57 protein-coding genes and 1 other RNA gene (2 of these 58 cut by a window edge) are annotated in these 57,671 nt (G+C 37.2%); 31 read left to right on the top strand and 27 right to left on the bottom strand.

Features of this window, described 5'->3' with window-relative positions; translation table 11 throughout:
* On the bottom strand, positions 1–794 hold the 5' portion of the coding sequence (locus B5488_RS06260) for a glutaminyl-peptide cyclotransferase (protein ID WP_079734480.1). Its footprint begins 274 nt before the window's first position; only the first 794 of its 1,068 coding nucleotides appear in the window; the start codon lies at positions 792–794; the stop codon falls past the left edge of the window.
* Positions 795–881: 87 nt separating this feature from the next.
* On the opposite strand from B5488_RS06260, the gene ffs reads away from it, so the two are divergent.
* The 3 genes from ffs to fsa all read left to right on the top strand — a co-directional run bounded on the left by ffs (position 882) and on the right by fsa (position 2,541).
* Positions 882–980: signal recognition particle sRNA small type (gene ffs, locus B5488_RS06255), an RNA gene on the top strand.
* A gap of 44 nt (positions 981–1,024) precedes the next feature.
* Complete coding sequence (locus B5488_RS06250) at positions 1,025–1,846, top strand: SDR family oxidoreductase (protein WP_079734479.1); 822 nt, start codon at positions 1,025–1,027, stop codon at positions 1,844–1,846.
* Between the two features lie 38 nt (positions 1,847–1,884).
* A complete protein-coding gene (gene fsa / locus B5488_RS06245) occupies positions 1,885–2,541 on the top strand; it encodes a fructose-6-phosphate aldolase (RefSeq protein ID WP_079734478.1) in 657 nt (218 codons plus the stop codon).
* Positions 2,542–2,705: 164 nt separating this feature from the next.
* Here fsa and B5488_RS06240 read toward each other — a convergent pair whose 3' ends face one another.
* Positions 2,706–4,124 (bottom strand): hypothetical protein, encoded by a 1,419-nt coding sequence (locus tag B5488_RS06240; protein ID WP_079734477.1) that lies wholly within the window; start codon positions 4,122–4,124, stop codon positions 2,706–2,708.
* Between the two features lie 177 nt (positions 4,125–4,301).
* On the opposite strand from B5488_RS06240, the gene B5488_RS06235 reads away from it, so the two are divergent.
* Positions 4,302–5,933 carry an ABC-F family ATP-binding cassette domain-containing protein gene (locus tag B5488_RS06235; RefSeq protein WP_079734476.1) on the top strand — a complete coding sequence of 544 codons (1,632 nt, stop codon included), beginning with the start codon at positions 4,302–4,304 and terminating at the stop codon, positions 5,931–5,933.
* Positions 5,934–6,082: 149 nt separating this feature from the next.
* Here the strand turns inward: B5488_RS06235 and B5488_RS06230 are convergent, their stop codons facing one another.
* Positions 6,083–8,440, bottom strand: coding sequence for a TonB-dependent receptor domain-containing protein (locus B5488_RS06230; protein WP_079734475.1), 2,358 nt, complete (start codon positions 8,438–8,440; stop codon positions 6,083–6,085).
* A gap of 403 nt (positions 8,441–8,843) precedes the next feature.
* On the opposite strand from B5488_RS06230, the gene B5488_RS06225 reads away from it, so the two are divergent.
* A complete protein-coding gene (locus B5488_RS06225) occupies positions 8,844–9,206 on the top strand; it encodes a CoA-binding protein (RefSeq protein ID WP_079734474.1) in 363 nt (120 codons plus the stop codon).
* Here B5488_RS06225 and B5488_RS06220 read toward each other — a convergent pair.
* Positions 9,177–10,622 carry a sodium:solute symporter gene (locus B5488_RS06220; RefSeq protein WP_079734473.1) on the bottom strand — a complete coding sequence of 482 codons (1,446 nt, stop codon included), beginning with the start codon at positions 10,620–10,622 and terminating at the stop codon, positions 9,177–9,179. The two genes, B5488_RS06225 and B5488_RS06220, sit on opposite strands and share 30 nt — an antisense overlap.
* A gap of 186 nt (positions 10,623–10,808) precedes the next feature.
* Here B5488_RS06220 and recR point away from each other — a divergent pair, with 186 nt between their 5' ends.
* From recR to B5488_RS06200, 4 genes are all read left to right on the top strand, one after another.
* The gene (gene recR, locus B5488_RS06215) at positions 10,809–11,426 is read left to right on the top strand and encodes a recombination mediator RecR (protein ID WP_079734472.1); all 618 of its coding nucleotides are present in this window, start codon (positions 10,809–10,811) and stop codon (positions 11,424–11,426) included.
* A 36-nt stretch (positions 11,427–11,462) separates the two neighbouring features.
* On the top strand, positions 11,463–11,732 hold the full coding sequence (locus B5488_RS06210) for a hypothetical protein (RefSeq protein ID WP_079734471.1): 270 nt from the start codon (positions 11,463–11,465) through the stop codon (positions 11,730–11,732).
* On the top strand, positions 11,722–12,066 hold the full coding sequence (locus B5488_RS06205; RefSeq protein WP_079734470.1) for a type II toxin-antitoxin system RelE/ParE family toxin: 345 nt from the start codon (positions 11,722–11,724) through the stop codon (positions 12,064–12,066). The genes B5488_RS06210 and B5488_RS06205 overlap by 11 nt, the downstream gene beginning before the upstream one ends.
* A gap of 148 nt (positions 12,067–12,214) precedes the next feature.
* Positions 12,215–13,555: a dihydrolipoamide acetyltransferase family protein gene (locus B5488_RS06200; RefSeq protein ID WP_079734469.1), complete on the top strand. Its 1,341-nt coding sequence runs from the start codon at positions 12,215–12,217 to the stop codon at positions 13,553–13,555.
* Between the two features lie 74 nt (positions 13,556–13,629).
* Here B5488_RS06200 and B5488_RS06195 read toward each other — a convergent pair whose 3' ends face one another.
* Positions 13,630–14,049, bottom strand: coding sequence for a BLUF domain-containing protein (locus tag B5488_RS06195; RefSeq protein WP_079734468.1), 420 nt, complete (start codon positions 14,047–14,049; stop codon positions 13,630–13,632).
* Between the two features lie 132 nt (positions 14,050–14,181).
* Here B5488_RS06195 and B5488_RS06190 point away from each other — a divergent pair, with 132 nt between their 5' ends.
* From B5488_RS06190 to B5488_RS06135, 12 genes are all read left to right on the top strand, one after another.
* Positions 14,182–14,958 carry a 3'-5' exonuclease gene (locus tag B5488_RS06190; RefSeq protein WP_079734467.1) on the top strand — a complete coding sequence of 259 codons (777 nt, stop codon included), beginning with the start codon at positions 14,182–14,184 and terminating at the stop codon, positions 14,956–14,958.
* Between the two features lie 6 nt (positions 14,959–14,964).
* Entirely contained in the window at positions 14,965–15,681 is a 717-nt protein-coding gene (locus B5488_RS06185; RefSeq protein WP_079734466.1) for a carboxypeptidase-like regulatory domain-containing protein, read from the top strand.
* A gap of 250 nt (positions 15,682–15,931) precedes the next feature.
* Positions 15,932–16,546: a fumarylacetoacetate hydrolase family protein gene (locus tag B5488_RS06180; RefSeq protein WP_079734465.1), complete on the top strand. Its 615-nt coding sequence runs from the start codon at positions 15,932–15,934 to the stop codon at positions 16,544–16,546.
* 4 nt (positions 16,547–16,550) lie between these two features.
* Positions 16,551–16,892 (top strand): Hpt domain-containing protein, encoded by a 342-nt coding sequence (locus B5488_RS06175; RefSeq protein WP_079734464.1) that lies wholly within the window; start codon positions 16,551–16,553, stop codon positions 16,890–16,892.
* Positions 16,889–18,151, top strand: a complete 1,263-nt coding sequence (locus tag B5488_RS06170) for a competence/damage-inducible protein A (RefSeq protein ID WP_079734463.1) — start codon at positions 16,889–16,891, stop codon at positions 18,149–18,151. The genes B5488_RS06175 and B5488_RS06170 overlap by 4 nt, the downstream gene beginning before the upstream one ends.
* 278 nt (positions 18,152–18,429) lie before the next feature.
* A complete protein-coding gene (gene rpmB / locus B5488_RS06165; protein ID WP_057480126.1) occupies positions 18,430–18,669 on the top strand; it encodes a 50S ribosomal protein L28 in 240 nt (79 codons plus the stop codon).
* A 25-nt stretch (positions 18,670–18,694) separates the two neighbouring features.
* On the top strand, positions 18,695–18,877 hold the full coding sequence (gene rpmG / locus B5488_RS06160) for a 50S ribosomal protein L33 (protein WP_079734462.1): 183 nt from the start codon (positions 18,695–18,697) through the stop codon (positions 18,875–18,877).
* A gap of 7 nt (positions 18,878–18,884) precedes the next feature.
* Positions 18,885–19,037 carry a DUF4295 domain-containing protein gene (locus B5488_RS06155; protein WP_079734461.1) on the top strand — a complete coding sequence of 51 codons (153 nt, stop codon included), beginning with the start codon at positions 18,885–18,887 and terminating at the stop codon, positions 19,035–19,037.
* A gap of 134 nt (positions 19,038–19,171) precedes the next feature.
* Complete coding sequence (ftsY, locus tag B5488_RS06150) at positions 19,172–20,125, top strand: signal recognition particle-docking protein FtsY (RefSeq protein ID WP_079734460.1); 954 nt, start codon at positions 19,172–19,174, stop codon at positions 20,123–20,125.
* An 81-nt stretch (positions 20,126–20,206) separates the two neighbouring features.
* Entirely contained in the window at positions 20,207–21,826 is a 1,620-nt protein-coding gene (locus B5488_RS06145) for an amidase family protein (RefSeq protein WP_079734459.1), read from the top strand.
* On the top strand, positions 21,827–22,108 hold the full coding sequence (locus tag B5488_RS06140; RefSeq protein ID WP_079734458.1) for a hypothetical protein: 282 nt from the start codon (positions 21,827–21,829) through the stop codon (positions 22,106–22,108). It abuts the gene before it with no gap.
* 294 nt (positions 22,109–22,402) lie between these two features.
* Complete coding sequence (locus tag B5488_RS06135; protein WP_079734457.1) at positions 22,403–23,272, top strand: aminotransferase class IV; 870 nt, start codon at positions 22,403–22,405, stop codon at positions 23,270–23,272.
* A 44-nt stretch (positions 23,273–23,316) separates the two neighbouring features.
* Here B5488_RS06135 and B5488_RS06130 read toward each other — a convergent pair whose 3' ends face one another.
* Together B5488_RS06130 and B5488_RS06125 are read right to left on the bottom strand one after the other, a co-directional pair.
* Positions 23,317–23,817, bottom strand: a complete 501-nt coding sequence (locus B5488_RS06130) for a YkgJ family cysteine cluster protein (protein WP_079734456.1) — start codon at positions 23,815–23,817, stop codon at positions 23,317–23,319.
* A gap of 334 nt (positions 23,818–24,151) precedes the next feature.
* Entirely contained in the window at positions 24,152–24,412 is a 261-nt protein-coding gene (locus B5488_RS06125) for a hypothetical protein (protein ID WP_079734455.1), read from the bottom strand.
* A gap of 357 nt (positions 24,413–24,769) precedes the next feature.
* Here B5488_RS06125 and B5488_RS06120 point away from each other — a divergent pair, with 357 nt between their 5' ends.
* A complete protein-coding gene (locus B5488_RS06120) occupies positions 24,770–25,735 on the top strand; it encodes an IS110 family RNA-guided transposase (RefSeq protein ID WP_079734454.1) in 966 nt (321 codons plus the stop codon).
* A gap of 62 nt (positions 25,736–25,797) precedes the next feature.
* Here the strand turns inward: B5488_RS06120 and B5488_RS06115 are convergent, their stop codons facing one another.
* Positions 25,798–26,550 carry a hypothetical protein gene (locus B5488_RS06115; RefSeq protein ID WP_079734453.1) on the bottom strand — a complete coding sequence of 251 codons (753 nt, stop codon included), beginning with the start codon at positions 26,548–26,550 and terminating at the stop codon, positions 25,798–25,800.
* Between the two features lie 361 nt (positions 26,551–26,911).
* Between B5488_RS06115 and B5488_RS06110 the strand changes: the two genes are divergently transcribed.
* Together B5488_RS06110 and B5488_RS06105 are read left to right on the top strand one after the other, a co-directional pair.
* Complete coding sequence (locus B5488_RS06110; protein WP_231919753.1) at positions 26,912–27,739, top strand: tyrosine-type recombinase/integrase; 828 nt, start codon at positions 26,912–26,914, stop codon at positions 27,737–27,739.
* Positions 27,739–28,878: an IS91 family transposase gene (locus tag B5488_RS06105; protein ID WP_079734452.1), complete on the top strand. Its 1,140-nt coding sequence runs from the start codon at positions 27,739–27,741 to the stop codon at positions 28,876–28,878. Before B5488_RS06110 ends, B5488_RS06105 begins: the two co-directional genes overlap by 1 nt.
* A 281-nt stretch (positions 28,879–29,159) precedes the next feature.
* Here B5488_RS06105 and B5488_RS06100 read toward each other — a convergent pair whose 3' ends face one another.
* The 12 genes from B5488_RS06100 to B5488_RS06045 all read right to left on the bottom strand — a co-directional run bounded on the left by B5488_RS06100 (position 29,160) and on the right by B5488_RS06045 (position 39,916).
* Positions 29,160–29,648: an SLATT domain-containing protein gene (locus B5488_RS06100; RefSeq protein WP_106197177.1), complete on the bottom strand. Its 489-nt coding sequence runs from the start codon at positions 29,646–29,648 to the stop codon at positions 29,160–29,162.
* A gap of 10 nt (positions 29,649–29,658) precedes the next feature.
* Positions 29,659–30,570 (bottom strand): hypothetical protein, encoded by a 912-nt coding sequence (locus tag B5488_RS06095; RefSeq protein WP_231919809.1) that lies wholly within the window; start codon positions 30,568–30,570, stop codon positions 29,659–29,661.
* Positions 30,571–30,794: 224 nt separating this feature from the next.
* Entirely contained in the window at positions 30,795–31,640 is an 846-nt protein-coding gene (locus B5488_RS06090; protein ID WP_079734450.1) for a hypothetical protein, read from the bottom strand.
* 40 nt (positions 31,641–31,680) lie between these two features.
* Positions 31,681–32,523 carry an aldo/keto reductase gene (locus B5488_RS06085; protein ID WP_079734449.1) on the bottom strand — a complete coding sequence of 281 codons (843 nt, stop codon included), beginning with the start codon at positions 32,521–32,523 and terminating at the stop codon, positions 31,681–31,683.
* Positions 32,524–32,548: 25 nt separating this feature from the next.
* Positions 32,549–32,767 (bottom strand): hypothetical protein, encoded by a 219-nt coding sequence (locus tag B5488_RS06080; RefSeq protein ID WP_079734448.1) that lies wholly within the window; start codon positions 32,765–32,767, stop codon positions 32,549–32,551.
* 31 nt (positions 32,768–32,798) lie between these two features.
* Positions 32,799–34,253 (bottom strand): MltF family protein, encoded by a 1,455-nt coding sequence (locus B5488_RS06075; RefSeq protein WP_079734447.1) that lies wholly within the window; start codon positions 34,251–34,253, stop codon positions 32,799–32,801.
* 85 nt (positions 34,254–34,338) lie between these two features.
* Complete coding sequence (locus tag B5488_RS06070; protein WP_079734446.1) at positions 34,339–35,136, bottom strand: tetratricopeptide repeat protein; 798 nt, start codon at positions 35,134–35,136, stop codon at positions 34,339–34,341.
* Between the two features lie 4 nt (positions 35,137–35,140).
* On the bottom strand, positions 35,141–35,635 hold the full coding sequence (locus B5488_RS06065) for a hypothetical protein (protein ID WP_079734445.1): 495 nt from the start codon (positions 35,633–35,635) through the stop codon (positions 35,141–35,143).
* A 151-nt stretch (positions 35,636–35,786) separates the two neighbouring features.
* Positions 35,787–36,275: a VOC family protein gene (locus B5488_RS06060; protein ID WP_079734444.1), complete on the bottom strand. Its 489-nt coding sequence runs from the start codon at positions 36,273–36,275 to the stop codon at positions 35,787–35,789.
* Between the two features lie 40 nt (positions 36,276–36,315).
* Complete coding sequence (locus B5488_RS06055; protein WP_079734443.1) at positions 36,316–37,470, bottom strand: porin; 1,155 nt, start codon at positions 37,468–37,470, stop codon at positions 36,316–36,318.
* Between the two features lie 250 nt (positions 37,471–37,720).
* Positions 37,721–38,716 (bottom strand): IS1595 family transposase, encoded by a 996-nt coding sequence (locus tag B5488_RS06050; protein ID WP_079733415.1) that lies wholly within the window; start codon positions 38,714–38,716, stop codon positions 37,721–37,723.
* A 66-nt stretch (positions 38,717–38,782) separates the two neighbouring features.
* Positions 38,783–39,916 (bottom strand): DmpA family aminopeptidase, encoded by a 1,134-nt coding sequence (locus tag B5488_RS06045; protein ID WP_079734442.1) that lies wholly within the window; start codon positions 39,914–39,916, stop codon positions 38,783–38,785.
* 280 nt (positions 39,917–40,196) lie between these two features.
* Here B5488_RS06045 and rimO point away from each other — a divergent pair, with 280 nt between their 5' ends.
* The gene (gene rimO / locus B5488_RS06040) at positions 40,197–41,546 is read left to right on the top strand and encodes a 30S ribosomal protein S12 methylthiotransferase RimO (protein ID WP_079734441.1); all 1,350 of its coding nucleotides are present in this window, start codon (positions 40,197–40,199) and stop codon (positions 41,544–41,546) included.
* A 41-nt stretch (positions 41,547–41,587) separates the two neighbouring features.
* Here the strand turns inward: rimO and B5488_RS06035 are convergent, their stop codons facing one another.
* Positions 41,588–42,265, bottom strand: coding sequence for a TIGR02117 family protein (locus B5488_RS06035; RefSeq protein ID WP_079734440.1), 678 nt, complete (start codon positions 42,263–42,265; stop codon positions 41,588–41,590).
* Positions 42,266–42,719: 454 nt separating this feature from the next.
* Between B5488_RS06035 and B5488_RS06030 the strand changes: the two genes are divergently transcribed.
* Together B5488_RS06030 and B5488_RS06025 are read left to right on the top strand one after the other, a co-directional pair.
* A complete protein-coding gene (locus B5488_RS06030; RefSeq protein WP_146128780.1) occupies positions 42,720–43,046 on the top strand; it encodes a hypothetical protein in 327 nt (108 codons plus the stop codon).
* 75 nt (positions 43,047–43,121) lie between these two features.
* Positions 43,122–43,457 carry a hypothetical protein gene (locus tag B5488_RS06025; protein WP_079734438.1) on the top strand — a complete coding sequence of 112 codons (336 nt, stop codon included), beginning with the start codon at positions 43,122–43,124 and terminating at the stop codon, positions 43,455–43,457.
* Here B5488_RS06025 and B5488_RS06020 read toward each other — a convergent pair.
* The 4 genes from B5488_RS06020 to B5488_RS06005 all read right to left on the bottom strand — a co-directional run bounded on the left by B5488_RS06020 (position 43,454) and on the right by B5488_RS06005 (position 50,546).
* Positions 43,454–43,888: a hypothetical protein gene (locus B5488_RS06020; RefSeq protein ID WP_079734437.1), complete on the bottom strand. Its 435-nt coding sequence runs from the start codon at positions 43,886–43,888 to the stop codon at positions 43,454–43,456. The genes B5488_RS06025 and B5488_RS06020 overlap by 4 nt on opposite strands.
* Positions 43,889–43,978: 90 nt before the next feature.
* Positions 43,979–44,941 (bottom strand): calcium/sodium antiporter, encoded by a 963-nt coding sequence (locus B5488_RS06015; protein WP_079734436.1) that lies wholly within the window; start codon positions 44,939–44,941, stop codon positions 43,979–43,981.
* Positions 44,941–47,760, bottom strand: coding sequence for a M16 family metallopeptidase (locus B5488_RS06010; RefSeq protein WP_079734435.1), 2,820 nt, complete (start codon positions 47,758–47,760; stop codon positions 44,941–44,943). Before B5488_RS06010 ends, B5488_RS06015 begins: the two co-directional genes overlap by 1 nt.
* A gap of 305 nt (positions 47,761–48,065) precedes the next feature.
* Positions 48,066–50,546 (bottom strand): M14 metallopeptidase family protein, encoded by a 2,481-nt coding sequence (locus B5488_RS06005; protein ID WP_079734434.1) that lies wholly within the window; start codon positions 50,544–50,546, stop codon positions 48,066–48,068.
* A 224-nt stretch (positions 50,547–50,770) separates the two neighbouring features.
* Between B5488_RS06005 and bshC the strand changes: the two genes are divergently transcribed.
* Both bshC and B5488_RS05995 read left to right on the top strand, forming a co-directional pair.
* Positions 50,771–52,384: a bacillithiol biosynthesis cysteine-adding enzyme BshC gene (bshC, locus tag B5488_RS06000; RefSeq protein ID WP_079734433.1), complete on the top strand. Its 1,614-nt coding sequence runs from the start codon at positions 50,771–50,773 to the stop codon at positions 52,382–52,384.
* A gap of 1 nt (position 52,385) precedes the next feature.
* On the top strand, positions 52,386–53,750 hold the full coding sequence (locus tag B5488_RS05995; protein ID WP_079736541.1) for a pyridoxal phosphate-dependent decarboxylase family protein: 1,365 nt from the start codon (positions 52,386–52,388) through the stop codon (positions 53,748–53,750).
* Between the two features lie 76 nt (positions 53,751–53,826).
* On the opposite strand, the gene B5488_RS17845 is transcribed toward B5488_RS05995, so the two are convergent.
* Both B5488_RS17845 and B5488_RS05990 read right to left on the bottom strand, forming a co-directional pair.
* A complete protein-coding gene (locus B5488_RS17845) occupies positions 53,827–53,979 on the bottom strand; it encodes a hypothetical protein (RefSeq protein ID WP_154045344.1) in 153 nt (50 codons plus the stop codon).
* Positions 53,980–54,227: 248 nt separating this feature from the next.
* Positions 54,228–54,953: an SIMPL domain-containing protein gene (locus B5488_RS05990; protein WP_079734432.1), complete on the bottom strand. Its 726-nt coding sequence runs from the start codon at positions 54,951–54,953 to the stop codon at positions 54,228–54,230.
* Between the two features lie 84 nt (positions 54,954–55,037).
* Here B5488_RS05990 and guaA point away from each other — a divergent pair, with 84 nt between their 5' ends.
* On the top strand, positions 55,038–56,570 hold the full coding sequence (guaA, locus tag B5488_RS05985) for a glutamine-hydrolyzing GMP synthase (RefSeq protein WP_079734431.1): 1,533 nt from the start codon (positions 55,038–55,040) through the stop codon (positions 56,568–56,570).
* Positions 56,571–56,646: 76 nt separating this feature from the next.
* Positions 56,647–57,671: the 5' portion of an amino acid ABC transporter substrate-binding protein gene (locus tag B5488_RS05980; protein ID WP_079734430.1), read on the top strand. The gene runs 985 nt beyond the window's last position; 1,025 of the gene's 2,010 nt are visible here — the first part of the coding sequence; its start codon is at positions 56,647–56,649; its stop codon lies off the right edge, out of view.

Below are 57,671 nucleotides of genomic sequence, written 5' to 3'. Positions count from 1 at the left end.
ATTTTAGTGTTAGTAGCTACCTGGATAAAATCTTTTTCAGCAAGCGTTTCTGCATCTAAGATCCAAATCTTCTCGGTGCCATCGCTTTTATAAAGTTTTTCGCCATCGTTACATAAACCCCATCCTTCTTTACTTTGGTTATAACCAAAAGTGCCAGTTTGTTTAAAATCGTCAAGATTATAGATCAAGCCTTCTTTTTCTCTCCAGGTAAGCAGGTAAAGTTTATTATTAAGAATGGTAAGACCTTCGCCAAAATAAGTGTCTTCCAGGTTGATTTTATTTAAAACTTCCCCGGTTTCTAGATTAAGTTTTCGTAAGGAAGAATTTCCGTATTGGCCAGTGCTTTCATATAAAGTGTCCTGGTAAAACTCCAGGCCTTGCGTGTAAGCTTCACTATTGTGCGGATATTCTTTTATCACTTTATAGGTATAAGCCTTCGGCGCTTTATTGTTGTAAATTTTTAGTTCGCCACTAATAGTATCGGTTTCCCCTTCAGAAAAAACGATGGCTTCCAGTTTTTGCCGACCTAATTTTGTGTTTTCAAGTGGAACCGAAAAAGAAGTTTCTGCTATTAAAGTTTGAAGATATTGCTGCTGAAAATAAAGTTGAATAGAATCAATTTCACGGTCTTTTAGGTTTTCAATAGAGCCTTCAATCGTTTCTCCAAGTTTAAATTCGGTCTTATTTTCCGCAGTATTCAGCTTAAAATAAGAAGTTTTTTTATCAGAATTACTTCCGCAGGAAAAAATTATAAAGCCTAATAATAACAGGCACAGGAACTTAAATTTATTCATTATTCTTTTGCATTAAATACCTTGCTAAAATACTTAATTCGCTTTAAAAAATACTTGCGCAAAGTAGGAAAGATTGTATATTTGCATCGGCAAGTCCCACACAACCAGCTCCTGCTGAATCCCCCAGGGCGGGAACGCAGCAAGGGTAAGCGGTCGTAGCGGTGTGATGTGGGGAGCTTGCCATTTTTTGTTTCTAAAAGGTTCTAATTTTTATCGCATATTTGCAACCTATGAAAACAAATACTTCTCCTCAAAAAGTAGTGCTTATTACCGGGGCTTCTTCCGGAATTGGAAAATCTATAGGCGAATATCTTTCTAAACAGAATTTTAAAGTTTACGGTACCAGTCGAAATCCTGCAAAAATTTCCCATCCTCCTTTTGCGATGGTTGCTTTAGATGTAACCAAAAAAGAAACTATCACCAATGCCATTCAACAAATTATTGCTGAAGAAGGCAAAATTGATGTGCTTATTAATAACGCAGGGGTTGGAATTACCGGTCCCATAGAGGAGACTCCAGATGAAGAAATCGCAAAAGCTTTTGAGACTAACTATTTTGGACCTATAAAAGTGATAAAAGCGGTTTTGCCTGAAATGAGAAAGCAAAACAGCGGATTGATCATAAATATTACTTCCATCGCCGGTTATATGGGCTTGCCTTACCGCGGAATTTATTCGGCTTCAAAAGGCGCTTTAGAACTTACTACCGAAGCTTTTAGAATGGAATTAAAAGATTTCAATATAAAAATGACAAACGTGGCGCCCGGCGATTTTGCTACAAATATCGCTGCCGGTCGTTATCACGCTCCTGTTTTAGATGATTCTCCTTATAAAGAACCTTACGGGAATACCCTAAAGTTAATGAACCAGGATGTTGATGCCGGGAAAGATCCATTATTAATGGCAAAAGCGGTGCATAAAATTATTCAGGAAAAAGATCCTCGCGGGCATTACAAAGTGGGGGAGGCGCTTCAAAAATTTTCTGTCGGGTTAAAGCGAATTTTACCCGATAAAGTATATGAAAAAATGCTGCTTAAGCATTATAAATTATAATTTTGCAAAGACAACATATTAACAAATAACTATAGATTATGAAATTTTTTATTGATACAGCCAATCTTGACCAAATAAGAGAAGCCCAGGAACTTGGTGTTTTAGATGGAGTAACTACCAATCCATCGCTTATGGCGAAAGAAGGAATTTCTGGCAAAGATAATATTTACAAACATTACAGGGAGATTTGTGAGATTGTAGATGGAGATGTTAGTGCTGAGGTTATCTCAACCGATTTTGACGGAATAGTTAGAGAAGGTGAGGAACTGGCAGAATTGCACGAGCAAATTATTGTAAAAGTTCCTATGATCAAGGAGGGAATTAAAGCCATAAAATACTTTAGTGATAATGGAATTAAAACCAACTGTACTTTAGTTTTTTCTGCAGGGCAGGCCCTGTTGGCGGCTAAAGCAGGAGCTACTTATGTTTCCCCTTTTATTGGTCGTTTAGATGATATTTCTACCGATGGTTTAAACCTCATTGAAGATATTAGATTGATCTACGATAACTACGGTTTTGAGACTGAGATCCTTGCAGCTTCTGTGCGTCACAGCATGCATATCCTGGAATGCGCAAAATTAGGGGCCGATGTAATGACCGGGCCACTTTCTTCTATTGAAGGCTTACTAAAACACCCGCTTACCGATATTGGTTTAGAGAAATTCCTTGCCGATTATAAGAAAGGAAATCAGTAAGATTTTCTGATTAAGATTTTCCAGAAAGGCTATTTGAGGAGGTATTAAGTTTAACGTCATCCTGAACTTGTTTCAGGATCTAACATGTTAGAAGCTGAAATAATCCCGAAGCTTCGGGACAGCTTGACGTGACGTAACGTAACCAGAATCTTTAAATAGCCTTTTTAATCATTTAAAAACTCCAGAATTTGTCTTTCAAAATTAGGAGTATTTAGCTGTGCCTCTCCGTTGAATATATTTCCGTTGGTGTCCAGGAATATGAGTTTATTGAGATAATTCATAAGCAAATTCATATTGATGCCTGGAGAGTTCAGTTTGTATTCTCTATCTTTATCCATGGCATAAATTTCTACGGTATTTTTCCAGGATTGTTTAGAATTCTCATCAATATTAATCCCTACAAATTCAAGTTCCGGATATTTCTTTCTTAAGTTGGAAATGATGGAATGTTGCCATTTAAAATGTTCGGGAGCTTCCATAGACCAGTGGTAGGTGACAATAGGTTTCTTTGAAACATCCTTTAAAGGAACTATTTCGTCTTTAAAATTTACCAGTTCTAAATCGCCAATATTATTTCCGGGAAGCAAGTTTTTTTGAATATTGGCCATTTGCTTTAGATCGGGAAGATTTTTTCCCTTAAATTCAATTTTTTCTAGAATACCAACGATACTATCAATCTTTTCAGCATTACTGGAAAATACCAGTCCCTGAATTGCAAGACGATTTATAAAAATATTTTTGATTTCATCCTTTTCAATTAAAGAATCAGCAAGGTTAATTCTATAATTAATATTTGCTACCGAATGAAGTTCAAAACAATCAGAATTAGTATCAAATTTTTCGAGGCACCTTTCAATAGAACGGGTTCTTAGGTAATCTTCAATAAAATTTAAATAGCCGTAATATTCTTTAAGCTGGGTGGCGTTAAAATTTAGGTCTTTCCTGTAATCATGAAAATCATCAGGAATTTGCTGGGCGAGTTCGTTGTAGTATTTCTTCACCAGAAACGTGTAGCGTTCCCTAAGATGATAAAAATCGTAATCTATACTGTTATTGGCGAGTGTTATAAACGATTTAGAAAACTTCTTCTTTGCGTTTAAATCTTTTAATTTATTCTTTCGGGTGTTCTTAATAGAATCGGTAATTCCGGCAAAATCACTGGGATTAATTTTATAATAGGAAAGCATTAAATTGTTGTTCCGTTCGTTATTAAGGAACATTTCAAGTAAAAAACTACTTTTCGCAGCACCAGGACCGCTAAAATTAAGCGATTCGTCAAATTGCATAGTGTTTAACCAAACCAGAACACTATCTCCCGGTTCTAGGTACATAATCTGGTTTTCGGGTGGATGTTTAAAACTGTAAATACCAGATTCTAAATTTTCAAACTTTTTCCCAAACTGGTTGTTTTGGTCTAAAAATAGAGTATCAATGGTTTTATTGTCTTTAGAAAGTATAAAATAGGGGTTGTAGGGGTTCATAATTTGACCGCCAACAAAAGTTCCTTTTTGGTCTTTTTTAGAGTTGTCACACCCGGTAAAAAGAATAACTCCGATAAGAGATAAAAGTAAATATTGTTTCATGCAGATCTTTAAGAACTAAGGGCTTGTAGTGCTGTTAAATCCAGCAACGATAGCAAATATAGCCCGAGCCAAATATCCCGAATGTTAATCGGGAGTTAAAAGAATAATAAAAACGTTAATCTTTAGATAAGTGTTGAAGTTTGGCTATTTTTGCAAAAAATTTACAAATACTATTTTATGCTTTCAGTATCAAATCTTTCGGTTCAATTTGGCAAGCGTGTTTTGTTTGATGAAGTGAACACCACTTTTACCCAGGGCAATTGCTACGGAATAATTGGAGCCAATGGCGCTGGAAAATCCACATTTTTAAATATCCTCTCTGGAAAATCTGAACCAACCTCTGGTAGGGTGAACCTGGAACCTGGTAAAAGAATGTCTGTGCTGGAGCAAAATCACAACTTGTATGACGACACCCCGGTGTTGGAAACTGTGATTATGGGAAACCAACCTCTGGCTAAGATTAAGAAGGAAATGGATGAAATCTATATGAAAGAAGATTTCAGCGATGCCGATGGGGAAAGGGTAGGCGTTTTACAGGTAGAATTTGAAGAAATGAACGGTTGGAATGCCGAAAGTGATGCAGCTTCTTTATTGTCTAATTTGGGAATAAAAGAGCAATATCACGCCACTTTAATGAAAGATCTGGACGGTACACAAAAAGTTAGGGTGCTTTTAGCCCAGGCGCTTTTTGGAAATCCAGATGTGCTAATTATGGATGAGCCTACCAACGATTTGGATTACGAAACCATCTCCTGGTTAGAGCATTTTCTAGCTAATTACGATAACACCGTGATCGTGGTTTCTCACGACCGTCACTTCCTTGACGCCGTTTGCACCCATATTTCTGATATTGACTTCGGAAAAATAAATCATTTTAGTGGTAATTATACCTTTTGGTACGAGTCTTCTCAACTTGCAGCGAGACAACGTGCCCAACAGAACAAAAAATCTGAAGAGAAGAAGAAAGAATTACAGGAGTTTATTCAGCGTTTTAGTGCGAACGTAGCCAAATCTAAACAGGCTACTTCCCGTAAAAAGATGATTGATAAACTTAATATTGAAGATATAAAACCATCAAGCAGAAGGTATCCCGCAATTATTTTTGAACGAGAACGTGAAGCGGGTGACCAAATTCTGAATATAGAAAAACTGGAAGCTTCAATTGAAGGGGAAACATTATTTAAAAATGTAAATATCAATCTTGCAAAAGGAGATAAAGTTGTGGTTTATTCTCGTGACTCGAGAGCTACCACTGCTTTTTACGAAATTATAAACGGGAATCAGCAGCCTGTGGCAGGAAAATTTTCCTGGGGAGTTACTACTTCGCAGTCTTATCTTCCGCTAGATAATTCAGAGTTTTTTGATAATGATCTTACTTTGGTGGACTGGCTTAGACAATGGGCTAAAACCGATGAAGAAAGAGAAGAAGTATATATTCGCGGATTTTTAGGTAAAATGTTGTTTAGTGGCGAGGAAGCACTAAAAACCTCTAAAGTTCTTTCCGGGGGAGAAAAAGTGCGTTGTATGTTAAGCCGAATGATGATGATGAGAGCTAACGTAGTGATGTTAGATGAGCCTACAAACCACCTTGACCTGGAATCTATTACTGCTTTTAATAATTCTCTGAAGAATTTTAAAGGGACTGTGATGTTTACCACCCACGACCACGAATTCGCCCAAACAGTAGCAAATCGTGTAATTGAATTAACGCCAGGAGGCGCCATAGATCGTTATGCTACTTTTGATGAATATATGAGTGACAAAAAGATCAAAGAGCAACGTGATAAAATGTATGCTGTAGAGGCTTAAACTTATATCGTCATCCCGAATTTATTTCGGGATCTAAGATGTTACTTATTCAAGAGTTTAGAAGTTAAAATGAAAATAGTTCAAATAAAAAACCCGGTGCTAATACCGGGTTTTTTGGCTAATCAAACTAAACTACAAACTTTTAATTTCTAAAACATTCCACCGCCTTCGGCTTCGTTGTCGTCTCTTTGTTTTCTTTTCAACGCTCTGTTTTTTCCGCCCCCAAATCTATAGGAGAATCCTACGTATACATTTTGGGTTTCACCTTTAAACCTTCCGGTTTGTGGTAGGGGGCGGCCATTTGTAAAACTAAACTCCTGCGTATCAAAAACATCATTAAAATTAAGACTTAAGGTTGCCTTATCATTCAGGAAGGTGTAACGTCCGCCTATATTCATAAAATACATCGGGTCCATATCCATTTGCAGGTTTTTAGCTTTGCTTCGGTAAAACCCGAATAGCTGGAAAGTCAATTTATCTGTTGCTTTAAAACTATGGTTGGATCTAAAGGTCCAGGCGGTGTTATCGGTTTCTAAATACTCGGTGCCAACTACTCCTTTTAATTGCTGGCTGTATAATTCAAAGTTGGTGTTGGTACTCCACCAATCGGTGAATTTATAATTGGTGCCAAGCTCCAAACCGTAAGCATTATTATCTTCAAAATTGTCAAATTGCAATAGTAGCGAACCTTCTTCATTAGGGTCTTCTATAAAAACCTGGCTAATCTCATCGTTTATATTTCTGAAGAAAACTCCTGCAGTTAGGCTTCCTTTTTTGCTTAATTTTCGGGTGTAATTAAATTCCAGGGAATTGGTGAATTGAGGATCTAATTCAGGATTTCCTGAAACCGTTAATCTTGGTGTACTTATCTCACGAATAGGATTAACCTGCCCAAAACCTGGACGATCTACTCTTCGGCTATAGCTTAACTGGTAGGAATTTGTTTCACTTGGGGTATAATTAAGAAATCCGCTGGGATAAATATTAAAGTAATCGTCATTAAATACATTTTCGCCGTTGTAAATCGCATCTACACTAAAATTCTCCAATCTTGCTCCAAGCTGATAAGACCATTTTTCAAAATTCTGTCCGTAAGTTGTATAAAACGAATAAATATCTCTTTTATACTGGTAAGTGGCATCGGTTAAGAAATCACTGGTTGTGGTATAATTGTTATCGGTGTCTAAAAGCCTGGCTTCTGCACCAATTTCCAGTTTACTATTTTCTGAAAGCGGATTTTCATAATCCACGTTCGCAATAATATTTTCCCGGCTTTCTTTTACATGGTCACGGTAATCTGTGAAACCTTCGGTGTCTCCTTCAAAGTTAAAGATTGAATTTTCATCTTCATCAAAAGTGTTATAATCTACTTCGAATATAATTTTATGCCCTTCTTTTTCAAACTTTCGGTCGTAAGCGAAATTGTAGGTGCTATTAATATTATCATAATTGGAATCCAGGTTCTGGGCTAAATTAAGTTCTGGATTATTGGGATAAATAATTCTTAAAGATCCTAAAGGCCCACCATCATAATGATTTTGATTGGTGTAAAAGGAAAAGGTATTTGAATCATTTAAATAAAAATCAACTCCGATTTTATATAAATAAGATTCTCTTCTGTTTGTAATATCGAAAGCCTGTCGGTAATTATCTTCGGTAAAATTAATTCTTCCAAGGTTGTTACGATCGCCAAACTGAGCGCCAAAATTTCCGTAAAAATTGAATTTTCCTTTTCGGTAATTCATATCAAGCGAACCATTGTAGCGAGTGTTATCACCAATGGTTACACCGGTATTTAAAGTTCCGTTGAAACCGTCATTAGCATTTTTGTGAAGTACAATATTGATAATTCCGCTCATCCCTTCAGGGTTATATTTTGCTGACGGATTTGTAATCAATTCAATGGTTTTTATTGAAGTTGAAGGAATTTGTTTTAGCAATTGCGCAGGATCCATATTGGTGGGTTTTCCGTCTATAAGAATGCGCACATTAGAATTTCCGCGAAGCGCAATATTTCCATCCTGGTCTACATTTACCGAAGGCACATTATTCATTATCTCTGAAGCGCTGGCCCCGGTGGTAGTAAGATCTTTTCCTACATTTATCACCTTTCGGTCAATTCGCTGCTCTATGGTAGTGCGTTCTGCAACAACGGTAACGCCGTCCAGCATTGCTACATCGGGTTCTAATTGAATAGCGCCAAAATTGTGAGTGCTATGGTCTTTGGTTATTTCAATTTGTTTAGAAAAGGTTTTGTAACCCATAAACTGAACTTTGAACATATAAGTTCCGTTTGGGATCTTTTCAATATAAAAAGTTCCATCGTCTGCAGAAGTATTTCCCGAGACCAGGTTGCCATCCATATCGGTAATACTTATGGTAGCGTAGGGGATAGGTTCTTCCAGTTCTCCATCCACAATAGAACCCGAAATTTTGCCCACGGGTTCGTTGGCCAATGCAGTAAAACTGCAAATGCATAATGCTAAAATTAAAAATAACTGTTTCATTTTTTGATTGATTTTGATGATTAGTATGTTTAAAATAAATCCTTGTATTGCATAATACCAGAATATTTCTTTTGGCAAATTCTTAGTTTTGATGAATAGAACTTACCGATTTTTGATTGATGAATGACCCCTTAAATGTTATACCTTATACTTTGTATTGCATAATAGGTAAACGTGCAATTCTAAAATTTTGATCTTTCCTCTACTATAAAGACGAATATAAAATGGAATTGTTACAGTATTTTAAAAAGAATTTTAAAAAAAGCCCGCATTCTAGAAATACGGGCTGCCGTAATTTGCAGGTTTACTAACCATCACATCTATATTCCTGCAATTATAGCTACCTTAAAGACTAAAGAGAAGTATTTTTGTTACACTTATTCTGAAACCTTAAATTTGTAATATGGAGAAAAAAACTTTAGTACTTGGCGCATCTCTTAATCGTTCCCGCTATTCTAATATCGCTATAGAACGCCTGGTAAGGTATAATCAACCTACGGTGGCCATTGGTTTAAGAAAAGGTGAAGTCGCGGGAGTAAAAATAGAAACCGAAAAAATTCCTTTTCAGGATATAGATACGGTTACCCTTTATTTGGGCCCACCGAGACAGGAAGAATACTACGATTATATTGTTTCTTTAAATCCTGTTCGGGTAATTTTTAACCCGGGAACCGAAAACCAGGAATTTTACGAAATACTTAGAAAAAATAATATTGAAATTGAAGTAGCCTGCACCTTAGTGATGCTTGGTACGAATCAATATTAACCCCAGCGTGGTTATAAATCCGTTGAGGATTAAAATAAAGAAACCAAATTCAAAGCCAAACCAAACCAGGCTGTTTATACTAATTATATAAGATAAAATTGGCGCTAAAATCGCAACTATTGGTACAAGTTTATCTTTTACTTTAATATTAGTAAATAATCCCAGTGTATAAAGTCCCAATAGCGGCCCATAGGTATATCCGGCAAATTCAAACAGTTTATTAATTACACTTTTATCGGCTATCGCATATTTGAAAATCAGCATTACGGCGATAAATAAGATAGAAATAACAATATGAATTTGTTTTCTTATCCTCATTTGTTTGCCTTCTTCGTATCGCTTTTCAATATTTAGAATATCAATACTAAACGAAGTGGTAAGCGCGGTTAAAGTTCCATCGGCACTGGAATAGGCTGCGGCAATAAGCCCCAGAATAAAAAGAATAGCGACTCCAATTCCTAATTCTCCGCCGGTGGCGATTGCAGGGAAAAGCTCATCTTTAATAGCGCCAATTCCGCTTAGATCGGCGTATTGTGTCAGTAGAACCCCAAGTATAAGGAACATCATATTTACTATAGTAAGCACTATAGTAAACGAAAACATATTTTTTTGAGCATCTTTCAGGTTACGGCAGGTAAGGTTTTTTTGCATCATATCCTGGTCGAGACCTGTCATTACAATTGCAATAAAAGCTCCACTTAGAAATTGTTTTATAAAGTGATCACTGCTTTTCCAGTCTTCAAAGAAGAAGATTTTTGTAAGTCCGCTTTCGGAAAGGTGATTAATCATTCCCCCCGCTGTAATCCCTAATTCATCTGAAACTACGATTAAAGTCACTCCAAGCGATAACAGCATAAAAAATGTTTGCAGGGTATCTGTCCAGACCACGGTTTTAATTCCGCTTCTAAAAGTGTATAACCAAATAAGAAAAATTGTCGCGGAAACTGTGGCATAATAAGGAACACCTAATTCATCAAAAAGAATCAGTTGTAAAACATTCGCCACCAAAAACAACCTGAAACTGGAGCCGACTATCCTTGAAAGCAAGAAAAATGAAGCCCCGGTTTTATAAGAATATTTTCCAAAGCGTGATTCCAGGTAAGAATAAATAGAAGTAAGGTTTAATCGATAATAAAGCGGCAGGAGAATAAGACCGATTACCGCATAACCCACGGTATAACCCAAAACCACCTGGAAGTAACTGAAACTATCTGTGGCTACTGTTCCTGGAAGAGAAATAAAAGTAACCCCGCTAAGCGAAGCACCAATCATTCCAAAAGCCACGATATACCACGGCGACTCCCGGTTGGCCCTAAAAAACTCGGCATTGCTACCGGCCCTGCTGGAAAAGAAAGAAACCAAAAATAAAAGTCCGAAATAGGCGGCGATTAAAATTAAAATCTGGTAAGGCTGCATAGCGATGATTTTCTGAAGTGGCGAATTTACAAATTAAGCTTAAACTTTAGCCTGCTTCCATAAAAATGAACGATCAAAGACCTCGGGGCAAGCCCAAGAGCTATGAAACGGAAAATTATTCTTTCAGTCGAATCAAGCGGGAGCATTTAAATCTCGATTATCGAGTAAAAATCCTAAATTCGCGTTATGGATTTTTCTTCAAAACTATTGGAACAGGCTGTAGATGAAATGTCTCAACTTCCCGGCATCGGAAAACGCACGGCCTTAAGGTTGGTTTTGCATATGCTAAAGCAACCTGAGTCGCAAACCAAACAACTGGCAGATGCTCTTACCAAACTTAGAACCGAAATAAAACTCTGTAAAAATTGCTACAATATTAGTGATACCGATCTTTGTGCTATTTGCGTTAATCCTTCCAGAAATTCAGAAATTGTTTGTGTGGTAGAAGATATTCGAGATGTAATGGCTATTGAAAATACCGATCAATACCGCGGGCATTATCACGTTTTAGGTGGAAAAATAAGCCCTATGGATGGCATTGGCCCTTCGCAGCTTAGCATTAAACCTTTAATTGAGAAAGTGCAGGCAGGAAAAGTAGAGGAGATCATTTTTGCACTAAGTAGCACATTGGAAGGCGATACCACTAATTTTTATATTTATCGACAATTGGAAAGCACCGGTATTAAAACTTCAACCATCGCTCGAGGAATTTCAGTAGGAGACGAACTGGAGTATGCAGATGAGGTTACATTAGGTAGAAGTATTACCAATAGAATTCCTTTTGAAAGTTCTACTAAAAGTTGATATCTTTAATTAAGCTTCGCGCTAAAAAATAAGCAGATGAAAATTTCAGCATTAAAAAAGGCGATTATTGAAAAACTGGAGAGACTTAATGAAGCTCAATTGCTTCAAGTTCAGGAGTTGCTTGAGCATCTTCATCAACAAAAAAATATTGAAGAACCGCAAACCGATTATCAACTTGAAGAATGGGATTTAATGCCTGGTTGGCAAAAAAAAAGAATTGAAGATGCTGAAGAAAGTTTAGATAGGGTAGCAGGAGTTCCGCATAAAGAAGTTGCAAGAAAGCTAAAAGATAAATATGGCTTCTAAAAGGGAAGTTGTTTGGGCTGTTTCAGCCATACAGGAGTTAGATAATATTCTTGAATATCTTGAAAATAATTGGAGCAAGACAGTTAGTGAAAATTTCTTTAATATCTTAAACCATTCGGTAGAGTTAATTAAGTTAAATCCTTATCAGTTTCCTGCACTCTCAAAGGAAAAGAGGTTTTATAAATGTGTGGTAACAAAACATAATTCTATTTTTATAGTGTTCCGAATAAAACTCTTATTAGGATTCTGCATGTTTTTGATACACGACAGGATCCCCGAAAACTTCCACTTAATCAATAATATTTCTACTGAAAAATTTAGTTTCAGCTTTTGAAATTGTAATTTTACCCAAAAGCGGATTTCATTTCTACGAGAGAAAATATATAGTGAAAATTTAATTTATTGATTTTTTAATACTTTTAAAGTTGAATTTTCATTAAATTCGCAAGCATAAACCTTAAAATAAGCTTTCAATTATAGATATGGCAAAGTTTGAACTTAAGCTACCAAAAATGGGCGAAAGTGTCGCCGAAGCAACTATTACCAACTGGCTAAAAGAAGTTGGAGATACCATTGAAGCCGACGAACCGGTGTTGGAAATCGCTACCGATAAAGTAGATAGCGAAGTCCCCAGTGAAGTAGAAGGGAAATTGGTAGAAAAACTTTTTGAAGCCGATGATGTAGTGCAGGTAGGCCAAACCATAGCTATTATTGAAACCGAAGGTGAAATTCCTGCCGGCAACGATGATGATGAATTAGATCTTGATCTTGACGATGAAAGCGAAGAAGAGGATTATGCTGACGAAGTAGCCGAAAGTGTGGAGACTGCAAAAGAAACTGCAGGGAGCAAAGATTTTTCTGATGCTTCCAGGTTTTACTCTCCACTGGTAAAGAATATAGCGAAAGAAGAAGGGATAGACCTTGACGAGTTAGAAGAAGTAGAAGGTACCGGTAAAGATAATCGAGTAACTAAAGATGATATTTTAGCTTACGTTGAAAACCGTGAGAAAGGAACTTCTGCTAAGCAAAAGCCAAAGGCAAAACAAGCGTCTTCTGCAGATACCGGAAAAATGGCCAGCGCCAAAGCCGAGTCTGAAAAAGTGATTCCTTCTGGAGAAGATGAGATTATAGAAATGAGCCGAATGGGTAAAATGATCGCACATCATATGGTAGATAGCGCTCAAACTTCAGCCCACGTTCAATCTTTTATCGAGGTAGATGTTACCAATATCTGGAACTGGAGAAATAAGCATAAAAACGATTTTCAGAAAAAAGAAGGAGAAAAACTTACGTTTACTCCAATTTTTATGGAAGCCGTGGCGAAAGCAATTCGCGATTTCCCAATGATCAATATCTCTGTAGATGGCGATAAGATTATCAAGAAGAAAAACATAAATCTTGGAATGGCAGCAGCTCTTCCAGACGGAAACTTAATAGTGCCGGTAATTAGAAATGCCGATCAGCTTAACCTTGTTGGCCTTGCTAAAAAGGTAAATGATCTTGCAAACCGTGCACGCCAAAATAAATTAAAGCCCGATGATATTCAGGGTGGAACTTACACCGTAACCAACGTAGGAACTTTTGGAAGCATTATGGGAACTCCTATAATTAACCAACCGCAAGTTGCAATTCTTGCCCTGGGAGCCATTAGAAAAGTACCGGCTGTTATAGAAACACCAGATGGTGATTTTATAGGTATTCGTTACAAGATGTTCCTTTCGCACAGTTACGATCACAGGGTTGTAAATGGAGCGCTTGGTGGTCAATTTGTGCAACGTGTAGCGCAATATCTTGAAGGTTTTGACAAAGACCGCGAGATATAAATTCAAATAATATTTAAAGAAAAAACCGGCTAAAATTAGCCGGTTTTTTCTTTTTAAGCTTTTAAATATCCTATTCAAAGATTCTTTACGTAATTATTTAATAGGCTTAAAGCCGGGTGCTCATCCTGGCTTTGGTAATTTTCAAAAAGCTGCTCTGTTTCCAGATCTTTATAACCAAGAATTTCAAAAGCTTCATCTTTTTGTAGCTTTTTAAAAGCCATAGACCAGTCAGAAAAAGCTCTTTCCTTACTGAAGCCAGAATCCAGTTCGGTTATGTTTTGGTGGCGTTTGTCTTTAGCTATTTTACTATACAGCCAGTCAACATTTTCTTCTTCTCCTTCAAGATATTGAATAAAGCTTCCGTGAAAATAGATCAGCATTCCGGTTACTGCAATCGCAGTGTTGTTATTTCGCGCTTTTTCAAGTAATTCTTTTAAAGCCCTGTCAGTAATCACGTGACTTTGCCTGCTTACGTACGCAATATATTTAAGCATTCTGTTTATTTTTATAAATTCAAAGGTAAAAAATGTAATTTATTTTTGTTCAAAAGAGCTTAAATTGCAAGTTTCTGGAAAAGCAAAGCTCATAAATTATAGTATCTTTATCCCCAAAATCAAGCTCCTCTTATGGAATTAAACCTAACCAAACCCATTTGTTTTTTTGACCTGGAAACTACCGGAACAAATGTGGCGAAAGACCGTATTGTAGAAATTGCCATCCTTAAAGTTTTTCCTAACGGAAACAAGGAAAGTAAAACCTGGCTGGTAAATCCTGAAATGACAATTCCTCAAGAGGTTGTTGCTATTCATGGAATTTCAGATGAAAAAGTAGCTAATGAGCCCACTTTTAAGCAGCTTTCTTCCCAGGTTCATGATATGATAAAAGGCTGTGATCTTGGAGGCTATAATTCCAATCGGTTCGATATTCCATTGTTGGTAGAAGAACTTTTGCGTGCCGGGGTAGATTTTGAAATGAAAAACGTGGTGGCAGTAGATGTACAAACCATTTTTCATAAAAAAGAACAAAGAACCTTAGCTGCAGCTTACCAGTTTTACTGCGGAAAAGATCTAATAGACGCCCATAGTGCCGAAGCTGATACTACGGCTACTTACGAAGTTTTAAAATCTCAACTAGACCGCTATGGAGATTTGCAAAATGATATGAAATACCTGGCCGATTATTCTTCCAGGAAACGTTTTGCTGATTTCGCAGGATTTATTGCTTTCGATAAAAAAGAAGAAGAAGTTTTCGCTTTCGGAAAATTTAAAGGTAAAAATGTAGAAAAGGTGCTGGAAGACGAACCCGGTTATTACGGTTGGATCCAGAATGCCGATTTCCCGCTGTACACCAAAAAAGTGCTTACCGCTATAAAGCTGAGAAAGCTGAATAATAAATTGTCCTAATAAGCAATGAAGCAAACCTTTATCGTACTGTTTTTGCTGTGCTGCAAGTTTTCTACAGCCCAGGAAAATCGTGTGGTAGGTCAGGTGGTAGATGCCGTTACTTCACAAGCCTTAGCGTATGTAAATATTGTTTTGGAAGAGGAGCATAGAGGCACGTCTACAGATGCGCAGGGAAGATTTTCTTTCGTATTAAAGGGTGTAGATACTTCAGTTAGCTTAAAATTTAGTTATGTAGGTTTTAAAACAAAAAATATAAAGCTCGCCGAGCTTAATAGTAGGGTTATAAAATTGGAGCCCGATGTAAATTCACTTTCTGAAGTTCAGTTATATAATATCACCGAAAATAATTCTGAAAAGATCAATGATTTCCGCGGAAGGGAAAGCATAGGTTTGGGGAACTTTAGCGGCGGACAGTTTCCAAGTATGATAGCACGCTACTATGCAAGACCCGAAAATTTTAAAGCAGGCTGTTTTTTGGAAGAGATAGAGGTTAGGTTTTTTTCTACCGATATGAAGATGAATAAAAAGTCAAAATTCAGGTTAAGAATATTAGAAGTTGGCGATGACGGAAAACCAGATGGGGATTTGTTAACCTCAAATTTAATTATAGAACGCGGAGACAACAGGTTTAAAACTAAAATTCCAATGCGCAGGTATCGAATTCCTATACCAAAAGAAGGCTTTTTTGTAGCGGTAGAGCATTTGTTTATTAAAGAAAACTAGTATATTGAAAAGAAAGATTACCGCGTCTACAGGGAAACCGATACGCTTCTTTACGAAGATTTTAAGGTAGTTAAATATTTACCTGTTTTTAAAGGCGTGCTTGAAGATGAGGATAAAAATTTCAATTCCTTTTTTAAGGATACTAATGGTTGGAAAAAAATGAATAATTTAGATAATTCTCATTCGGTTTTTAAAGGAGAAATTCCGGCGCCGGCCTTTAAAATTACCCTAACCGATTAATTGCTGAAGCATGAAGATAATTTGTATAGGTAGAAATTATACCGATCATATTTCTGAATTACAGAATGAAAAACCCGAAGATCCGGTAATTTTTCTAAAACCTGATACTTCCATTTTATTAAAAAAACAACCTTTCTTTATACCAGATTTTTCTAAAGAAGTGCATTATGAGGTAGAAGTTTTGGTAAAGATCAAAAAAGTAGGAAAGCATATTCAGGAGAAATTTGCACATAAATATTATGACGAAATTGGCCTCGGGATAGATTTTACCGCGAGAGATCTTCAGCAAAAATTAAAGGAGAAAGGTTTGCCCTGGGAAAAGGCAAAAGCTTTTGATGGAGCCGCGGTTATAGGCGAAAAATGGTTGCCCAAAGGTGCGGTTGGCGATATAAATATGCTTAACTTTAGTTTAGATAAGAACGAGGAAACCGTTCAAAAAAGTAATACCCGATTAATGCTGTGGAAAATAGATGAGCTAATTGCCTATATTTCACAGTTTTTTACTTTAAAAATAGGTGATGTGATCTTTACCGGAACACCCGCGGGCGTTGGCAAAGTGGCGGCAGAAGATAAATTAACCGGATTTATAGAAGACAAACAAATCTTTTCAATTCAAATAAAATAGTACTATGAGCAACTACGATTTAAGTGAGGTTAAAGAAATGGCCGGGGGCGACGAAGATTTCATGAAAATAGTGGTACAAACCTTTTTAGAAGAAATTCCGCCAGATGTAGAAGCGATGAACGAGGCTATTACTAACGATAATCCCGATCTTGCCTATCAATTTGCGCATAAAATGAAACCAAATTTACAATTGTTTGGATTGGAACTTATGGACGAAATAAAAGTTATAGAAGCCTGGGCAAAAGCCGGGAAAAAGAAAGACGAAGTTCCAAATGCGGCATCTATAATCACAAAGAAAGTAAATGTAGCCAGTATTGCCCTTAAACGTGATTTTGAACTGGAATGAAAGCAGAAATAATTACCATTGGAGATGAAATTCTAATTGGCCAGATTATAGATACCAATTCTACATTTATCGCTAAAGAATTGAATAAAATTGGAGTTTCGGTAAAGCAAATTTCTACGGTAGAAGACGAGAAAAGTCATATCCTGGAAGCTTTAAATGAAGCCAAAGGCCGCGCCGATATTATAATTATAACCGGCGGTCTTGGACCAACCAAAGACGATATTACCAAAGATTGTTTGTGCGAGTTTTTTGAAGATAAACTGGTAAAAAATGAGGAAGTACTTCAGCATATAGAATTCCTTTTCGAAAAATATATAGACACCCCAATTTCAGGTCTTAATAGAAAGCAAGCCATGTTGCCTTCTAAAGCTGTGGCTTTAAAAAACAAATATGGTACCGCTGCGGGAATGTGGTTTGAGAGCGAAGGCAAAGCCTATGTTTCCCTTCCGGGAGTTCCTTTTGAGATGAAGGCTTTAATTGAAGACGAGGTAGTGCCAAGACTTCAGCAAAGTTATAAAAGGCCGGTAATTTTGCATAAAACTGTCCTGACTTACGGAATGGGAGAAAGTGCCATAGCCGATAAAATTGAAGATTGGGAAAATGCTTTACCAGACTATATTAAACTTGCCTACTTACCTAATTTAGGAAGAGTGAGGTTGCGGTTAACCGCAAAGGGTGATAACGAAGAACATCTTAAAAACAGTGTGGAAAGCTTAATTAGCGATCTTCATGGTATTATTGGGGATATCATTGTTGGGTACGAAGACGATGAATCTATAGAGATCCAAATTTCCAGGTTGCTAATTAAAAAAGGAGCTACAATTGCCACAGCCGAAAGCTGTACCGGTGGGAAACTCGCCGCTTTATTTGCTAATCCTCCTGGAGCTTCTAACTACTATAAAGGCAGCGTGGTGAGTTATGCCACAAGTTCTAAAGAAGATATCTTAAAAATAGATAAAAAGCTTATAGAAGAATATTCAGTGGTAAGTGAGGAAGTGGCGATAGCGATGGCCAAAAACGCCAGGGAATTGTTTAAAACCGATTATGCGATTGCTACCACCGGTAACGCCGGCCCGGCAAAAGGCGACAGTGAAGCAGAAATCGGAACCGTTTTTATAGGAATTGCAACCCCCAATGAAGTGTATGCCAAAAAATTTATCTTCGGAAATCATCGGGATAAAGTAATTGGCAAAGCAGTGAATAAAAGCATGGAGTTGATAAGGGAAGAGTTATTTCAGCAAATAAAAACCTACCCGTAACCGCTTAAAATTTAATCTAAAAGTTTTAAATTTGCCTTTTGGAAGCTTTGAAATTCAGAAGCTTAAATATATTAAAGGTTTGGATAAGCTCGATTTTAAACAGGAGAATAATCCGGTAAGCTTCCAACAGAAGGCAAACAGCGAGTTTTTAGCTAAAAAATAGAAGCAGCTGGGAAATTTAAGAAACCCTGAATATTTTTTTAAATTAATATTGTTTGTTAGGTGAAAAAATCGTTAATTTGCAGTCTGTTTTGAAATAACGAGAAAAGAATAGAGCAATGTCAAGAGTTTGTGAACTTACTGGTAAAAGAGCGATGGTTGGGAACAATGTTTCTCACGCTATGAACAAAACCAAACGTAGATTTAATGCCAATTTGGTAAAGAAACGTTTTTTTATTCCTGAGGAAGATAAATGGGTGACTTTAAAGGTATCTACATCTGCACTTAAAGATATTAATAAAAAAGGCATCTCTGCTGTAATTAAAGAAGCAAGAGAAAAAGGATTTTTGAAGAAATAATCCTCAAGCATAAAAACACATTACAATGGCAAAGAAAGGCAACAGGGTACAGGTTATACTAGAGTGTACAGAGCATAAAGGAACCGGAAAACCGGGAACTTCAAGATACATTACTACCAAGAATAAAAAGAATACACCGGATAGGTTGGAGATAAAGAAATTTAATCCAATCCTTAAGAAAATGACGGTTCATAAAGAGATAAAATAATTAAGTTATGGCTAAGAAATCAGTAGGAACGATACAAACAGGGGCTAAAAGATTAACCAAAGCAATCAAGATGGTTAAATCTCCAAAATCTGGCGCCTATACTTTTGTTGAACAAATTATGACTCCGGAAGAGGTGAACGATTTTTTGAAGAAAAACTAGTTCAACCAACTTCTTGAAAACATTTACAAAGCCGTCTGGATAACCTCTGGACGGCTTTTTGTTTTTATGTATATTTACAACTGAAATTTCGGAAGCTATTTTCGAAATTTGTTGATTTTTAAACCTTCCAAAAAATGAGTTTATTTAAAAAAATATTTTCAAAAGACAAAAAAGAAAACCTGGATAAGGGTCTGGAAAAGACCACAACCACCTTTATGTCTAAAATGAGTAAGGCGGTTGCCGGAAAATCTAAAGTAGATGAAGAAGTTTTAGATGATCTTGAAGATGTATTGATTAGTAGTGACCTTGGAGTGGCAACTACTATAAAAGTAATTAGACGTATTGAAGAACGCGTAGCCCGGGATAAATATTTGGGTACCGAAGAGCTTAACAAAATATTACGTGAAGAAATTGCCGGACTTCTTTCTGAAACCGAAACCGGCGAAGCCGCAAACATTCAAATTCCAGATGTAAAACCTTATGTAATTATGGTGGTTGGCGTAAACGGAGTTGGGAAAACCACTACCATCGGGAAACTCGCTCATCAATTTAAAAGTGCGGGAAAAAATGTGGTTTTGGGCGCAGCCGATACTTTTAGGGCGGCAGCCATAGACCAGTTACAAATTTGGGCCGATAGGACCGATGTCCCTATTGTACGTCAAAAAATGGGGAGCGATCCTGCTTCGGTAGCTTTTGATACCGTGCAAAGTGCCGTAAAACAAAATGCTGATGTAGTCCTTATCGATACCGCAGGGAGATTACACAATAAAGTGAATTTAATGAACGAGCTAACCAAGGTGAAACGAGTGATGCAAAAGGTAATTCCCAATGCTCCTCACGAGGTTTTATTGGTTTTAGATGGCTCAACCGGGCAGAATGCGTTCGAGCAGGCAAAACAGTTTACAGCGGCTACAGAAGTGACTTCACTTGCCGTGACAAAACTAGATGGTACCGCAAAAGGAGGCGTGGTGATTGGGATTAGCGATCAGTTTAAAATTCCAGTGAAATATATTGGTGTAGGTGAAGGTGTTGAAGATTTGCAGGTGTTCAATAAATATGAATTTGTAGATTCTTTCTTTAAACAATAAACCAGGCTGTTATTGGAAAATCGGCACTATACCGACTAATATTTAGTAGTGGAATTTCTAGCTTTTTAAATGTATAAATAGATGAAAAAACTATTACTCCTTCTTTTACTGCCCGCATTATTTTCCTGCGGAAATGAGAAAGATTCCGAAGATGAAAATAGCGAAATCCGGGACTCATTACAAACCGAAAAAGAAGAAGAATTTAAAGTTTTAGATTCTAAAAATATCTCACAGGATTCTCTTTGGGCTCCTTTTGAAAGCGATTTAGCTGAATTTTCTGAAGAAAAATACAACCAATTAAAACCGTTTATTTTTGATAAAAACATTCCTGAGCTCCAGGAAGCAGTTAAAAATGCTGATCTTACTTACGAAGAACTTTCCCTGTTTTTCCTATACCGCATTAAAAAATTTGACCGTGAAAATGAGCTTTCTTTAAACTCGGTTATTTCCCTGAATCCAAACTTGCTGGAAGAAGCCCGGGAAAAAGACGAAAAATTAAATAATTCAGAAGAAAATCATTTAATTAATGGAATTCCGGTTTTGCTTAAAGATAATATCAACACGCAGAACATGGCGACCACCGCCGGAGCAGTTGCTTTGCAAAACAATCAAACCGAAGATGCTTTTATCGTTCAGAAATTAAAAGAAAATGGTGCGTTAATTTTAGGGAAAGCAAATCTAAGCGAATGGGCTTATTTCTTTTGCGGCGAATGCCCCAGTGGTTATTCAGCGGTTGGCGGACAAACCTTAAATCCTTACGGAAGAAAGATCTTTGATACCGGCGGTTCCAGTTCAGGGAGCGCGGTTGCTGTAGCAGCCAATTTGGCCCCTGTTGCGATAGGTTCAGAAACTTCCGGCTCTATTCTTTCACCTTCCAGCCAAAATTCAGTGGTTGGTTTAAAGCCAACTATGGGAAATTTAAGTCGGGGTGGGATTGTTCCCATTTCCAGTTATTTAGATACTCCCGGGCCAATTACAAAATCGGTGATAGATAATGCGATTTTATATTCGGCAATGACCGGTAAAGATGTGGAAGATGCTCTTTCAGTTGAAGTAGAAAATACCGATTTCAATTTCGAAAATACAAGTCTTGAAGGAAAACGTTTTGGCGCATTTAAGCAATTAATGAAAGAAGATTCGCTGTACAGGCGTGCGGTTAATGATCTTAAAAATGCAGGAGCCGAAATTGTAGAATTTGAAGCCGAAAAAATTGAGCTGGAAAACTTTTTACGCTTATTAAGCCTGGATATGAAAAAAGATCTACCGGAATATTTTGAAAAATATGGCGCTGAAACAGGTTTTACTTCCGTAGACGATATTGTGAAATTCAATATAGAAGATTCGGTTAGCAGGATGCCTTATGGCCAGGCCCTTTTTGAAGGAATTTTACAGGAATCGGGTGATTCTACCAACCTCGATTCTATAAAAAGTGACTTGAGCGAAAAAGGGAGAAAGTATTTTGAAACGCCAATGCAGAAACATAATTTAGACGGAATTTTATCTATAAATAATTATCATGCCGGTTTTGCTGCGGTGGCACATTATCCCGGCATTACCGTGCCTATGGGTTATAATAAGGAAGGGGCGCCAAAAGGCCTAACTTTCTTCGCAAAATCATCGCAGGAAAATAAACTTTACCAGTGGGCTTTTGCTTTCGAAAAGGCTTCCAAACGCCGACAATCACCAAAAAATTACGAGTAAATGAAGCAACGGAATTTGAAAGCGCTAATAAGCAAGATCATTTTGTTCTACAGCATATTTTATGGCGCTATGAAGATTATTGCCGTGTTATTCCAGGATGCCTGGCCTTTGCCAAACCTTATACTTGCGATTCCGTTTGTGATCTTTGCAATTATTGGTGGCTTTATGCTAAAACGCGATTCTTATTCCTGGATCTATGTAGCCGCCGGGGTAATTATAATTAGCATTGTACGTTATTATGAAATAGAATGGATGCATCAATTACATGAGTATTTTGGTTAATAATCGAAATTTAAATGCTGCTTCCCGAACCATCGGGATGCCTCGAAATCAAATTATAGTTTCCAATAATAATGCTTCGTGGGCTTGCTCCGAAGTTGTTTACTCATAAGATCAAAATCATGAATAAATCGTCATGCTGAATTTATTTTAGCATCTAACATGGGCAGTACGATACACTCAACTTAGATCTCCGAATAAATTTCGGAGCAGGCTCTGAAACATCCCGAAGCGTCGGGACAGGATGACGTCTAAATTTTAAAGTATGACTTTTTACGGATATACAAATTTATTACTATGAAACCTGAAAAACAGTATCCTTCGGAAGTTTACCTAAACGGAAAGTGGCTAAAACACGATGAAGCTTTTGTGTCGGTTTTTGACCGTGCGTTTATGTTTGGCGATGGTATTTATGAAGTCACGCCTTTTTACTCGGGGAAGCCTTTTCTTTTAAAAGAACATTTAAAGCGCCTGAAATACTGCCTTGATGAGATTCAGATTAAATTTGATCCTTTTGCGCTTCAGGAAACGATGCTGGAAGCCATTTCCCGGGCAGGATTAAATGAAGCCGATGCCGCGGTTTATATCCAGGTGAGTAGGGGAGCGGCGACCAGGAGCCATTTTGTTCCCGAAAAGATTGAAACCACTGTCTTGCTGTATGCCTTTCCCGTGACTTTGAAGGGATTTGAAAAGAAATCCTGGGAAGTAATGGCAACGGAAGATAAACGCTGGCACCGCTGCGATATTAAGTCGACAGCACTATTAGCGAATGTGATGGCGAACGAGGAAGCTATTGCTGCCGGTTTTGCTGAAAACCTCCTGGTGCGCAAAGGTTATTTTACCGAAGGTTCACACTCCAGCCTGTTTTTTGTAAAATACGGCGTGGTGCATACACATCCCGAAGGCCAAAAGATCCTCTCTGGAATTACCCGGGCAGAAGTGATTAATATTTGCACCGACTTAAACATAAAAGTGGTTGAAAAAGCCGTGCATATTGATGAACTGGTGGAGGTAGAAGAAATTTTTGTCACCGGCACCACCACGCAAATAATCCCCATAAGTTCCATTACTCACAAAAACAAAAAAGTCTACACCGCCCGAAAAGACAGTGTTACCAAAAAATTACAGGAGATTTTTATTAAGAGGACGAGGGAAAAGCTAACCTAGTGTTTCAAAATGAAATTATTAATATAATTTACCATTGTCATATTTCAATATGTGACGCCCATATTTTTTGATAGTAGATGGTCGAGTTGTTCGAGGTCCGATATTAATTCTAGATGGTCTTGTGTTAATAATGATTCAGGCTTGTTTTTTCGCAATAACTTTTTCAATTCCACCATTTTAAAATAAAATGATTGGGACCGTAAATCAAGTTTTAGTATCGCCACCTTTTTCTCTATCGCGATCTTTTTTTGTTTAATCTTATTGATAATTTCAATAGCCGAATCAAAATTCAATTCTTTTTCCTCGAAAGTTTTTAAAAGTTTGCACTCAAAACTGGCACATTGTTTTGGTCTTTCCGAATAAATAGTACAACCATCACAATACTTGTTGCAAGGTTGAAGAAAAAAACCATTATCATTCTCATTTTCTATATCCATTACTGCCTTCATTCCCGGCAATTCCTCTTTCTCGAGCTCTACAAAACCAATCAAGGTGCCATCACAACAAAGCCCACAAGACAAACAAATATTCGATGAATCATTCATTTTTTCTGAATTTTTATCACTTTTTTAGTATAATCCTTTTAAGCCTATGATATAGTTCCTAAATCCTTTAAACTTTTCACATGCATCCTTATAGTGCCATCGATGTAATACTTTAAAATGGTTCCAAAAATCAGGATATTTTTGAAAGTATTACCGGAAATTTTGTGATTTAACTTTTGCCCAGCTGCACATAAAAGTAAAAGAAAAGGAGAGCCATGGTCATGAACTGGTAGAAGTAGAAGAAATTTTTGTTACCGGCACCACCACGCAAATTATTCCCATAAGTTCCATTACCCACAAAAACAAAAAGTCTATACCACCTGAAAAGACAGTGTTACCAAAAAATTACAGGAGATTTTTGATGGCTTGTAAAAACCCTGTCTTTAAATGCATTCCATTCTTCCTGGGTTAATTTTTTGTACTCGCCTTGAGGAATGTATGTAGCAATTTGATCTATTTTAGCAATTCTTCTAAGTTCATTTGCTAAGTCCTGATTGAAGTTGGTTTGATTCGAAGTTAATCGCTTTTCTGTATTGTTTTCTTTACAAGCAATTATCAATATTGCGATAATTAGAATTCCGTAGATTTTGTTCATTGTCACAATTTTTTCTATTGCTTTTGGGTAACGGTCTCGTATTAAACAAGTTGGTGGAGTAAGGGACGCGGACTTATCGGCTTAGATTTTAATTATTGGTTAATTTAATTTTTTCTTTGAAATGCTACCCGTTATTTGCGATGAACCGACTTAAGTTTAAATTTCTTAAATTTTATTTCTAATCAGAAAGAACAAAGGAGAGGAGTAAGGTTATATGAACCGTGGGAACTTTAGATTCCGTCAACATTGATAATCCCCTCTCTTTTCTACTTTTATTTCGTTCAGTTCTGTGAGACTTTAGATCTCGTTTTTAAGTCGATGAAACCAAAGTAGGCGTCCTTTCCTAATAGTTCTATTATGAATAAAAGTAAACAAATTTATGGAGTAGACATCAGCAAAAATGTGTTTGATGTGGTAGATTCTAGCGGAAAACATTCTCAGTTTTCCAATGATCCTAAAGGATTTAAAGCGCTTTTTAAAACTCTTTCTTCAGAAGGCTTAGTTGTGATGGAAGCTACCGGATATTACCATTACAGGCTAGCTCAGTTTCTTTATGAGCAGCATGTTCAGGTTTCTGTAGTCAATCCATTGTCGGTAAAAAGATTTATTCAAATGAAATTGTCTAAGGTTAAAACAGATAAATCTGACGCCAAAGCAATTTGTGAATATGCTACTGTAAATGAAGTTCCTTTGTATACTGCCAGGAATAAAAACCAGGCGGAATGTCTCCAGCTACTGAGAATGATAGACGTCTACATCAAACAAAGCACAGCATTGAAGAACAAACTGCATGGAGAGAAAGTCCTGGGTAAACCTTCCAAAGCAGTTTATCATTCGCTAAACCGGGCTCTCAAGAATGTTCAGACAGAGATTCAGGTACTTGAAAACCGACTCACTGAAATAGTAAAAGAGGAACAACAGCAGCAACTCACATTATTGAAAAGTATTCCGGGAATGGGGAATAAAACAGCTATTATGTTGATTGTGCTGACGGATGGTTTCTCCAATTTTGAAAATGCTAGGCAGTTGTGTTGCTATACCGGGATCACTCCAACCATACGGGAGTCAGGGAAAAGTGTGAGAGGTAAAAGCAGGATCAGTAAAGTAGGTAACTCTAAACTCCGGAATCTTCTATTCATGTGCAGTTTTACAGCCTGTAAACATAACAAGGCCTGTAAAGAGATTTACGAGCGAATAATAGCGAAGGGAAAGAGCAAGAAACTGGCCTTGATTGCCGTATGCAATAAGCTCTTGAAGCAGGCCTTTGCTATTGCAAAAACAGGACTACCTTATGATGAGAATTTTGTGTCAAAAATGGCATAAATGATTTGGAAGTTAGCTCAGTTCTTTGTTGTAAACAGTATTATGCTAGAATTTAAATATCATCAGGTTTTCAATTTCAAAATATCTTCAAACGATTTATTTAATTCAAAAAACTCTGTTGTAAAACCATTTTGGTATTTATTTTTAGTTTTCAAAAGTTTACGATTTTGTAAAATTTCTAATAGACTTTTCATTTCGTGTTCATAAGTTGCTGAATTTAAAATTTGAAATTTAGTGATCTTGTGATTTTTTTTAAACTCATCAATGAATTGTTTAAGACTATATCTTATTTTTTCTTTATCTGCTCTTGAATTTATTTCATCTAATAATAATTGATAGTCTTTCTTTGAAATTTCACTAATATCAATGTCTAGAATACTTGAAGATAGATTTAAGTTTATTTTTTGGAGGTTTTCAATTTCTGAACTTAAATTTTTTGTTTTTTCAATTGATTGAGAGAGTTGTTCAGACAATTGGTTAATTTTTTCGAAGTTTTCGATTTCAGATTTAGTTTCTTTATCCTTTCTATAAAACCATTTTAAACTTAAGTTTAATAAGGTATTTAAGGCTGTGAAAATGACTATTAAGAGAATGGAAATACCCAGACAAATAAGAATCCGTTGATAGTATACAGCGCTGTAATTTTCTTTTATTTCAAGTATTCTAGTAGAGGCAGAACTATTTTCAAAAAATAGATAAAATAATATATCCCAATTATAAATTATTAATACACTTATGTAAGTAATAATTATCGGGATTTTCAATCTTTCGTTGACAGATTTGCTAATATTTTCAAGTATTTCTGTTTTCTCCATTTAGATATTTTTGAACTAAAGAATTTCTTATAAAATTGTTTATAACGGTCTTGGTCAAGGCAAGTAGCGTGGAGTAGGGACGCGAACTTGTCGGCTTTGTTGTTTTTTACTTAGTCTCTAAAATAGCACTTTTCACTAGAATGCCCGCTATTTGCGCTTAACCGATGTTGAACGAATCCTCCCTATCGGTCGGAAGCCCTACCCGCCTGAACAGCCCAGATAAGATATTCATTTTGTAAAAGTAATAGATTTATTAATTTGTAGCTAAATTTTAAATCTAATCTCATGTTTAAAAAAAAGTAAAACCATTGCTGAACGCGCTTTTGAGGAGGTAGCGGGTTTCAGTACACTTCAAAACAAATTGGAGCAGAGCTTTTCTATTAACGGCAAAGCAAAAAGCACCTTAAACAATTACCTCCGATGTCTGGCACATCTTACTTTGCACTATAAAGAAAGCCCAGAAACGCTCTCGGTGGAAAACATTGAGGCTTACCTTTATTATTGCCAAAAACTTCACAAAACCCCTTCTGAAAGTTTTTTTAAGCACACCATTTTTGGCCTCAGGGCTGCTTACAAAGTAATGGGTATGGAGGCCAAACGCGTAGCCTTGCCCCAGATCAAACGGGACCTTAAACTGCCAACCGTCTTGAGCAAGGAGGAAGTCAGGCGTCTTTTAAAAGCGCCGAAGTACCTTAAACACCGCTTGATCATAGGAATGCTATATGGCTGTGGACTTCGCAGCTACGAACTGTGCAATCTAAAATTGGCTGACATCGATTTTGATCGCAAAACAGTTTTTATTCCCAAGAAAAAAGGTAAGATCGACCGCTACGTCCCTTTGAGTAAACATTTGACCAGAGGACTAAAAAAGTATATCAAAACGGAAAACCCCCAAGTATATCTTTTTAACAGCCAGGTATCCAAAGATGGAGAAGCGCGGGGACTGACTACCAACGGAGTGCGTTGGGTGATCAAAGAGAACCGAAGTAAGATAGGCAGTTCTAAAAAAATAACCGCCCACACGCTGCGGCACAGCTTTGCTACGCATTTGTTGGAATATGGCGTTGACATTGTCAGTTTAAAGGAACTTTTGGGCCATGCCCACATCGAAATGACTTTGACTTATTTGCATGTAGCCAATTTACCTAGTTGTTCGAAGTTTTCTCCTCTAGACAAGCTCTACGATTAATGCGGCCCCAACATAAGGTAGCTGACATTTTAGAGATGGAACAGCTACAGCTCAAAAGCTTGAGCCTAACCTCATGGCATTACCGTGCATTGCAGGCCATAAGGAGGTGCCGAACAGAAGCTATGGGCGGACACATTGATAAATGCGATTGTTGCCACGAGCTGCACATCAGTTACAACAGTTGCAGGAACAGGCATTGTCCAACATGCCAGGGGCACAAACGTGAAGAATGGATTAGGGCAAGGGAAAACGAACTCTTGAACGTTCCCTATTTTCATTTGGTGTTTACCCTTCCAAGTGAATTTAACAGCTATGCCTTGAGCCACGGCAAAATAGTGTACGGCAGTTTGTTCAGGGCCGCCTGGCAGACCTTGCAGCAATTTGGGGAAAACCCCAAACACTTGGGTGGCAGAATGGGCATGATTGCGGTGCTCCATACTTGGGGCCAGAATATGAGTTTGCATCCTCACTTACATTGCATTGTACCAGGAGGTGGTTTGAACAAATCAGGAACATGGAAAAAAGCAAAGAACAATGGAAAATACTTGTTTAATGTAAAATCCATGAGCCAAGTGTTTAGGGCAAAATATATAGCTGAGCTAAGAAAGAGTGAGTTGAAAATTCCTCAAAAAGTTTACGATAAGGTATTCAGTAAAAAGTGGGTGGTATATGCCAAACAACCTTTTAGAAGTCCAAAATATGTCATTGAATACCTGGGCAGATATACCCATAAAATAGCCATTAGCAATCATCGGATTACGGATGTAGATCGCAAAAACAGAAAGGTGACTTTTACTGCAAAAGATTATCGTCGTGCAGGAAAGAAAGTCAACTTAACCTTATCGGGCCAAGAGTTTATCAGGCGGTTTGCCCTGCATATTTTACCCAAGGGATTTACTCGAATACGACATTATGGTATTTTGAGTAGCAGTTGGAAAAAGGAGAAGTTGCCAAAACTACAAGCTGAACTGGCTACGGTAAAGATGGAACCTGTCAGAACCATCCAGCCACTTTTGCACCGCAGATGTTCTACCTGTAAAAAAGGAAGACTGCATACCATTCTGTTGTTTGATGCACGTGGGCCTCCCGCAAATTGGAGAGTTCTATTAAAAGATAAAAAATTAAATAGGAGCAACTAAAAATTAATCTGCAAAGGCGGGCAGACTCTGCTATGCCTTAACTTTAAAATTAAACGATAAAAACCAACTATTGTAAATTGAAACCACTAAAAAAGTCCAGATGACGTTATAAAATAAGTAGGTTCTATACATTTTAGCCACGTAAAGACAGCTTAACCTCCAATTATCCTTCCCTCAATTCATCGTTTTACCCATAGACGGCAAATCAACCGGATTCGTCAACAAAATATTCAGCTCTTGCCTATCGGCGAGCCGAATACTTAGTTATTAGCTGTTGTTTTTTACTTGTTTAGATCTTCTAAAAAACTTAATTCTTCTGGGTACTTTCCAAAACCGTTTACTCTATTTTTTCCTTTTATAAAATATCGATTAAATACGTAAACTGACTTTAGTTCGTCCCATTCATTTTTTACAATTTCAATTTTTCTTTGTAAATCCTTCTCGGGCATATCTGTATTTAAAAAAATCTCAATTTGATGTCTAAGCTTTTCGTAACTAAATCCAATTCGTTTATGATTACCAGCTTTATCACTCGGTTTGAAAAAAGTTTGAAGTCCAGTTAATATTGCAACTATCAATAAAATTGACGGAAATAAATAATCTTGAATCCAATCTTCCTTAAGAGGTGGATATCTGTATGAGAATGCTACAATCGTGGAAATTATGAAGGCTGATATTCCAATCCAATTTTCAAACTTGTTCCAGAAAATTGATTGATAACAATGTGCATATTCTAATTGATGAATTTTTCTCATCCAATCTAATAACATTCTTCGAGTTTTATCCTGCATATGAAGTGATTTCCTTTGTAATTTTATTCATTAATGGGGTTGGATCTATGTACATTTTTCTATTTATCTCAGAAGATTGAATTTCGCTTTTTCCTATAACAAATGATTGATCAACCAATCCATTTTTCGCTGTGAAACTAAAGAATGTTGCACTTATACCATTATCTCCTTTGGAAATTGATTTATGAAAATTTCCTGCATTTATTTGATAATGACTACCGGGCATATAAATCTCGTGGCTTATTTGTCTTAAATTCACATCTTCACCTGAATTTACCGCATTTGAAGTATGCTGATTAACTTCGTTCAAAGTCTTGTTATACTGAACTGTAAAGAGAGAGTGATCATTCGGAGATTCAGTAATTTTAGCAGAATATCTGTCGTTCACGATTTTACCACAAATCGGCCAACTTTCTGCAAAAAAGGAATGTGTATGAATAGAGAATTTTTCACATTTTTCCTCATCTATATAAGCTTTAAGACTTTCATCCCAAATGTGTAATCTTAAAAAGTCGAAATTTTTCTTTTCCAATTCATATTTATATAGTGGAATAGATAAAAATCCTTGTGATCCTATGGAAGAAATCACACATTCTTTTGGAACTATTTCAATTGATTTAGAAACTAAATTCCAAGTCTCTATTATATCAAGTTTTTTGTCATTTTCCCTCGCTTTTTGAATTGAAATAACTGCTGATATTCTATAACAGACAGATTTTAAATATGAATCCGTTAAATTCTGTCGGAAACTATTTAATTCTTCAATTAATATGTTTTGTTCGTGATCAAATAGTTGGAATGGAAAATCTTTTGGTTTTGGTAGTTTATCTTGACAATTTTTGCTGTAACATTTATTAATTGAATTTAGAAATTCAGCAAAATCAATTTTTTTCTTTTCCATTAAAGTTCAAATTTTGATTAAAAATAACAGCTAACTTGTTATATCCCGTATAAACTATTTTCTTAACGAAGTTACTGCAGGGATATCCTTAGTTTTCCCAAATATAACCCAATCCAGACCCTTAAAACTGCGGAAAAACGTAAAATCCAGCCATTTTAATAACAAGTTTGTAACCCAAATTGGGCCGGGATGTAAAATTTTCCACCTCTAATTTCGATAAATCATTAATTTGCATAAAGATTAAAAAAATGTGCGGTGTCTTCGATATTTTCAAGCCCTAAAATCCAACATACTTCGGCCAGGTCGGAGAAGTCCATTCCTCCTGCTGAAATTGCCTCGTTATTGTAACGGCCGTCTTTTCCATTGTATTTATTTGCAAGATCTGTGGCCAATTGCCATATTTCAATCAATTTCGGATTCTTAATTTTAGCTTTCCATTGGGTATAATCTGGGTCTCGAAATCCCGGGGTTCCATTCCCAACTTCATTACCATCAGGTATTTTGTGATAGTTAGTATGATCCTTAACGAATTTAAGACTTTCAGGCGAAGTAGATTCTTCATTCCAGTTGCTATGCTGTACCAGATGGATACGCTGTTTTGTATTTATTTCAGGAAATTCTTTTTGAATAGCTTTTATCAGCTTTGCAGAAAAATCTGATTGGCCTGCCTCTGCAATCCATATATCTCCTTCAGCATTAAGCGTAGTTTTAGCGATCTCCGTAACTTTTTCAACTGCAGCTTTGCTATTATTATGGGCGTCTGTCCAATTGTTTCCAAAGGCAAGCTGGAACAAATCATTTGGCGGAACATATAAACCTTCCTGAATACCATATGCACCGGCTACTGCGTGATACTTTATTTCTGAAAAATCAGCATCAGATAATAGCGTGGCAAAGCCGGCAATAGTATGAAGATCATCTACATCTGTTTTAGAATCATATTGCACTAATAACAGGTCTTCTTCGATATTGAAGTCCCCGGCTTGTGTGTCTGTCTTATCTGCAGTTTTACTGGTAAAAGACATCACTAGAATGGCCAATGCGCTAAAAAGTAGTGTTTTTGATTTCATCGCTTATAATTTATGCGTTAGATTTAAGCAAGCCTTTTTCTTAAACTTTGTCTGGCCAGATGTTAGGCAATTCTCCACTAAAGCCCATTTGGGGAAGTTTATTAATTTTTTCCATTTCTGCTGCGGAGAGTTCAAAATCGAAAAGATCTATATTTTCTTGAATTCTTTCGGGCGATGTAGATTTTGGGATCACAATTACATCGTGCTGAATAATCCATCGCAAACAAACCTGGGAAACAGATTTGTTGTGTTTTTTGGCGATTGTCTCCAGGACTTTATTTTCAAATACTTTTCCTCTTGCCAAAGGAGACCAGGACTCAACGACTATATTTTGTTTTTTACAGTAGGCTGTTAATTCCTCTTGCCAATAGCCTGGATGAAATTCTATTTGATTAATTGCCGGAATAACATTGGCTGTTTGAAATAAAGCTTCTAAATGTTCCTGAAAAAAATTACTTACCCCTATAGATTTTATTTTGCCTTCAGCTTGTAATTCTTCCATTGCGCGCCAGGTATCAGCATTGGTTTTTTGCCAGTTGTCGTAATTTTTAGCATTGGCAGGCCAGTGTATTAAATATAGATCGATGTAGTCTACGTCAGGTCTCTTTAAAGATTTTTCAAATTCTTTTTTAGTTGATTCATAACCTAAGTTCTCCCGCCATAATTTAGTAGTTACAAAAATGTCTTCCCTTAAAACTTCGCTGGCTTTTATTCCTTTTCCTACAGCTTCTTCATTTCCATATATTGCCGCCGTATCTATTAGGGAATAGCCTTTGGAAATAGCCGCTGCCACCGATTCAATTCCTTCCTGCTCTGTAGCTTTGTAGGTTCCCAATCCTACTATTGGTATTTTATTTCCATCGTTTAAGCTTATTTTTCTCATAATATTTTTGCTCTTTTTTTAACTTCTAAAAGCTAACAACATTTGTCCATTTTAAAAGAAACATGATTAGGAAAGTACCTCCCACACCAACAAATATTGCGCCTTGCCAATAAAAGGTTCTGGTTCCCCATTTTTTCCACATCTTTTTACCATATTCTTTTTTGAAATGCCCCCTGGTAAGCTTCCAAAAAAGGAAAGTGATTATTAAAAAAAGTGATATTGCAATTATCCAAATTTTTTCCATTGGCTGGTTTTTTAGACTTTAAAAGCGGGTTTTATTCTTCAATAAATTGTTTATAGTGATCATAGCGTAAAAATATATCCCTTACATAGTTATATGGTTCTGTTCCTCTTACAAAACCGTGTCTAACCACATCATCAAGGTAGTATTCCTTATCTTTTAATTTCAATATATATTCCTCTACATTTTCGTCCCATATATTGGGGTTTTTTCCATTTTTTTCTGCCAGGCGCATAGCATCAAAAACGTGGCCGGCGCCACAGTTAAAAGCAGCGAGAGTGAATTTTACTTTTTGGATTGAATCTTCTACAGTTTCAAAATTGTCACGCATCCTGTCTAAATACTTTACGCCTCCTTTTATATTTTGTTCGGGATTATAATTGTTGCTAACGCCAACTTCTTTTGCCGTAGCCGGCATCAGTTGTATTAAGCCGGTTGCACCTGCCCACGATTCCGCTTTAGGGTCAAACCTGGATTCCTGGTACACTTGAGAAGAAAGGAAACGCCAATCCCATCCTATTTCAGAAGCATTTTCTTTTATAATATCGTCGTATTTACTAATCTTATTACTGTTTTTGCTGTAAAAATCACTTTTAATTCTACTCCTATTAGATCGGGTATTTTTAAAATACTTATTATAAATTACATAATAATCGTCGGACTGTTTCTCTTTGTTTATCCATTTATTTATCGCCTTAAGTAAGTCGGGAGAATTCTGCCTAACCGCCCAGGCTATGCGTTGAGAAAAAGAAACTCTGGTATCGATATTTAGGATAGGGTAGTAGGTTTTATTGATAGATGCAATGTTGTAATCTGCAACTGTTCTTTCAATTTCACCATCCACTACCATTCTAATTATTTTATCTGTAGTAATATTTCCTTCAATATGCTCTATCGGTATTTCGCCACCAATCTCATTTTGTAAGTTTTTAAGCCTTTCAGCATAAGATGAATTTTCTCTAACCCATACGGTATCATTAATTAATTCTAGCGTGTTCGAAATTAGTTGTTTATCGATTTTATAGCCGGGTAGCGAGCGCCAGTTATCGGGCATTCGCTGCACTAACGCCTGGTGCGTTACGTAATGATTTTCTGTAAAACTTACCAGGTTTTTTCTGGGTTCAGTAATGGTCAGGCCATAGGCAATTAAATCACCTTTGCCATTGTTCAGCATATCGAATAGATCGTCTATATCTTCAGCAATTGTAATTTTCAGCTTTAAACCTAAGTTTTTGGCCAGGCGGGACAACAATTCATACTCAAAGCCCATAGGCATTCCTCTATACAAAAAATAGCTTGTGGAATTATAGATGGTTATCGCGTGTAAAACGCCATCTTCTTTTATGGCTTCTAAATCTTTGGAAATTTTATAGGGTTTGGTGTCCTTCTTGTCTCCAAACGCTCCATCACTAGAGTCTCTATCTCCTTTGGAACAACTTGAAAAAATTATTAAAACAACAATGAAAAAAGCATACTTTTTTAAAATCATAGCCTTCAAAATACAAATAAATAAAGGAGCGACGCAAAAAAATGTTAATTAATTAAATTTTTGACACTTGTTTTAGGGGTTTCTTCTATGCTTCTGAATGCTCTAAAAGCACCAAATCACTTTTATAAACTTCATTTAAATATTCATTATAAGGATTATCTCTTTTATAACTGAAATATTTATCGGCTTGTTCTAAATGAGTCTTTGCGGCTTCCGTTTTGTTTTGTTCCGCATATATTTTTGCGAGTTCTATGTGAGCTTCTACCGTATACTCCGATTGGCTAAGCGCTTTTTGATGATAATTAATGGCTTCTTCGAGGTTGCCCAGTCTATACTCACAAAGTCCAAGAAACACATAAGTTTGATTGTCTACCCAGTCTTCACCTTGATTTTCAATACTTTTTTTGAAATGAATTATCGAATTTTCATAATCTTCCAGTCCAAAATAGGCTTCTCCTCTCAGGAAATCTATATCCTCTCCCCAGGGTGCGTCTACAAAATTTGGAGTTAAAGCGTCCAGCCTGTCAAAATCTTCTAAAGCCGCCTTATAATTTCTTAAAAACCTAAGTTTCATATATCCTCTATACCCCAAATGTACCTTGGGATTCAATGCTACAGCTTTGTCTAAAAGAGAAAATCCCCTCGCGTAATATCCCCTTTTATTAAAAGGTACCGATTGCTCAAAATATAATTCATCATTTTCGGGCTGCTGAAACTTTAATATTTCGAAAACCGATTGGGAAAAGAATACGCCCTGCATATGTGCCGCAAGATTGTACCGGTCTTCAAAGGGTGAGAAGAGTAAAAAAGAGATGATTACTACCGTATAGGCTGTTAATATAACTCCTAAAACTATTTTAAATATTTTGAAAAATCTTTTCATCAGGCTAGAATATATCTACAATATTGTTGTTTCTAATTTTAAAATTTAAGACATAGTAACTGTCATAAGAATTAAATTCGTTTTTTGCCGGAATCCAGTTTTCTAATTGAAGCAATGCCTTCTCTAGCTCTTTTATTTTTGCCTGATTAACTTCCATTTCCTGTAGGTCTAAATCAGTTGATTTAGCCTGAAATCTGCCTGTTTTTCCTTTACAGTTTACAATGAAGCGAAATGTGATTAAACCCGATTTTTCAAAACTCATGGCTTCTAAATCATTTAGAATATCCTGTTTTATTGCTTTTTTACCTCCTTCATAACCTGCAGTCATTCCATAATTCTGACCTATCCAGTCTTTATCACAAACCTCAAAATCACGATCGGTTTTATTATTTTCACTTAAGTCTCCAATTCTATTCGCTGTTTGATAATAAAACCATCCGGTTAATGCAGCGGCAAATAGAAAACTGGTTAATAAGAAAATGTTTGTTTTGCTTTTCAATATTTAGCTTTAAGTGGTTTGCTTATTCATTAGAATCCATAAGGAGATATTATTTTTTCAAAAAAATAACTCATCCCCAAGGCTTTAAATAAAGAATAGCTATAAAACTATTAATTTTTAAGAATTTATCAGATTTTTTATCAATAAATTCTTATTTAATCTCTTTAAGTAAGTCCTGAAGGTTTAACACGTGCGTAAACATTTCTATGGAACCATCTTCTTTAGTTGGCCATTGATCTCTAGGGCGGTCCCAATAAAGCTCCACGCCGTTACCATCAGGATCATTGAGATATAATGCTTCTGAGACACCGTGGTCACTTGCCCCGGTAAGCGGATAATCTGCTTCTCGCAATCGGTTGAAGATAAGTGCGAGGTCTTTCCTGGTAGGATAAAGAATTGCGGTATGATATAAACCTACGGTATTTTGGGAAGCAGGTGGTGCGCCCTTGCTGTGCCAGGTATTTAAACCAATATGATGATGGTAGCCGCCGGCAGAAATAAATGCAGCCTGATCCCCATAATGCATAGTGACTTCAAAACCCAGGAGATCACGGTAAAATTTTAGCGAACGCTCAAGATCTGCTACTTTAAGATGCACGTGCCCAATACGGGTTTGAGCAGGTATTTTGTAGGTATTCATTTTTTGTCTGTTTGATTAATTACTGAATGATGCTGCGAACTTACAATAGTAATAGAGGAGCAATAAAGCCGATTCTTACTTCATTTTTATTATAACTGGAAACATCAAAATTGTCTCTAGCAAAATCTGAATAATCAAAATACCGGCCAATATAAGCTAAGAAAAACCGCAGATCAATATTTTTAAACGGACTGTAATATACAGTAGGGATCATTCCATAGCTTCTTCGCATATGGTCATTGCTGGTTTTTACGTTATCGTAGGCACTGCTAGTCATTAGGGTTAATAAACCCGTGAATTTTGGATTGAAACGGTATTCTGCCCTTAACCAGTTTTCCACATATAATACATCTTCCGCTATCGATTCGTCACTGATAATGCTGGTAAGAATACCTTTAGTATCTACCTCTTCATAACTGTAGTGAAAATCATACATAAGGGTAAGATTTCGGTTTTGGTATTTGTGGCCTAAGGTGAAAAAAGTGGTTCCTCTTTTTTTTACTTCATAAGAATGACTTAAACTATAGATGGTTTGCAGTTTTCCGTCAAAAAAGCTTCCACGCCAGTTTCCAACAAAGGCTACCGGCCAATCTGGTTCCTGGATGTTTTCAGCAACTATATCCCCATAAAGATCGTCGTAATGCATGGTGCGTGAGTTTAAAACTTGTAAGCCGAATTTGTGATTTTCTAATGCCTGGTAGGTAATTCCGGCCCCGGTAACAAATGCGAGAACATTGTTGTAAACATCATTATATTCCAAAACATACAACGGACTGAACTCGTATTCATAACCGCCATAAAAAGGATTCATTTTTCCAAGCCTGATTTCAAGGGACGGGCTGGCTTTAATGTCGATAAACGCCAGCTCGATATTACTACCTAATCGATCTAGAGTTTGGACATCGCTATTTTTATTAAAGCGGTTTCTAAAAGTGAAATGCACCTTTTCGTGTAATTTCCCCGAAATTCCCAGCGCTGTAAAGCCATTTAAAAACTGAATACCATTGTAATAGTTGTCTCCACCTCTAAAGGTATATGCCTGGAAACCCATACGCATATCGAAGGTGAAATTGATATTTTTTAAGAGTTCTATCTTTTCTTTAGGAATAATAGGCTCAGGCAGGCTGTCGTTTAGTTGTGAGAATCCCATTAACGGGACTAGTAAAAACAAACTTATTAAAAATGACTTTATCATAGAGTGACAGGAATTTACAATTTAAATTTTTGTCGAATTGTTGGTAGCAGGTCACCAATAAGTTCGTTTAGTTCAACAAGGATTTTTAGTATCCTTATAAATTTACTGAAATTTTATTGAAAAAATTTAGAAGCTACATCCTACCCCGAAAAACAGTAAATTCCAGTAAATGATCAAGATATTATAAGGTAAATGTGACCCTTAATTTTTTTTTCTCAATTTTATATTTCTTCAGAATAAAAAAGAATGGCTAAGTTCTAATTAGCATATTGAATAGTTGTTGTTTGTACTCGTACCATGCGCTATTTGAAGCAAAGGCAATGGCTGTAACTGTTGCCATTTTACTGGTTGAGTTCTTGATTTTTTCAAGTACCAAGAACCAATTCAAGTAATTCTGTAAGTATTTTGTAGCTACCCCATTGAAAGAATCCATGAACTTTCTCAATCTCATATCCATATTGTTTACATTCTGGACATGGTACACCTTATCTACGGTTCGCTGTCCCTTTGAGGTGTTGAACTTTTTATGGGCAATTGTGTTGGCTTTTGCAAAAGCACCATAACTTCTATGGCTGTCGCTGCAGAGTACGTCAGCTTTATCAAGTTTCCCTTTAAGTATTCTATTCAGATCCTCTTTACTGATACGACCTCTTGTGGCCACTTTAAAGTCTTTGTTTCCAGATCTATCACAAGTTGCCACTACAGCTACTTTTTCATCACTTATGCCTGCTTTGCTTGCTTTTTCTCCTCGCATTTTCGGTTTTCTACCTAAATGACGTCCTCCTTTTTCTGAGTAGGCAAAGAACAGGTCATCGCTTTCGACTATGCCCTGAAACTCTTCTACCGAAACACTGGAAAATGACGTGAGCAATTTATGTCTCCAATCAAAGGACGTTTGAATTGATATCTCCGTCTCTTCTGCACTTTTCCTGATACTGTAGCCCGACAACAAACAGTATAAATACCGATTTAACTTCTCTTTCTTTTTTATATTATACCAAAACTTACCTGTGGTCTCACTGAAATTCTTCTTACAGCCATTGCAAACATAGCGTTGAACGCCTTTGAGCTTGCCATTGGCACGAACACGCTTTTCTGAGCAATGAGGACAGGTAACTGCTTTTGCCTCGTTGCTGTCCTTTACTTCACTTTCTTGCAAAGACAATGATAGCAACGAAGCCACTATCTCTTGTTGAACAGTCGCTGGACTATTAACGAAAAAATCCCTGAAATCTGAAGGTATCATATCTATATAGTTTTACACAAATATAAGACATATTCATCTTAGAACAAAGCTAAAAGAATTTAACCTCTAATTCTCTAAAACCCCGGCCTCTTTTAACAACTTCAACACTTCCTCTTTAGGCAAAGCTTTTATAGTTCTGCCTTTAAAACCAGTGGTGGTTTCAGCCATAAAAATAGAATTTAAGATGGCTTCTTCGGTGGCTTCAATGGTGGCCATAAATAGCGGCGACATTAAATCGTTTGGTACAATTTCCTGTTTCAAAGTCTCTGTTTCTATTTTATACTGAACTCTCACAGCTTCCGCAGTAGAAAAAGCGATCACATAATCGCCGCTGCCGTTTGAAGCAATTCCTCCTGTTTTTGCGAGCCCCAGGAAGGCACGTTTTGCCAGGCGCTCAAGGTTTCGATTGTTCAATGGAGCATCGGTAGCTATTATCATCATACAGGAACCGTCTACATTATTCAGCAGATTATTGCTGAAACTATAATTCCCGAGCTTTTGACCAACCGGGACGCCGCCAATTTGCAAAACCCCACCAAAATTACTTTGCACCAAAACGCCTAAAGTATAACCGCCCAGGCTTTTGGGAAGTTCTCGGGAAGAAGTTCCAATTCCACCTTTATAACCAAATGCAATTGTACCGGTTCCGGCCCCAACATTTCCTTCTGGCACTTTACCGTTTTTCGCATTTTGAATCACAGAAATTACATCTTCGTTTTTTACGTGTTGCCCGCGAATATCGTTTAAATACCCATCGTTGGTTTCGCCCACTACCGCGTTTACCGAGCGCACATCCTCATTTCCGGACAGGTTCAGCGTATATTTTATTACTGCGTCCATGGCAGTTGGAACATTTAAAGTATTGGTAAGAATTATTGGAGTTTCAAGATTGCCGAGTTCGTTAATTTGGGTGCTGCCGGCAAGTTTTCCGAAGCCATTACCCACAAAAACCGCTGCGGGTACTTTCTGCTGAAAAATATTTCCGCCGTGCGGAAGAATAGCCGTTACACCCGTCCGGACCGAATCGCCTTTCACCAAAGTGGTATGACCAACTTTTACGCCCCTCACATCGGTAATCGCGTTTAGCGCTCCTCTTTCCATCACGCCAATTTTCAGCGGAATTTCTTCCACACGTTGCTGTGCATTTAGCAAATTCAACATAAAAAATAGGAGGGAAGTGAGGAGGATGTAATTTTTCATTGATAAAATATTGGTGCTAAGGCTTTAGTTTCGGGAAGATACAAAATACTTAAAAAAGCTGGGTGAGAATTTTAAGCATTAAGCTTTAACACGCTGTAGTTCAAATTATAGATTGTATCTTTGCACCCGCTTTTAAGAAGCTGTATAATTATTTTTTAGACGTCATCCTGAACTTGTTTCAGGATCTAATTTGTTCATAATCAAATTATATTAGAAGCTGAACCAAGTTCAGCTTGACGAACCGAAGACATGTAGACGCAGCTTTGAAAATTAGAATTATATGAGGACGAAGTCGATAAAAAAGAACCGTATTAATGTAGTAACCCTTGGTTGCAGCAAGAACGTGTATGATAGTGAGGTGTTGATGGGGCAGCTGAAAGGTAACAATAAAGACGTGGTGCACGAGCAGGACGGGAATATTGTGGTGATTAATACCTGCGGATTTATAGACAACGCCAAGGAAGAATCGGTGAATACCATTTTAGAATTTGTAGAACAAAAACAGCAGGGTGAAGTAGATAAAGTTTTTGTTACCGGATGTTTAAGCGAGCGTTACAAGCCCGATCTTCAAAAGGAAATTCCCGATGTAGACCAGTATTTTGGTACTACAGAGCTTCCCGGCTTGTTAAAAGCGCTGGAAGCCGATTATAAACACGAATTGCTTGGTGAGCGTCTAACAACTACACCAAAAAATTACGCTTACCTTAAAATAGCCGAAGGTTGCGACAGGCCCTGTTCTTTTTGCGCTATTCCACTGATGCGTGGCGGGCATAAGTCGACTCCAATTGAAGATCTGGTAAAAGAAGCAAAAAACCTTGCGGCCAACGGCGTAAAGGAATTGATACTTATCGCGCAGGATCTTACTTACTATGGACTCGACCTTTATAAAAAAAGAAATCTTGCCGAATTGCTGGAAAACCTGGCTAAGGTAGAAGGTATTGAGTGGATTCGTTTGCATTATGCATTCCCAACCGGTTTCCCCATGGATGTGTTGGATGTGATGAAGCGTGAACCAAAGGTTTGTAATTATATAGATATTCCGTTACAGCATATCAATACTGAATTGTTGAAATCTATGCGTCGCGGAACTACCAGCGAGAAAACTACAAAATTGCTTAGGGATTTCAGGAAATATGTTCCTGAAATGGCTATCAGAACTACACTTATTGTAGGTTATCCCGGGGAAACCGAAGAACAGTTTGAAGAAATGAAAACCTGGGTAGAGGAGATGCGTTTTGAGCGTTTAGGTTGTTTTACCTATTCTCACGAAGAAAATACCCACGCCTACAATTTGGAAGACGATGTACCGCAAGACGTGAAACAAGATCGTGCTAACCAGATTATGGAAATTCAGAGCCAGATTTCCTGGGAATTGAACCAGGAAAAAATCGGGCAGGTTTTTAAAGTAGTGATCGATAGAAAAGAAGGGAATTATTTTGTTGGAAGAACCGAGTTTGATTCTCCCGATGTAGATAACGAAGTTTTAATCGATGCAAGTTCTATTTACTTAAAAACCGGGGAATTCTACGAAGTGAAAGTTACCGACGCCGCCGATTTTGATCTTTATGCTGAGCCAATACACGCCGCACCGAAACCGGTTAGGAAAGAGTTGAAGGTTAAAACTGTGTAAAAGTTGTATACTGTAGTTTGTAAAATGTATACTGGCGTAGTTTAATCGCTGTATTGGTAGAAAATTCCCTGCGGAAAAGGTGTCCATAAACAAGCCTGAAGTCCGGCGTTTTTTAATGCGGAATTTGTCCAGGTATTACAGGTTTTAAAAAGGCTGAAAGAAGTTTTGGATAAATAAAATGCATCGCTTCGGTAATAATGTAAATCTTGTACCGGCTGAATTTTTCCTGATTTTTTAATATTTACCGTTTCTAAAATATATTCTGTCAGTTTTATATATTGATCTTCTGAAACCGAAATTTTAACCAGGTTATCAGAGAATGTTACTTTTTGGTAAAAGCGAGTATGCAGTGCGCTTTGCGATTTTAAAAATAGTGCTTTAAAAGCAACACTTAGTTTTAAATCTTCCCATTGCGGTGTGTTTCTATAAAAATTAAGATCGCCCCATCCAAAACCGATAAATTCCGAATTTTTTGGTTGCGCCAAAGTATGCTCAGGTTTAAAAATACTATCCCAACTAATGATTTTAGTATTTACCGGGAGCAAAATATCGGTATGCATATCCTGTTTATAAAGATAGATTTCCATTTCGGCACTTTTAGATTCGGAATTAGAATTCACAGGAATTATAGATCCAATTAAAGCAAAAAGCAGGTAAATGACCGGGGGCACAATCAGGATTAAAAGGAATTTTATGAGATAGCGTAAACCTTGTTTCATGCTATTAAGGTATTGATTTTAGCTGAAATTTTAACTTATTGATTATTAGAGTTCCTATACCTACAAGGTTTTGAAAACCTTGCAGGACGCTTTTTAAAGTTTCCCTCCTCCGCGAGGAGGGAAATGAATTCTGCGAAGGAGAAGAAAGGGGTGGTGTTTATAGTTTATGATTGTCCGTAAACAATCCTAAGCTTGTTTTTGTCACCTTGAGCGCAGTCGAAAGGTCTAACAAAAACGTCTCGACTGCGCTCGACGTGACATATAAAGCTAAATTTTATAATTAGGACACTATACGGATATACAATTATTGTTAAAATCTCAAATTCAAATTTCAAAATATTTATTATCTTTTTTCCAATATCTTAAAAGCTATGCCACGAATTTCAAAAAAATCCAGCTTTTTCCGAAGCAACTATTTTTATATTACCGGAAGTATTTGGGGTATAGCCTTTTAATGATCATTTTTAAGGTATATGATGTGATGTCTTATGGTTATACAATTATCGGACTTACTTATGCCTGTGTAGGCTATTTTAAGAAAGATTTGCCCTTAGAATTTATAGCCTGGGATGAAGAAAAAATTGAGATTAGCGAATGGCAACAAAGCACAAGGTCTTATAATTGGTCAACTATTGACGGTATTAATGTCTCCCCATCTAACCTGACTATAAAATCGGGGCCGGCCGATGGGACTATGGTGGATCTTAAAGGCTACACTGAAGCCGATATTGAAAAATTAAAAAGCGAATTGATTTTTGCGCAAACTTTGGCCAGCGCTTAACATGAAAAAGATAGAAAAAAAATAAGTTTCTTTAAAAGAAACCTCAATTATATCTTTGCGGTTTTTTGGGTTTTAATGGGTTTTTCATTTTACCTAACTGCAGACCGCGGCAGGTATTTAATTCCCGTTTTGTATGTGATTTCCGGTTCTCTATATGCTTTTCTCGCCTATAAGCAAAGCGGAAGAAACACTGAATATATCACCTGGGACGACGAAAAATTGATCGTTGCAAGATTACATCAAAAACCAAAAACCTACCATTTTACTCCGGAAGTAAATATTCATTTAAGCAACTATCACTTGATTATAAAGGCACCAAAAGCTACCGGTGATATGGTGGAACTTAAAGGATTTACTGAAGAAGATCTAGACTTACTTCGGGAGAAGTTCGCGAAACCAGCCGTTGCTTAATTTTTAATTTCCGAAATTAGTTTAAAGTCAACGCTATCAGCTTCGTTTAATTTATATTGAAAAATTGCTTCGCCGGCTATGTGACCGTCTTCATATGCTGCCCAGATAAAGCGTTGATTTAGAATTTCAGAATCTACAAATCGCATGGTGCCACCTAAAACAGATTTTTCAGGGATAAGTTGTGAATTTCGTTCTAAAGATTCTACTATAAAAGTTTCAGGGTTTTGCAGTGTGTCAAAATCTTCAGTAAAAACTATGGGATTTCGACTTTTTAATAATCGCAATTCTTTTTCCAGAGAATCATTTTCAATCTTTAAACTGGTGAGATCAGCTTCAAGCGTATCTATGCGCAAATTTGTCTTTTCCTTTTCAGCCTCGTTAGTGCAGCTAAGTAACAAAGCCAGGGCGGGGAGTAGTAATATCTTTTTCATACGACTGAATTAATTCAATTAAGTTCCAAAAAATGAGAAGGAATTCATAAAATCAACAAAGAATTCCAAAACATTCCTATCTACTATCTTTTACAATTCCTGCATTACTAAATAGGTGGTGTAGCCTAGATAAAATACGAGTAAAATTAAGGCTTCCCAGCGGTCCAGCCTTTTACGTTTTCCGGTGAACATCGCTAAAAGTAGAAAAAGAGTACCACCGGCAAGAATATAAAGATCCTGGTTGAAATTCAGGTTGAAATCAATAGGTTTTATAAGCGAGGCGGTGGAAAGGATGAGGAAAATATTAAAAATATTAGAACCAATAATATTTCCCACAGCAATATCAGCATTCTTTTTTGCAGCGGCTACTATAGAAGTTGCTAATTCAGGAAGGGAAGTTCCTGCAGCTACTACCGTAAGTCCAATAATTTTCTGACTAATTCCCATACTTTCGGCAATGTCTATAGCGTTGTTTACTACCAATTGACCACCCAAAACCAATCCTGCCAAACCGCCAATGATAAAAATGGTAGTTTTTAAAGGAGACAGCAGTTTGATATTATCATCTTCGGCTACATCATCATTTTTAAGTTGTTTGTACACATAAAAAAGGAAAGCCAGGAAACAGAAAAGTAAAATAAATCCGTCTAAAGTACCTAAAATACTGGTTTTACCGGAAAAAATAACCTGGTCATTTACCATCATAAAAAGAATAATTACGGCAATAAGCGAAATAGGAATTTCTTTCCACGCAGTACTGGATTGCACCGCTAACGGAGTGATGAGCCCGGTAATTCCCAGGATTATAAAGAGGTTGAAGTTATTACTACCTATCACATTTCCAAAAACAATATCTGAATACCCATCGGCAGCGGCAAAGGTATTTACTACCAATTCGGGTGCCGATGTTCCAAAAGCCACAATTGTTAATCCGATGGCCAGGTTAGAAATATTGAATTTTTTCGCCAGGGCAGAAGCGCCTTCAACCATGTAGTTGGCTCCAAAAATAAGGACTACGAGGCCCAGCACAAGTAAAATAACAGGCAGTATCATTATTCTTTAGTTTCGTTTAATAAAACAGGTTTTCCTAAACCAAGCTCTTCCAGTTTTTTCATTTGTGTCTCGGCATCTCCAACAATTAAAAAATACATTTTTTCAGGATTAATATATTTCTCTGCTAGCTCACGAATATCCAGAACGGTAAGCTCATTCACCATTTTTTCCCGTTGCTTTATATAATTGTGATCCCTGCCAAAAGTGCTGATTTCACTTAGCATGTCGAGTTTTGAATTTAGGGTCTCAAACTTCCTGGCGTTACTTTTTATCATAAATCCGCGGGTGACTTCCATATCTTCCCCGTCAAAATTTTGAGGATATTCCTCAATAATTTCTTTAATTAATTTTACGGCATCGTAGGTAATATTTGTTCTTACTCCGCTGTAAATTAGAAATGTACCCTTGTTCTTACCGGCACTAAATCCTGAGCGAATTCCATAGGTATAACCTTTTCCTTCTCGTAATTCCTGGGTGAGCTGCGAGGCAAAGCCTCCGCCACCTAAACGGTAATTCATCACTTCGGCAGTATAAAAATCATCATCGGTAGCGGCCAGGGCAGGAGCGCCAAATCTTATAACCGATTGTTTTGCGCCGGGAACATCATAAAAGTAAATCTGTGATTTCTCCGGAAGTTGGGGTTGAGCAACTTCAGGCATTTTAACCGATTTAGGAGGCCAGGCAACCGAGAGTCCACGAATTCCTTTTATCGCTTCTTCTTTTTCAATAGCTCCTGCAACGTGAAAAACACTGTGTTTTGGACTGAGATTTTCTGAATAATAATTCTGAAGATCTTCTATGGTAATGTTTTTTACCGAATTCCTGGTTCCTAAATTATTTTGACCTAAAATATGATCTTCACCGTAAATAAGTTTTCTAAATTCGTTATTGGCAATATTATTTGGATCGGCTTCCTGTTGTTGAATGCTGCTAAGCGCCTGCTGTTTTACCAGTTTAAATTCGGTTGAATCCCAACGAGGTTCCAGTAATATTTCCTGAACTAAATCTATGGTTTCCCCATAATTTTTTGCCAGAGTACTTCCACTTAAAACAATTTTTTCATCCCCGGCATTTACCCGAATATCGGCACCTAATAATTGAATGGCTTCTTCCAATTCTTTAGGAGTTTTATCTTTAGTGCCTTTGGTAAGGAGATTAGCCAAAAGGTTAGAAACCCCAACTTTATTAGGATTTTCCAGTAATAACCCGCCTTCCATTTCCAGGCTGAATTTCACTAACGGAACTTCATTGTTTGTAATTCCATAAATCTTAAGTCCGGAAGGAAGGTTATTTTTCCAAATTTCCGGTACGTTTAATTCTGGTGCGCTACTATACGGCGGTTCTACACTTCGGTCAAAACTGGAAGGAGTTTTTTTGTACGAAGCATCAGTTGAAACATTCACTTCTTCTTCAGCATTTTTAACTATTTTTTCTTCTACCACTTCGGCTTCTTCTGACTTTTCTAAAGCGAGGTCAACTTGCCCTTTCGGAACAAAACTGGTCGCAACATAATGTTTTCCTTTTATATATTTTTCGTAAACCCGGCTCACGTCTTCCTTTGTAACCGCAAGGATTTTTTCTACGTCTTTATTGATGTAATTAGGATCGTTGGCAAAAATTTGATATTGAGCCAGTTGAAAGCCTTTTCCTAAAACGCTCGCAAGGCTATTATAAAATTCTGTTTCCTGTTGTGCTTTAATTCGCTTTAAATCGCGTTGCGGAATACCTTCGGCTTCAAATTCTTCAAAAACCTTAAAAATTGCAGCTTCTACTTTATCGAGATCAACATCATTATAGGCGGTAACCTGAAGCATCAACTGTCCGGCCAATTCTGAAGTATAATTGTACATTCTAACGCGATCTGTAAGTTCTTTTTCTGATACCAGGTTTTGATACAACGGCGCGTTTTTTCCCTCGCTTAAATATTTTGCCAGCACTTCTAAAGCATAGGTGTCTTCGTGGTAGGAATATACGGCCGGCCAGGCGATAGTTAGTTGCGGAAGCCGCGCAAAATTATCTTCGTAATAGAGTTTTTTGGTTTCGGAAAGTGCTACCAATTGCTTTTCTTCTCGTTCAATTTTGGGACCACGCGGTATTCCATCAAAATATTTATGAATCCATTCTTTGGCCTGCTCTTTATCAAAATCACCAGCAATACTTAATGTTACATTATTGGGCACATACCAGTTGTTATAAAACTCCTTTACATCCTGAAGCGTAGCATTTTGCAGATCTTCTAGCGAGCCAATAACCTGCCAGTTATATGGATGGTCTTCGGGATATAAATTCTTATCGATCACATACATAGTATGGCCATAAGGGCGGTTATCCACACTCTGTCTTTTTTCGTTTTTTACTACCTGTTTTTCTTTTGCAAGCACGGGTTCTGTAACTGTATTGATAAAATACCCGAGTTTGTCGGCTTCAGCCCAGATCATTTTTTCCAAAGCGTCTTTTGGTACGGTTTGAAAATAATTGGTGCGATCGCGGCTGGTAGAAGCATTGGCACCAGAGCCTCCAATTCTCGCGCTTAGTTTGTCAAGTCCGCCTTTGCCCAGGTTTTCTGATTCTAAAAATAAAAGATGCTCAAAAAGATGGGCAAAACCGGTTCGGCCTTCTTTTTCACGGGCAGAACCTACGTGTGCGGTTAATGCTACCGCTACTACGGGATCTGATTTATCTACGTGAAAAATAACGTTTAAGCCATTTTCTAAAGTGTATGTTTCAAAATCTACATTAAAATCGGTTCGTTCCTGGGAGTGGATATTTTGAGAAATTGCAAAGCCGCAAAGCAGTAAAAGTATAATTCTGAATTTCATTAAGTTCAATTTTATCAAACCAAAATTAGTGTTTATTTCGATTGTTTCAGAATTAAATCATTGGAGTCCTAAATATAGCCACGAATACACGAATATTAGGTTTTGTTATTGCGAGACCTGATTAGCGTTTGTGGTTTACTTTAAATTTTAAGCTTAAAAACCCTCAAATGAGCGTAGAATAATTTAGTGAATTTGTGGTAAGAGAAAGAGTTTCGTTAAGAAAAATACCTACGAGGTTAAAAGAAACCTCGCAGGATAATTCAATAAAATTATTCGTGCATTCGTGGCAAAAGAATTCTAATCTTTTAAAGTCTGAATTTATTATTATTCACAAAGAAAACTGAATTCGCGAAGAACAATTTCCCGTTCTCCCAGAATGCCCGGAATAAGGGATTATCTACCATATAAATAACACTTCCGCTTCCCATTCTTTCTTCACCAAAAACAAGTGAGTTTTTAAGATTTTTAATAGCAGAATTCCCTACAAAACCTGCTACGATTTCTGGTTTTTGAATAAAGGCAACGTTGTAACCTTCATCGAGCAATTTATAGCTATCGCTGCTTAATTTTAAACTCAAATAGGTGTCGCTGTAGCCAAATGCCATAGGATGCGTATTATCCAGTTTGGTTTTTATAATGCTCCCGGTAATCATATCTTTCGCCGCTTCCCGCTCTCTTTGTGCATAAGGAATTAAATTCCCTGTAGCTGTAGAATCTTTGGTTTCAGATTTGTTTTCCTTAAGGGTAAAATCGTCTTTTCCGGCAAAAGTTTTTGCAGCGCTGCCAATCGCGATAAGTTTCCCGCCATTGCTTACCCAGTCTTTTACTCGATTTAAAGCATCCTCATCTAAAATATCAGAATAATTACCTTCTGGCATTATCAGGACATCAAATTGAGTGAGGTTTATACCCTTAAAATAATCGGTGTTTATTGAAGTCAGCGGATATTTTAAGTCTTGCTCAAAAAAGTGCCAGATTTCCCCATAATTTAAAGAAGAAGTCCCTTTTCCTTTTAAAACAGCAACTTTTGGCGGATTGATAAGTTTCACTTCAGGAGAACCAAAATCGGGTCCGCTACCGGCAAAACTGGTATTTGCCGGGATAAGTTGTCGTTGATGTTTATTTGCGATTTCAACGACAGTCTCATCAAAATTTTCATTGGTTCTATTGTCACTTTTTGTGAGTATCAAACTACCACGTTCAAATTCTTTTCCTTCACTTTTAAACGGAATTTCACTAAAACGAACTTTAATATTTTCCTTTAGCAATTCAGCTAAAAACTGTGCATCCTGTAGTGCATTCCACTTAGTTACATAACCAGCTCCCGATGGGTTTGCCTTATTGGAAATTTCAGCATTTGTAGAATTTTCTTCAGAAGAAACTTCGCGGGTGCTGGCAACCGCTTCCAGACCATAAGCATAAGGTAAACTCCAGGCGGTAATATCGTAAGTTAAAGAATCGGTTAAGGTAGTGGTAGGTTCAAAAAGCACGTTTACCATTTTACCTTTTGGCTGATTTGTATTAATTACCAGGGTGTTTTCATCGGCATTAAATCTGCCTGTTTTTCCTTCTGTATAATTAAATCCGTTTAGCCTTCCAGAAGTCGCTTTTTGATACTTTATTTCGTGTTTATCCAGCAATTCTTTTAGCGAAGCGACCTTATCAGGATTTCCTTTTACCGCATAGGATTTATATTCCAGGCCTGAATTATCAAAGTATTTTTTGAATTCAGTATTTAAAGCATCAATATTTTTAGTTGCTACTTCAATAGTTGAAAGTCCGGTGGTATGGTGATGCGCTACCCGATCTTTTAGAGTAAGTTCATAACCTTCATCGGTGTTTATTCCCAATCCGGCGCGACCGTGACCGGCCTGTTCGTAAGTCATTCCAATGGCGCCCATATAAGTTGGATAGGTGTCTCCGTAACTTGGGTATAGCAAATCAAAACGCTCCTTGGTAAAAAACAACCAGCCTTCTTCATCAAAATATTTAGCGTGATTCTTCCCAATTTCGGTTTGAAATTCTCTTTGAAATGGCGTAATAATTTCGTGAAAAGGTTCTGCAGCGGGAGCAAAATAATAAGGCTCATTAATGCCCTGCTCGTGAAAATCTACGTGAATATGCGGCATCCACTGGTTGTAAATTTTGAGTCGTTGCTGGGTTTCAACCTGCGTGGCCCAGGCCCAATCACGGTTAAGATCAAATAAATAATGATTTGGTCTTCCGCCCGGCCAGGGTTCGTGATGCTCGGCTGCAGCCTGCAAAGGGTCATAAGGCTCTGCTTTTACCTGGTTATACCAATTAATATATCTATCGCGGCCATCGGGATTTACACTGGGATCTAAAATTACCACTGTATTTTCCAGCCAATCTTCTTTTTCGGTGATCAACTCATAAAGGGTTTTCATCGCAGCTTCAGTCCCGGAAGCTTCATTGCCGTGAACATTATAGCTTAACCAAACAATAGCTTTATCGGCTTTGGCTTCAGCTTCTGCAATACCGGTGTTGCCAAGATGATTATTTCTAATTTCTTCCAGGTTTCGCAAATTTTCTTCCGAAGAAATCACCGCGTAGGTAAGCGGGCGGCGTTCATTGGTTTTTCCGTAGGTATGGTATTGCACCAAAGGAGAATTTTTGGCTACCTGTTCAAAATAATTTACCACATCGGCGTGACGGGAGAATTGTTCGCCAATTTCATAACCCAGAAATTCTTCCGGACTTTGTAATTGTGCATTGATTTGTAAACCTAAAAAAAGAAAGGTGACAAAAAGTAAAGTTGATTTCATTGATTGATTTTAAATGTTGAATAAGAATCCTGATTTCTAATTACGTCACCCTGAATTTATTTCAGGGTCTGGATTTAAAATATGTTAGATGCTGAAACTAGTTCAGCATGACGTGGAAGTATAAACCACTACTACGAGTAAATATAGTATCTAACGCCAAATTAACTAAAAATTAGTGAATAAAATTCTTAACTTCGGTATCTTTACCATCCAAAAAATTGCTAATGCCAACCGAGTGTATTCCGTACAAAGAAACTAATTATTTTACCGAGCTTATTTTAGATTATCTCGATGAAAAAGAGGAGCTAAAAACTTTTTATAATCGCTTTCCAAACCTGGAGAACTTTAGGGCGCAAATAGAGGAGAAGTCGTCCTTTCCTAAAGAAAACAGGGCGATTCTGGTAAAAGCTTTAAAAGAGCAATATTCCGGGTTGGAAGTTTCAGAAGCTACGCAAAGCAATATTGAAGCGCTGCAAGAGGAAAAAACCTTTACCGTGGTAACCGGGCATCAATTGAACTTATTTACCGGACCTCTTTATTTTTTATATAAAATTGTTTCCACAATTAATCTTACCCGAAAATTAAAACAAAAATATCCTGAAAATAATTTTGTACCGGTGTATTGGATGGCCACCGAAGATCACGATTTTGAGGAGATCAATTTCTTTAATTTAAACGGAAAAAAGTTTCAGTGGGCCAATGCTCCCAAAAATGCCGAAAATGATGCGGTTGGAAATTTATCTACCGAAGGCCTGGAAGAAGTTTTTAAGCTTTTTTCAGCTGAAATAGGAGGCGGAAAAGATGCCGATTATTTAAAGGAATTGTTTAAAAAATCTTACCTGCAGCACGATAATCTTACCGATGCAACTTTATATCTCGCCAACGAACTTTTTAAGGAAGAAGGTTTGGTGATATTAGATGCGCAGCAAAAAGAACTCAAAAAACTTTTTATCCCTTATGCTGAAAATGAACTTTTAGAGCAAATTTCGCATAAAACTACCACGCAAACTACCGAAAAACTAAATGAGCTTGGGTATAATGTACAAGTGAATCCTAGAGAAATCAACCTGTTTTATTTGAATAATGGTTTGCGGGAACGTATTATTGAGAGAGATGGTGAGTATTTTGTACACGAAACCGAAATTAAATTCAGCAAGAAGGAAATTCTGAAGGAATTAAAAGAATTTCCGGAAAGATTTAGTCCAAATGTGATGCTTCGGCCTTTATACCAGGAAGTGATTTTACCTAATCTTTGTTATATTGGCGGGGGAGGAGAAATTGCCTACTGGCTGGAGTTAAAAGATTATTTTAAGGCTGAAAATGTTGTTTTTCCGGTTTTATTACTTCGGAATTCTGCTTTAATTCAGTCAGAAAAATTAGATGAGAAGCGTAGGAAACTAAATATATCACACAAAGAATTATTTCTAAAGCAGCACGAACTTATTAATAGAAAAGTGCGGCAAATTTCAAATATAGATATTGATTTTTCTGAACAGAAAGAACATTTGGTGGAGCAATTTCATCAGATGTATGACCTGGCAGAGAAAACCGATAAATCTTTTCTTGGCGCAGTAAAAGCCCAGGAAGTAAAACAATTAAAAGGACTCGATAATCTCGAAAAACGTCTTTTAAAAGCACAAAAACGAAAACTGGAAGATGAGGTAAGTAGAATTGCAGAGCTTCAAAATGAACTCTTTCCGAATAAAGGTTTACAGGAACGCCAAACCAATTTTTCGGAAATTTATACAGAATACGGCTCCGAATTGATTTCAGTATTATTAAAAGAATTAGACCCGCTACAAGCGGAATTTAAAATTTTGACTTTTGGAAAAGAATAAAATGCACACCATAGATATGGACCTGGTAGAAATGACGCTAGACGTTATGAAATATGCCATAGACCGTATCTCTAATATTACTCCCGAAATGGGAGCCCCAAAAAAAGAAGAAGAATTATTTAGAATTGTTGGTGAAACCGTTACCCCAGAGGGGATTGGCGGCGAGAACGCTTTCCAGCTTTTTCGTGATGTTTTGGTAAAAGCCACGGTGCCAATAGATCACCCAAGGCATTTGGCCTTTGTACCCGCAGCACCAACCCGGGCTGCGATTATGTTCGATTTAGTGACTTCGGCTTCCAGTATTCACGGTGCGTACTGGATGGAAGGTGCCGGCGGAATTTTTTGTGAAAACCAGGCGATGAAATGGCTGGTTTCGTTAACAGGCCTGCCAGAAGGTGCTTTTGGCGTTTTTACCAGTGGTGGTACGGCGGCAAATCTATCAGCAATGGTGGCGGCGCGAGAAGCGTGGCGTGCCCGCGATAGCCAGAATGTAGGAAAAAAAGCTTTGATGCTCACGTCTCACGGGGCGCATAGTTCTATTCAGGCTATGGCAAAAGTGATTGATGCCGATGTGGTGATGATAGATTGTGAAGAAGAAAATCTTACCGGTCGCGAATTACAGAATGGAATTAATGAATTGGAGGAAAAAGACCGAAACCGACTTTTTGCGGTAGTAGCTACAGGTGGAACCACAAATGCAGGTATTATAGATCAATTAGATACCATTGCCGATGTTTGTGAAAAAGAAAATGTATGGTTTCACGTAGACTGTGCATACGGTGGCGGTGCTTTGGCAGCTCCTTCGGTTAGGCATTTATTTAATGGAGTTGAGCGTGCCGATAGTATTACGATAGATCCGCATAAATGGTTGTTTTCTCCTTACGATTGTGGCGCAGTAATTTATAAGGATCTGGAACTTGCCAAAAACGCACATTCCCAAAAAGGCGCATACTTAGAAATTTTTAAAGATGAAGGTGCCCAGGGTTTCAACCCTGCCGATTATCAAATTCAGTTAACAAGAAGAGTGAGAGGGATGCCACTTTGGTTTTCTTTAGCAATGCACGGTACCAATAAATACAGGCAGGCCATTGAAACCGGAATTTCCCTGGCGCAAATCGCCGCTAAGAAGATTGAAAAACGTGAAAATCTTGAATTGGTAAGACCGGCAAGTTTATCGGTAGTTTTATTCCGAAGAAAAGGCTGGACTCCGGAGCAATATAAAGATTGGACCTATAAAAATCATCGTGATGGTTTGGCGCTGGTTACCCCAACCACCTGGAAGAAAGAAACCGTAGTTCGTTTTTGTTTTATTAATCCTGATACTACGGAAGAGGACATTGATATGATTCTGGATACTTTGGATTAGAATGAAAGGCTGAAGCTGAAAATCGTAATTATTTTATCTTGCTTTTTTAAAACGGATGTTTGATTTGATTTGCCCTTCATTTCTTTTGCTCGTCCAAAAGAAACGAAGCAAAGAAAAAGACGCCTTTTTCAAGGAATTTTTTGGCAAAATGCCAAAAACCGTGAATAAAACCCCGCGGAAGTCCGGTTGAAAAAACCGTCCATCCTGAATCTCGGGGTTTTATCCACATATTCTGCGAAAAAGGATTTTAAAACAAATAGTTTGAAATAAATATTAGCAAATCTTTATAGAAAGATATTGATGTGATCTTGGATACTTTGGCTTAGAATTCACCAGGTTCTTTATAACGTCATCCTGAATTTATTTCAGGATCTAGGTTTTTGATAAAAAATCTGTTAGAATCCCGAAGCAAAATCGGGATAAAGTCTGAAAAAAGTTCAGCTTGAAGGGGTTTAACCATTTTTAATAATAACTTTTTCAATCTATCTCATAATCTAACCGCATTGTAATAGATGCGGTTTTTCTTTTATCGGCGGTATTATAAGCGCCACTCCAGCTGTAATCTTCGCCGCTGTTTTGACCGGTGATTTGGAAAACGCCCATATTGGCATTTTTTAGTTCGCCTAAACTTCCACCGCTATTTTCGGCAATTCTTTCGGCTCTAACCCGGGCATCTTCGGTAGCCTTAGAAATCATTTCAATTTTTAGATCGGCTAGTTTGGTATAATAATATCTAGGTGGTGTAGAATTAAATTGAACGCCTTTATTTAATAATTCAGTAATCTCGCGCGCAACTCCTTCAACCAATTCTACATCATTAGATTCAATTTTTACATTTTGGGTAAGTTGATAACCTTGAAAAATACTACCTACATAATTTCCATTCTGGTATTGATTTTCCCGTTGTTCTGAAGTTTGCACCGAATTAAACACAATATTTTCTTCGTTAATTCCTTTTTCAATAAGGTAAGTTCGCACGGTTTCCTTGTCGCTATTTAAATCTTTGTAAGCCTGTTCAAGGTTGGGGCTCATTCGGCTAAAACTGCCTTCCCAAACAATAAGGTCTGAGGTAAAATTCTCACTTCCTGAGCCTGTAACCGAGATCACACCATCTGGATTGGCTCTACTAACGTAAGATTCGCCCAGGAACCACGCAGCAAGCACAATGGCAATGGCAAAAATAATAGCACTTATGTATTTCATTTTCAATAAAAATTTGTTCAGAATAAAGATAGAAAATAAACCCAATGGTTATTTTATTTTTGGCTCAAATTCTTACTTTTGCTTATGCAAAAAAACGTACTCATTTTAGACTTCGGCTCGCAGTACACGCAACTTATTGCAAGGCGTGTGAGGGAACTCAATATTTACTGCGAAATTTATCCTTACAACAAAATTCCAGACGATATTTCAAGTTTTAAAGCGGTAATCCTTTCGGGGAGCCCGTTTTCAGTTCGGGGAGAAGATGCCCCACACCCTGATTTATCTAAAATTCGTGGGAAACTGCCAATTCTGGCCGTTTGTTATGGAGCGCAGTATTTCGCCCATTTCCACGGTGGAAAAGTAGAAGCTTCGGAAACCCGGGAATATGGAAGAGCAAACCTTTCGGTAATTAAAGATGCCGAACCGCTTTTTGAGGGAATTATGGAAAATTCCCAGGTTTGGATGAGTCATAGCGATACCATAAAAGAATTGCCAACCAACAGTGTAAGAATTGCCAGTACCACCGATGTTTTGAACGCGGCTTACAGGATTGAAGGGGAGCAGACTTTCGGGATCCAGTTTCATCCTGAAGTGTATCATTCAACCGACGGGAAGCAGGTTTTAGAAAACTTTCTGGTAAAAATTGCTGGAGTTGCGCAAACCTGGACTCCGGGTAAATTTGTTGATCTCACGGTTTCAGAATTAAAAGAAAAAATAGGAGACGATAAAGTAGTCTTAGGTTTAAGCGGGGGCGTAGATTCTAGCGTAGCCGCGGTTTTATTGCATAAAGCCATCGGGAAAAACCTTTATTGCATCTTTGTAAATAATGGTTTGTTGCGTAAGGGTGAATTTGAAAGCGTTTTAGACCAATATAAAGATATGGGCTTAAATGTGAAGGGAGTTGATGCTTCGGCACGATTTCTGGATGCTCTTACTGGAATAAGTGATCCTGAAGATAAAAGGAAAGCGATTGGAAATGCTTTTATTGAAGTTTTTGATGATGAAGCACACCAAATTACCGATGTTACTTATTTAGCACAGGGAACTATTTATCCCGATGTAATTGAGTCGGTTTCGGTAAATGGCGGGCCATCTGCAACGATAAAATCACACCATAATGTTGGTGGTTTACCAGATTTTATGAAATTGAAAATTGTTGAGCCTTTAAAAATGCTCTTCAAGGATGAAGTGCGAAGAGTGGGTGCAGAAATGGGAATTGATAAAGAATTGTTAGGAAGGCACCCATTTCCCGGACCCGGACTTGCAATTAGAATTCTGGGAGATATTACTGCTGAAAAAGTGCGTATTTTGCAGGAAGTAGATCATATATTTATCCAGGGACTTAGAGACTGGATGTTATATGATAAAGTATGGCAGGCCGGCGCTATTTTGCTTCCGGTTAGTTCTGTAGGAGTTATGGGAGATGAGCGTACTTACGAAAAAGTAGTGGCGTTAAGAGCCGTAGAATCTACCGATGGAATGACTGCTGACTGGGTAAATTTACCTTATGAGTTTCTGCAAAAAACCTCGAATACTATAATAAATCGGGTGAAAGGCGTTAATAGAGTAGTGTATGATATAAGCTCAAAACCACCGGCTACGATAGAATGGGAATAAGTTTTGAGCCAAATTCAAGAACCTCGAGGCAAGCCACGGGAAATTAAACCCTCATGGAGGGATTAAACCAATAAATATGAAATACCTTTTAATAGTTTGTTTTTTATTTCAGCTGTCCAGTCTTTCTGCGTCAGCCCAGGAATTTAAATACCATACGGTAGAAGCCGGGGAAACTGTTTACAGCATCGCTAAATCTTATAATGTTTCAGAAGAAGCGATTTATAAATACAACCCCGATGCTAAAGCCAATAGTTTAGAGGTATCGTCAAAATTAGTAATCCCATTAAGCGAAAAGGAAAAAGTTTCAGCTGAAAATGAAGATGTTCAGTTTATTACGCATACCGTAAAGCGCAAAGAAACATTATACCGACTTTCTAAAGATTATAATGTTGAAATTGATGAGATTAAAAGGTTTAATAAGCATCTTTATTCCGAAGAATTACGACGGGGAGAAGAGATTCTTATTCCGCAGCGAAAAGAAGGTGCCACTAATACTGAAATAGCTTCTTCTGAAAATCTGGAGATCCCGGCAACCGATAAACCCCAAACTTCTGAGACCCGCGAGCACGTGGTTTTACCTAAAGAAACCAAATATGGGATTGCCCGTAAATATGGTCTTACTGTGAAGGAACTTGAAGAATTAAATCCTAAAGTTGAAGTTTTACAACCGGGCGTTATGATACGTGTGGGTACCGATGTTTTGGACGAACCGGTAATCTTAACCGATGAGGTTTTTGAATTTTATGAAGTAAAAGCTAAAGAAACCTTATTCGGATTATCTCGCAAGTTCGATGTTCCGCAGGATTCACTTATTTCTTTAAATCCTGCTTTAGAAGATGGTCTAAAAACAGGAATGGTTTTGAAAGTTCCCAATACGGGAGAGGGAGAAGGTAATCTGGAAGCAGGAGAAACCGAAGAACTTAAAAGCGATGCAGAAGATGATTCTAATATAAGTTTAGACCTTAGTGAAAAATTAGACAATTTTAATACAAAAGAACTCGTAGTATTATTGCCTTATAGTCTAAATAAAATAGATAGCGATTCTACTTCAAGTTATAAAGATGCAATTCTGGATGATCGCGTACTTCGTATTTCTCTGGA

This window comes from Salegentibacter salegens (assembly GCF_900142975.1).
Taxonomy (GTDB): Bacteria; Bacteroidota; Bacteroidia; order Flavobacteriales; family Flavobacteriaceae; genus Salegentibacter; species Salegentibacter salegens.
This window is presented reverse-complemented; position numbering and strand designations above follow the sequence as displayed.

Bases quoted from the DNA above. Each gene is read 5' to 3' on its own strand.
- B5488_RS06250 (WP_079734479.1), top strand. From the start codon at position 1,025: ATGAAAACAAATACTTCTCCTCAAAAAGTAGTGCTTATTACCGGGGCT.
- fsa (WP_079734478.1), top strand. From the start codon at position 1,885: ATGAAATTTTTTATTGATACAGCCAATCTTGACCAAATAAGAGAAGCC.
- B5488_RS06240 (WP_079734477.1), bottom strand. From the start codon at position 4,124: ATGAAACAATATTTACTTTTATCTCTTATCGGAGTTATTCTTTTTACC.
- B5488_RS06235 (WP_079734476.1), top strand. From the start codon at position 4,302: ATGCTTTCAGTATCAAATCTTTCGGTTCAATTTGGCAAGCGTGTTTTG.
- B5488_RS06230 (WP_079734475.1), bottom strand. From the start codon at position 8,440: ATGAAACAGTTATTTTTAATTTTAGCATTATGCATTTGCAGTTTTACT.
- B5488_RS06225 (WP_079734474.1), top strand. From the start codon at position 8,844: ATGGAGAAAAAAACTTTAGTACTTGGCGCATCTCTTAATCGTTCCCGC.
- B5488_RS06220 (WP_079734473.1), bottom strand. From the start codon at position 10,622: ATGCAGCCTTACCAGATTTTAATTTTAATCGCCGCCTATTTCGGACTT.
- recR (WP_079734472.1), top strand. From the start codon at position 10,809: ATGGATTTTTCTTCAAAACTATTGGAACAGGCTGTAGATGAAATGTCT.
- B5488_RS06210 (WP_079734471.1), top strand. From the start codon at position 11,463: ATGAAAATTTCAGCATTAAAAAAGGCGATTATTGAAAAACTGGAGAGA.
- B5488_RS06205 (WP_079734470.1), top strand. From the start codon at position 11,722: ATGGCTTCTAAAAGGGAAGTTGTTTGGGCTGTTTCAGCCATACAGGAG.
- B5488_RS06200 (WP_079734469.1), top strand. From the start codon at position 12,215: ATGGCAAAGTTTGAACTTAAGCTACCAAAAATGGGCGAAAGTGTCGCC.
- B5488_RS06195 (WP_079734468.1), bottom strand. From the start codon at position 14,049: ATGCTTAAATATATTGCGTACGTAAGCAGGCAAAGTCACGTGATTACT.
- B5488_RS06190 (WP_079734467.1), top strand. From the start codon at position 14,182: ATGGAATTAAACCTAACCAAACCCATTTGTTTTTTTGACCTGGAAACT.
- B5488_RS06185 (WP_079734466.1), top strand. From the start codon at position 14,965: ATGAAGCAAACCTTTATCGTACTGTTTTTGCTGTGCTGCAAGTTTTCT.
- B5488_RS06180 (WP_079734465.1), top strand. From the start codon at position 15,932: ATGAAGATAATTTGTATAGGTAGAAATTATACCGATCATATTTCTGAA.
- B5488_RS06175 (WP_079734464.1), top strand. From the start codon at position 16,551: ATGAGCAACTACGATTTAAGTGAGGTTAAAGAAATGGCCGGGGGCGAC.
- B5488_RS06170 (WP_079734463.1), top strand. From the start codon at position 16,889: ATGAAAGCAGAAATAATTACCATTGGAGATGAAATTCTAATTGGCCAG.
- rpmB (WP_057480126.1), top strand. From the start codon at position 18,430: ATGTCAAGAGTTTGTGAACTTACTGGTAAAAGAGCGATGGTTGGGAAC.
- rpmG (WP_079734462.1), top strand. From the start codon at position 18,695: ATGGCAAAGAAAGGCAACAGGGTACAGGTTATACTAGAGTGTACAGAG.
- B5488_RS06155 (WP_079734461.1), top strand. From the start codon at position 18,885: ATGGCTAAGAAATCAGTAGGAACGATACAAACAGGGGCTAAAAGATTA.
- ftsY (WP_079734460.1), top strand. From the start codon at position 19,172: ATGAGTTTATTTAAAAAAATATTTTCAAAAGACAAAAAAGAAAACCTG.
- B5488_RS06145 (WP_079734459.1), top strand. From the start codon at position 20,207: ATGAAAAAACTATTACTCCTTCTTTTACTGCCCGCATTATTTTCCTGC.
- B5488_RS06140 (WP_079734458.1), top strand. From the start codon at position 21,827: ATGAAGCAACGGAATTTGAAAGCGCTAATAAGCAAGATCATTTTGTTC.
- B5488_RS06135 (WP_079734457.1), top strand. From the start codon at position 22,403: ATGAAACCTGAAAAACAGTATCCTTCGGAAGTTTACCTAAACGGAAAG.
- B5488_RS06130 (WP_079734456.1), bottom strand. From the start codon at position 23,817: ATGAATGATTCATCGAATATTTGTTTGTCTTGTGGGCTTTGTTGTGAT.
- B5488_RS06125 (WP_079734455.1), bottom strand. From the start codon at position 24,412: ATGAACAAAATCTACGGAATTCTAATTATCGCAATATTGATAATTGCT.
- B5488_RS06120 (WP_079734454.1), top strand. From the start codon at position 24,770: ATGAATAAAAGTAAACAAATTTATGGAGTAGACATCAGCAAAAATGTG.
- B5488_RS06115 (WP_079734453.1), bottom strand. From the start codon at position 26,550: ATGGAGAAAACAGAAATACTTGAAAATATTAGCAAATCTGTCAACGAA.
- B5488_RS06105 (WP_079734452.1), top strand. From the start codon at position 27,739: ATGCGGCCCCAACATAAGGTAGCTGACATTTTAGAGATGGAACAGCTA.
- B5488_RS06100 (WP_106197177.1), bottom strand. From the start codon at position 29,648: ATGTTATTAGATTGGATGAGAAAAATTCATCAATTAGAATATGCACAT.
- B5488_RS06095 (WP_231919809.1), bottom strand. From the start codon at position 30,570: ATGGAAAAGAAAAAAATTGATTTTGCTGAATTTCTAAATTCAATTAAT.
- B5488_RS06090 (WP_079734450.1), bottom strand. From the start codon at position 31,640: ATGAAATCAAAAACACTACTTTTTAGCGCATTGGCCATTCTAGTGATG.
- B5488_RS06085 (WP_079734449.1), bottom strand. From the start codon at position 32,523: ATGAGAAAAATAAGCTTAAACGATGGAAATAAAATACCAATAGTAGGA.
- B5488_RS06080 (WP_079734448.1), bottom strand. From the start codon at position 32,767: ATGGAAAAAATTTGGATAATTGCAATATCACTTTTTTTAATAATCACT.
- B5488_RS06075 (WP_079734447.1), bottom strand. From the start codon at position 34,253: ATGATTTTAAAAAAGTATGCTTTTTTCATTGTTGTTTTAATAATTTTT.
- B5488_RS06070 (WP_079734446.1), bottom strand. From the start codon at position 35,136: ATGAAAAGATTTTTCAAAATATTTAAAATAGTTTTAGGAGTTATATTA.
- B5488_RS06060 (WP_079734444.1), bottom strand. From the start codon at position 36,275: ATGAATACCTACAAAATACCTGCTCAAACCCGTATTGGGCACGTGCAT.
- B5488_RS06055 (WP_079734443.1), bottom strand. From the start codon at position 37,470: ATGATAAAGTCATTTTTAATAAGTTTGTTTTTACTAGTCCCGTTAATG.
- B5488_RS06050 (WP_079733415.1), bottom strand. From the start codon at position 38,716: ATGATACCTTCAGATTTCAGGGATTTTTTCGTTAATAGTCCAGCGACT.
- B5488_RS06045 (WP_079734442.1), bottom strand. From the start codon at position 39,916: ATGAAAAATTACATCCTCCTCACTTCCCTCCTATTTTTTATGTTGAAT.
- rimO (WP_079734441.1), top strand. From the start codon at position 40,197: ATGAGGACGAAGTCGATAAAAAAGAACCGTATTAATGTAGTAACCCTT.
- B5488_RS06035 (WP_079734440.1), bottom strand. From the start codon at position 42,265: ATGAAACAAGGTTTACGCTATCTCATAAAATTCCTTTTAATCCTGATT.
- B5488_RS06030 (WP_146128780.1), top strand. From the start codon at position 42,720: ATGATCATTTTTAAGGTATATGATGTGATGTCTTATGGTTATACAATT.
- B5488_RS06025 (WP_079734438.1), top strand. From the start codon at position 43,122: ATGGGTTTTTCATTTTACCTAACTGCAGACCGCGGCAGGTATTTAATT.
- B5488_RS06020 (WP_079734437.1), bottom strand. From the start codon at position 43,888: ATGAAAAAGATATTACTACTCCCCGCCCTGGCTTTGTTACTTAGCTGC.
- B5488_RS06015 (WP_079734436.1), bottom strand. From the start codon at position 44,941: ATGATACTGCCTGTTATTTTACTTGTGCTGGGCCTCGTAGTCCTTATT.
- B5488_RS06010 (WP_079734435.1), bottom strand. From the start codon at position 47,760: ATGAAATTCAGAATTATACTTTTACTGCTTTGCGGCTTTGCAATTTCT.
- B5488_RS06005 (WP_079734434.1), bottom strand. From the start codon at position 50,546: ATGAAATCAACTTTACTTTTTGTCACCTTTCTTTTTTTAGGTTTACAA.
- bshC (WP_079734433.1), top strand. From the start codon at position 50,771: ATGCCAACCGAGTGTATTCCGTACAAAGAAACTAATTATTTTACCGAG.
- B5488_RS05995 (WP_079736541.1), top strand. From the start codon at position 52,386: ATGCACACCATAGATATGGACCTGGTAGAAATGACGCTAGACGTTATG.
- B5488_RS17845 (WP_154045344.1), bottom strand. From the start codon at position 53,979: ATGTGGATAAAACCCCGAGATTCAGGATGGACGGTTTTTTCAACCGGA.
- B5488_RS05990 (WP_079734432.1), bottom strand. From the start codon at position 54,953: ATGAAATACATAAGTGCTATTATTTTTGCCATTGCCATTGTGCTTGCT.
- guaA (WP_079734431.1), top strand. From the start codon at position 55,038: ATGCAAAAAAACGTACTCATTTTAGACTTCGGCTCGCAGTACACGCAA.